52 protein-coding genes and 1 pseudogene (1 of these 53 only partly in view) are annotated in these 57,671 nt (G+C 58.9%); 49 read left to right on the forward strand and 4 right to left on the reverse strand.

Going from position 1 to position 57,671, the window contains the following annotated elements; all coding sequences use genetic code 11:
- Positions 1 to 335: 335 nt before the first annotated feature.
- The 7 genes and pseudogenes from BJD12_RS23935 to rdgC form a co-directional block, all read left to right on the forward strand.
- Positions 336 to 800 (forward strand): annotated as a pseudogene (locus tag BJD12_RS23935) (glucosaminidase domain-containing protein); the annotation flags it as partial.
- 144 nt (positions 801 to 944) lie between these two features.
- Positions 945 to 1,595, forward strand: a complete 651-nt coding sequence (locus BJD12_RS22700) for a hypothetical protein (protein ID WP_126936947.1) — start codon at positions 945 to 947, stop codon at positions 1,593 to 1,595.
- 12 nt (positions 1,596 to 1,607) lie between these two features.
- A complete protein-coding gene (locus tag BJD12_RS22705; RefSeq protein WP_005989584.1) occupies positions 1,608 to 1,886 on the forward strand; it encodes an HU family DNA-binding protein in 279 nt (92 codons plus the stop codon).
- Positions 1,887 to 2,032: 146 nt separating this feature from the next.
- Positions 2,033 to 3,961, forward strand: coding sequence for a single-stranded-DNA-specific exonuclease RecJ (locus BJD12_RS22710; protein ID WP_005989588.1), 1,929 nt, complete (start codon positions 2,033 to 2,035; stop codon positions 3,959 to 3,961).
- Positions 3,962 to 3,965: 4 nt separating this feature from the next.
- A complete protein-coding gene (locus BJD12_RS22715; RefSeq protein ID WP_005989590.1) occupies positions 3,966 to 4,874 on the forward strand; it encodes a hypothetical protein in 909 nt (302 codons plus the stop codon).
- A complete protein-coding gene (locus tag BJD12_RS22720) occupies positions 4,871 to 5,539 on the forward strand; it encodes a hypothetical protein (RefSeq protein ID WP_125459558.1) in 669 nt (222 codons plus the stop codon). Before BJD12_RS22715 ends, BJD12_RS22720 begins: the two co-directional genes overlap by 4 nt.
- A gap of 28 nt (positions 5,540 to 5,567) precedes the next feature.
- Entirely contained in the window at positions 5,568 to 6,455 is an 888-nt protein-coding gene (gene rdgC, locus BJD12_RS22725) for a recombination-associated protein RdgC (protein WP_005989594.1), read from the forward strand.
- Between the two features lie 59 nt (positions 6,456 to 6,514).
- On the opposite strand, the gene BJD12_RS23940 is transcribed toward rdgC, so the two are convergent.
- Complete coding sequence (locus tag BJD12_RS23940) at positions 6,515 to 7,261, reverse strand: thermonuclease family protein (RefSeq protein ID WP_005989596.1); 747 nt, start codon at positions 7,259 to 7,261, stop codon at positions 6,515 to 6,517.
- A 147-nt stretch (positions 7,262 to 7,408) separates the two neighbouring features.
- Here BJD12_RS23940 and BJD12_RS22735 point away from each other — a divergent pair, with 147 nt between their 5' ends.
- The 28 genes from BJD12_RS22735 to BJD12_RS22875 all read left to right on the forward strand — a co-directional run bounded on the left by BJD12_RS22735 (position 7,409) and on the right by BJD12_RS22875 (position 37,818).
- Entirely contained in the window at positions 7,409 to 8,434 is a 1,026-nt protein-coding gene (locus BJD12_RS22735; protein ID WP_005989598.1) for a hypothetical protein, read from the forward strand.
- 137 nt (positions 8,435 to 8,571) lie between these two features.
- Entirely contained in the window at positions 8,572 to 9,366 is a 795-nt protein-coding gene (locus tag BJD12_RS24460) for a hypothetical protein (protein ID WP_005989600.1), read from the forward strand.
- A gap of 29 nt (positions 9,367 to 9,395) precedes the next feature.
- Positions 9,396 to 10,379 (forward strand): PDZ domain-containing protein, encoded by a 984-nt coding sequence (locus BJD12_RS22750; RefSeq protein ID WP_005989603.1) that lies wholly within the window; start codon positions 9,396 to 9,398, stop codon positions 10,377 to 10,379.
- Positions 10,380 to 10,937: 558 nt separating this feature from the next.
- Positions 10,938 to 12,089, forward strand: a complete 1,152-nt coding sequence (locus BJD12_RS22755) for a hypothetical protein (RefSeq protein ID WP_005989608.1) — start codon at positions 10,938 to 10,940, stop codon at positions 12,087 to 12,089.
- A gap of 630 nt (positions 12,090 to 12,719) precedes the next feature.
- On the forward strand, positions 12,720 to 15,866 hold the full coding sequence (locus tag BJD12_RS22765) for an SNF2-related protein (RefSeq protein WP_005989611.1): 3,147 nt from the start codon (positions 12,720 to 12,722) through the stop codon (positions 15,864 to 15,866).
- A 299-nt stretch (positions 15,867 to 16,165) separates the two neighbouring features.
- Positions 16,166 to 16,708 (forward strand): hypothetical protein, encoded by a 543-nt coding sequence (locus tag BJD12_RS22770; protein WP_126941433.1) that lies wholly within the window; start codon positions 16,166 to 16,168, stop codon positions 16,706 to 16,708.
- Positions 16,705 to 17,121: a hypothetical protein gene (locus BJD12_RS22775; protein WP_005989617.1), complete on the forward strand. Its 417-nt coding sequence runs from the start codon at positions 16,705 to 16,707 to the stop codon at positions 17,119 to 17,121. The genes BJD12_RS22770 and BJD12_RS22775 overlap by 4 nt, the downstream gene beginning before the upstream one ends.
- Positions 17,122 to 17,242: 121 nt before the next feature.
- Positions 17,243 to 18,367: a DNA polymerase III subunit beta gene (locus BJD12_RS22780; protein WP_005989619.1), complete on the forward strand. Its 1,125-nt coding sequence runs from the start codon at positions 17,243 to 17,245 to the stop codon at positions 18,365 to 18,367.
- Between the two features lie 323 nt (positions 18,368 to 18,690).
- Positions 18,691 to 20,451, forward strand: coding sequence for a PRTRC system ParB family protein (locus BJD12_RS22785; RefSeq protein ID WP_005989621.1), 1,761 nt, complete (start codon positions 18,691 to 18,693; stop codon positions 20,449 to 20,451).
- A 74-nt stretch (positions 20,452 to 20,525) separates the two neighbouring features.
- On the forward strand, positions 20,526 to 21,068 hold the full coding sequence (locus tag BJD12_RS22790) for a PRTRC system protein E (RefSeq protein WP_005989624.1): 543 nt from the start codon (positions 20,526 to 20,528) through the stop codon (positions 21,066 to 21,068).
- Positions 21,069 to 21,079: 11 nt separating this feature from the next.
- The gene (locus tag BJD12_RS22795; protein WP_005989626.1) at positions 21,080 to 21,475 is read left to right on the forward strand and encodes a PRTRC system protein C; all 396 of its coding nucleotides are present in this window, start codon (positions 21,080 to 21,082) and stop codon (positions 21,473 to 21,475) included.
- Positions 21,476 to 21,480: 5 nt separating this feature from the next.
- Positions 21,481 to 22,725 (forward strand): hypothetical protein, encoded by a 1,245-nt coding sequence (locus BJD12_RS22800; RefSeq protein WP_005989628.1) that lies wholly within the window; start codon positions 21,481 to 21,483, stop codon positions 22,723 to 22,725.
- Positions 22,709 to 23,509, forward strand: coding sequence for a PRTRC system protein B (locus BJD12_RS22805; protein ID WP_005989630.1), 801 nt, complete (start codon positions 22,709 to 22,711; stop codon positions 23,507 to 23,509). Before BJD12_RS22800 ends, BJD12_RS22805 begins: the two co-directional genes overlap by 17 nt.
- Entirely contained in the window at positions 23,502 to 24,137 is a 636-nt protein-coding gene (locus BJD12_RS22810; RefSeq protein WP_005989632.1) for a PRTRC system protein A, read from the forward strand. Before BJD12_RS22805 ends, BJD12_RS22810 begins: the two co-directional genes overlap by 8 nt.
- Positions 24,134 to 24,904 (forward strand): PRTRC system ThiF family protein, encoded by a 771-nt coding sequence (locus tag BJD12_RS22815; protein ID WP_005989634.1) that lies wholly within the window; start codon positions 24,134 to 24,136, stop codon positions 24,902 to 24,904. The genes BJD12_RS22810 and BJD12_RS22815 overlap by 4 nt, the downstream gene beginning before the upstream one ends.
- Before the next feature lie 355 nt (positions 24,905 to 25,259).
- A complete protein-coding gene (gene ssb, locus BJD12_RS22820) occupies positions 25,260 to 25,868 on the forward strand; it encodes a single-stranded DNA-binding protein (protein WP_005989636.1) in 609 nt (202 codons plus the stop codon).
- A 238-nt stretch (positions 25,869 to 26,106) separates the two neighbouring features.
- Positions 26,107 to 26,388, forward strand: coding sequence for a hypothetical protein (locus tag BJD12_RS22825; protein ID WP_005989638.1), 282 nt, complete (start codon positions 26,107 to 26,109; stop codon positions 26,386 to 26,388).
- Between the two features lie 132 nt (positions 26,389 to 26,520).
- Positions 26,521 to 26,829 (forward strand): hypothetical protein, encoded by a 309-nt coding sequence (locus tag BJD12_RS22830; RefSeq protein ID WP_005989639.1) that lies wholly within the window; start codon positions 26,521 to 26,523, stop codon positions 26,827 to 26,829.
- A gap of 92 nt (positions 26,830 to 26,921) precedes the next feature.
- Entirely contained in the window at positions 26,922 to 27,062 is a 141-nt protein-coding gene (locus BJD12_RS24700; RefSeq protein WP_005989641.1) for a hypothetical protein, read from the forward strand.
- Complete coding sequence (locus BJD12_RS22835) at positions 27,059 to 27,313, forward strand: hypothetical protein (RefSeq protein ID WP_005989643.1); 255 nt, start codon at positions 27,059 to 27,061, stop codon at positions 27,311 to 27,313. Before BJD12_RS24700 ends, BJD12_RS22835 begins: the two co-directional genes overlap by 4 nt.
- 9 nt (positions 27,314 to 27,322) lie before the next feature.
- Entirely contained in the window at positions 27,323 to 27,610 is a 288-nt protein-coding gene (locus BJD12_RS22840; protein WP_031424565.1) for a hypothetical protein, read from the forward strand.
- Positions 27,611 to 27,693: 83 nt separating this feature from the next.
- Positions 27,694 to 28,134, forward strand: coding sequence for a hypothetical protein (locus tag BJD12_RS22845; protein WP_005989647.1), 441 nt, complete (start codon positions 27,694 to 27,696; stop codon positions 28,132 to 28,134).
- Between the two features lie 56 nt (positions 28,135 to 28,190).
- Positions 28,191 to 30,158 carry a helicase-related protein gene (locus BJD12_RS22850; protein ID WP_005989649.1) on the forward strand — a complete coding sequence of 656 codons (1,968 nt, stop codon included), beginning with the start codon at positions 28,191 to 28,193 and terminating at the stop codon, positions 30,156 to 30,158.
- A 100-nt stretch (positions 30,159 to 30,258) separates the two neighbouring features.
- Positions 30,259 to 31,509: a tetratricopeptide repeat protein gene (locus BJD12_RS22855; RefSeq protein ID WP_005989651.1), complete on the forward strand. Its 1,251-nt coding sequence runs from the start codon at positions 30,259 to 30,261 to the stop codon at positions 31,507 to 31,509.
- A gap of 347 nt (positions 31,510 to 31,856) precedes the next feature.
- Entirely contained in the window at positions 31,857 to 34,484 is a 2,628-nt protein-coding gene (gene mobH, locus BJD12_RS22860) for a MobH family relaxase (protein WP_005989653.1), read from the forward strand.
- Complete coding sequence (traD, locus tag BJD12_RS22865; RefSeq protein WP_005989655.1) at positions 34,481 to 36,334, forward strand: conjugative transfer system coupling protein TraD; 1,854 nt, start codon at positions 34,481 to 34,483, stop codon at positions 36,332 to 36,334. Before mobH ends, traD begins: the two co-directional genes overlap by 4 nt.
- Positions 36,334 to 36,981, forward strand: a complete 648-nt coding sequence (locus BJD12_RS22870; RefSeq protein WP_005989657.1) for an IncC plasmid conjugative DNA transfer DtrJ family protein — start codon at positions 36,334 to 36,336, stop codon at positions 36,979 to 36,981. The genes traD and BJD12_RS22870 overlap by 1 nt, the downstream gene beginning before the upstream one ends.
- Positions 36,982 to 36,996: 15 nt before the next feature.
- Positions 36,997 to 37,818 carry a hypothetical protein gene (locus BJD12_RS22875; protein WP_031424567.1) on the forward strand — a complete coding sequence of 274 codons (822 nt, stop codon included), beginning with the start codon at positions 36,997 to 36,999 and terminating at the stop codon, positions 37,816 to 37,818.
- An 822-nt stretch (positions 37,819 to 38,640) separates the two neighbouring features.
- Here BJD12_RS22875 and BJD12_RS22880 read toward each other — a convergent pair.
- Positions 38,641 to 40,395 (reverse strand): ATP-dependent helicase, encoded by a 1,755-nt coding sequence (locus BJD12_RS22880; protein ID WP_005989662.1) that lies wholly within the window; start codon positions 40,393 to 40,395, stop codon positions 38,641 to 38,643.
- Complete coding sequence (locus tag BJD12_RS22885) at positions 40,395 to 41,213, reverse strand: hypothetical protein (protein ID WP_039422634.1); 819 nt, start codon at positions 41,211 to 41,213, stop codon at positions 40,395 to 40,397. Before BJD12_RS22885 ends, BJD12_RS22880 begins: the two co-directional genes overlap by 1 nt.
- A gap of 798 nt (positions 41,214 to 42,011) precedes the next feature.
- Between BJD12_RS22885 and BJD12_RS22890 the strand changes: the two genes are divergently transcribed.
- The 12 genes from BJD12_RS22890 (at position 42,012) to BJD12_RS22945 (ending at position 53,902) form a co-directional block, all read left to right on the forward strand.
- On the forward strand, positions 42,012 to 42,296 hold the full coding sequence (locus BJD12_RS22890; RefSeq protein ID WP_005997792.1) for a hypothetical protein: 285 nt from the start codon (positions 42,012 to 42,014) through the stop codon (positions 42,294 to 42,296).
- Positions 42,297 to 42,455: 159 nt separating this feature from the next.
- Positions 42,456 to 42,644, forward strand: coding sequence for a hypothetical protein (locus tag BJD12_RS22895; RefSeq protein ID WP_005997790.1), 189 nt, complete (start codon positions 42,456 to 42,458; stop codon positions 42,642 to 42,644).
- Between the two features lie 208 nt (positions 42,645 to 42,852).
- The gene (locus BJD12_RS22900) at positions 42,853 to 43,467 is read left to right on the forward strand and encodes a single-stranded DNA-binding protein (protein WP_005997788.1); all 615 of its coding nucleotides are present in this window, start codon (positions 42,853 to 42,855) and stop codon (positions 43,465 to 43,467) included.
- Positions 43,468 to 43,555: 88 nt separating this feature from the next.
- Positions 43,556 to 44,497: a hypothetical protein gene (locus tag BJD12_RS22905; RefSeq protein ID WP_005997787.1), complete on the forward strand. Its 942-nt coding sequence runs from the start codon at positions 43,556 to 43,558 to the stop codon at positions 44,495 to 44,497.
- A 4-nt stretch (positions 44,498 to 44,501) separates the two neighbouring features.
- Positions 44,502 to 45,383 carry a RecB family exonuclease gene (locus BJD12_RS22910; RefSeq protein WP_157999010.1) on the forward strand — a complete coding sequence of 294 codons (882 nt, stop codon included), beginning with the start codon at positions 44,502 to 44,504 and terminating at the stop codon, positions 45,381 to 45,383.
- Positions 45,384 to 45,837: 454 nt separating this feature from the next.
- Positions 45,838 to 46,611 (forward strand): hypothetical protein, encoded by a 774-nt coding sequence (locus BJD12_RS22915; protein ID WP_005997785.1) that lies wholly within the window; start codon positions 45,838 to 45,840, stop codon positions 46,609 to 46,611.
- Between the two features lie 70 nt (positions 46,612 to 46,681).
- Positions 46,682 to 47,740: an AAA family ATPase gene (locus BJD12_RS22920; protein WP_005997784.1), complete on the forward strand. Its 1,059-nt coding sequence runs from the start codon at positions 46,682 to 46,684 to the stop codon at positions 47,738 to 47,740.
- A 10-nt stretch (positions 47,741 to 47,750) separates the two neighbouring features.
- Positions 47,751 to 48,416 carry a hypothetical protein gene (locus BJD12_RS22925; protein ID WP_005997783.1) on the forward strand — a complete coding sequence of 222 codons (666 nt, stop codon included), beginning with the start codon at positions 47,751 to 47,753 and terminating at the stop codon, positions 48,414 to 48,416.
- A 229-nt stretch (positions 48,417 to 48,645) separates the two neighbouring features.
- On the forward strand, positions 48,646 to 49,713 hold the full coding sequence (locus tag BJD12_RS22930; protein ID WP_005997782.1) for a DUF3150 domain-containing protein: 1,068 nt from the start codon (positions 48,646 to 48,648) through the stop codon (positions 49,711 to 49,713).
- A 9-nt stretch (positions 49,714 to 49,722) separates the two neighbouring features.
- The gene (locus BJD12_RS22935) at positions 49,723 to 51,663 is read left to right on the forward strand and encodes a vWA domain-containing protein (RefSeq protein ID WP_005997781.1); all 1,941 of its coding nucleotides are present in this window, start codon (positions 49,723 to 49,725) and stop codon (positions 51,661 to 51,663) included.
- Positions 51,664 to 51,928: 265 nt separating this feature from the next.
- Entirely contained in the window at positions 51,929 to 53,068 is a 1,140-nt protein-coding gene (locus tag BJD12_RS22940; RefSeq protein WP_005997780.1) for a DUF7146 domain-containing protein, read from the forward strand.
- A 57-nt stretch (positions 53,069 to 53,125) separates the two neighbouring features.
- Complete coding sequence (locus BJD12_RS22945; RefSeq protein ID WP_039422639.1) at positions 53,126 to 53,902, forward strand: hypothetical protein; 777 nt, start codon at positions 53,126 to 53,128, stop codon at positions 53,900 to 53,902.
- A gap of 52 nt (positions 53,903 to 53,954) precedes the next feature.
- On the opposite strand, the gene BJD12_RS22950 is transcribed toward BJD12_RS22945, so the two are convergent.
- Positions 53,955 to 54,368 carry a protein-disulfide reductase DsbD N-terminal domain-containing protein gene (locus tag BJD12_RS22950; RefSeq protein ID WP_005997776.1) on the reverse strand — a complete coding sequence of 138 codons (414 nt, stop codon included), beginning with the start codon at positions 54,366 to 54,368 and terminating at the stop codon, positions 53,955 to 53,957.
- Positions 54,369 to 54,502: 134 nt separating this feature from the next.
- Between BJD12_RS22950 and BJD12_RS22955 the strand changes: the two genes are divergently transcribed.
- Positions 54,503 to 56,815, forward strand: a complete 2,313-nt coding sequence (locus tag BJD12_RS22955; protein WP_005997774.1) for an ATP-dependent helicase — start codon at positions 54,503 to 54,505, stop codon at positions 56,813 to 56,815.
- Positions 56,816 to 56,974: 159 nt separating this feature from the next.
- Positions 56,975 to 57,671, forward strand: partial view of a hypothetical protein gene (locus tag BJD12_RS22960; protein WP_031424584.1) — the 5' portion only. It continues 635 nt past the right edge of the window; only the first 697 of its 1,332 coding nucleotides appear in the window; the start codon lies at positions 56,975 to 56,977; its stop codon lies off the right edge, out of view.

A 57,671-nucleotide genomic window follows, 5' to 3' on the forward strand; every position in this document is an offset into this window, starting at 1 on the left:
ACCTTGGCTGCAATCTAAGAACTGGTTTCGGACGAATGGACAGAGACTGTTTCCACAACATCAGTCAAGGCAAGCTGCATTCGTGCGCAGCGGCATTGGCGGTCGTCCTTTTGCTGACATGCTTCCCTAAGGCAGAGGCATCTCAGTCTGGCGTGGGGCGCCCGCAGGTGATTCGCACCATCTCGGAATCGGGAGGCGATGTCATCAACGCGGTCGCGATTATCGCCATGCCCACCACCTACTTCAGAGCTGCTCCGATGCAGAGATTGCCTTCGGTGCTGAAGCAGCCATCCGTATGCCCTGGAACGCCACGCAACAATGTTTCGATGCTACGCGAAGGCTTCGTGCTGGAGATCATGGATCTGGCGCTCAACGCTGGGCGAGAGCTGGGAGTTGACTCAAGGGCAATTGTTGCCCAAGCAGCGCTGGAAACCGGTTGGGGAACAAGCCATATCCGTCGAAGCGACGGGACAAGTGCATTCAACCTGTTTGGAATAAAAGCAAGCCGCTGGAATGGAGACGTAGTAAGGACATCAACCCATGAACAGGTCGGAGGCATCCTTAGGCGCGAGATTGCAGCGTTCCGCGCATACGGCTCACATGCGGAGAGCTTCACCGACTATGTGCAGTTGTTAAAGACAAGCCCGCGATACCAGTCCGCCCTTCAGTCCGGAGGTAGTGTCTTGAGCTTTGCCTATGCCCTCCAGCAGGCTGGCTACGCGACCGATCCGAACTACGCGGCGAAGATTTACGACATCGCCAACAGCGAGACCATGGCTTGTGCGTATCGGACTTATGCTGCCACCAACCGATCTGCCTACAGCATTGCTGCCATCAACTAACTTATGCCGCCACGTCCACACATCGACAAAATTTACCAGCTCGCACAAGAGCTGGCGACTATCGTCACGAGAGTCCGTGTCTTGAGCACAGAGCCCAGGCCGATGCACAAGGGCCACAACCAGATCAGCGATACACCCATGGTCACGCTCATGGCGATGGAGCCAGCCAGGGCCCATAACCGTTCCTACATCGTCTCGGCGCGGGAACACGCTGAGCAGGTAATCGTCAATCGGGAGCAAGGAGTGTCACCGGAACGTGCCCGACAGGCGTGGGGGCTGATGCGCGACTTGTATGAGGCACTGCCTCAGGCCCGCATCTGCAACAACCCGGACAGTAGCTTGGGTCGTTCGGTGGGCAGCGATGGAACGATCACCGAGGCCGACGGCGACGTGCTGCCGCCCAATGCGCTGCTCAGTTCCACGATGAGCACCATCAGCCAAGCAGCCCCGCATGCGTCACGGTTGATGGTCAGGGGCATACGCGAGGGCCGTGCACGGAACTTCGTGGAGCTGATCGATGCAGCAGGCGGCGTAATGCTGGCAACCGACGTCAATGCTCTGGCATTCGCAGTGCGTTCGATCTTGGTTCCGTCAGACGACGCCGACGCCCGCTACCAGAAGCGCCGCCTGCACCAGTGGATGCAAGCGATGGGCATCGAATATGAGCAAGATGCCTTGCAGGCAATCGCAGCAATCCACTCAATCGCGCGATTCGATATCGCCGATACGTGGCACCTCAACACCAGCAACTGAAAGAACACATCAATGAACAGGAAAGACCTGGTGGAACTTCTGGCGCACGAACTGGACCTGCCGAAGCATAAGACGACGAGATTAGTTGCAATGTTGTTCGAAGCCATCGTTGCCCAGCTCGGCAAGGGGCGGGAAGTGAACATCAGTGGCTTTGGTGTGTTCGGCAGCGAACCGGTGACCATCCACGCTGCCAGCACCCGTCGCTTGGCGCCTTCGTTGCAATCTACGCACACGATCCGCCGGCCGACCTTCCGTCCAAGCGACGGCCTAACGCGGAAGTTGTCCAAATGAAGATAGGTCATGGCCAGCGTTCTGCGTGGAAGCGCCATTCGAAGAGCGCCAAATTTCTTGAGCTTGCAGTGGCCACGCTTTCGAACCAGGCCGCGGAGCATGATGGGATATCAATCATCCAGCCGCAATGCATGTGCCGATGACCCATGAGCGCCGTCCTCGTCCCGAATTTCATCAGTCGCGGAGAAAGAAGCCAGAACCCCAATGAGGGCACGGTCGGCGCCTTTAATGTTGGGTCTCTGCCGTTTGGACTTCTTGATGTGACTCCAGATCCGAAAATTCGCAAGCGCTCGGTCGATGCATTGATCTTGCGATCCGCAGAGCGCGATGGGTTCACGCCGCTGCAGGCTCGTGTGATTGCCGGCCGCATGAAGGCTGAGGATAGTGGTCTGTCCGTTCGCCAGCGCGTGCTGCCACGCATCGCTGATCTAGATTCCTATCATCAGCTGCCTGACATCGACATCGCGGTGGATCGCATCTGCACCGCGATACAGGGGCGCGAAGTTATTGCATGTGTGGTCGATCATGACGCAGACGGCAGTACTGCCGGCGCAGTGATGTTGGCCTCGCTGGTTGACTATTTTGGCATGGCCCAGCAGGACGTGCTCCTGTTCAACTCGCACCGCATGAAGGAGGGATACGGTGTCAGCAACGCCGTGGTCGACCGCATTCTGCAGCACCATCCTCTTCCTTCACTCATCATCACCGGTGACCAGGGCAGCGCGGACCATGACCGGATAACGCGCATGAGGGAGGAGGGCATCGACACGGTGGTGACCGACCATCATGAAATTCCGGCACGCGGCATTCCCCAGGACGCTGTTGCCGTGGTCAATCCCGCTCGTGCTGATTCCAGCTTTGCCGACAAGAATGTGGCCGGTTGCCATGTGGCGTGGCTGGTCATGTGTGCAGTGCGAGCCGAGCTGATCAATCGTGGCCACCTGCCTGCTGATGCACCGCGCCTGGGCGACCTACTGGACTGGGTTGCGCTGGGTAGTGCCTGCGACGCAGTGAGCTTGTCGAAATCGATCAACAACCGCGCGCTCATCGCGCACGGGCTGAAGGTGATGAACGCCAGGCGTAGACCTGCGTGGGAAGGGATGGCGGTTGTGCTGGGTAAAAAGGATGCGTATTCGGCGCCTGATTTGGCCTGGAAGATTGGCCCACGATTGAATGCCCGCTCACGACTGAGTGAGGCCATGACCGGTGTCCAATTCCTGATGAGCAAGGACTACGACGAAGCGGTCCGGTTGGCCACCGTCCTGGAAGAAGACAACACGACTCGCCGTGGCATCGAGAAGGAGATGACTGCCACTGCGATGGCGATCGCGGCGCTGCAGGCGAGCAGCGACAGTCCTGCCATTGTCGTATGCCTAGAGAACGGTCACGCAGGTTGTCACGGGATAACTGCGAGCAGGCTCACTGAAGCTCTGGGCCGCCCCACCATGATGCTCTCCCCGAAAGAGGGTGAGATGGGCGTCTTCACGGGCTCACTTCGTACCGCCGCCGGCGTGAACATCAAGCAGGCCATGGACCAAGTGGTCGAATGGGAGCCGGGCTTGCTGCTATCGCATGGCGGCCACCACGGCGCCGGCGGATTGCGGGTGCAGGCGGGCAATATCCATCTGCTGCAGGAGCTGTTCTGCGAAGCGGTACTACTGCAAGTTCATCCATCGCAACTGCATCCCCTGATTCATACGGACGGGGAATTGGACGCCTCGCCGTCGCTGGCCATGGTTGATGAGCTGGCTCAACTGGAGCCCTACGGTCGCGAGTTCGACCCGCCCGTTTTCCATGGCCAGTTCCAAGTTCTCAGTGCCCGGGTCATCGGTGCCGATAAGACGCACATCAAGCTCAGCCTGAAGGATCGATACGGCGGTGTCACATCGGCCATCTGGTTCGGGGCGATTAAGACGTCAGTGTTTCGCCCAGAGCCTTCGGAAGCCGACGTGCCAGTTGCCGCAGGCGATATGGTCAATGCCGCATACACGCTTACCTCCAACACCTATCGTGGCAACACCTCGGTTGACCTGCAAATTAAACACGCCCGAAAGGCGTCCACCTCTACGAGTTGAAACCATGTCCATTCTCGACAAAGCCCGCACCTGCGCCGTGATGTGCGCAATCGCCCTTAGCCTTGCCTCCTGCAACAAGTCCGATCGGAACTTGATCGACGCGTCGTCGCAGGAGGCACTGCTGGACTCCGTTGACAAAATCCGCGTAAACCTTACCGATCGAGCGGAGCTAGACCAGCTTGATGTCGCACTAGCCGACGTCGCGCGCTTTAGCATCGACCCGCAGCTGATCATGGAGCAGGCGGCCAAGGGCCGTATGCCCACCAAGGAAGAAGCATTTCGTACGGTCAAGCCGTTGGTCGACAACCTCAGTAAGGACGAACTGCTGGTGTTGGCCGGCAAGCTTCGCCAGAACTATACGACCCAGCTTGCGACCTACGACAAACAGCTGGCCGAGCTGCGCCGCCGCCAGAAGGCCGCAGAGGAAATTGGCAACAAGATGGCCAACTTCACCGTGATCAAAGCCGACTATGCGAACGCAAGTGAGTCGCTGTCGGAAGCTGCAGGCTCTTTAGTGCTTCGCCTGAAGCTGACTGTTCAGAACAACCTGGATGTCCCCGTCTCCAAGGCGGTGATGATGGTCAATTTCGGACCTGATGGCAGCTTGACCCCATGGCTGAGTCAGCGCGTGGAGAAACAGTTCGACAAGCCGCTGCTGCCTGGCGAGACCGCAGACCTTGAGGTCTTTAGTTACTTCAGTGGCGTGGCCAAAGGAGCGGAGGAGATCAAGCCGGTGCTGGACGCGGCAATGCTGGAGCTGACTGGAGCGGACGGTAAGATTTTTCTCTCGGCGCCGAAGTGGCAAGCCGGTGACATCACTCAGCTCAACCTGTTGGAAGCCGCATCCGCCCACATCCGTGGACAGCTGGCGATGACGGCGACTGGAATGGGCAGCACCAGGACGTTGCAGTGAGCACGATGACCTGGAACCGCGGCTACATCATCGGCTTGGTGGCATTTGTTGGCCTCGCCGGTACGCTGGCGGTGCACCAATCCTTGTCATCGAATTCCGGAGGGCACTCGCCCCAGAATCTACTCAGCAGACTCGCACCAAGGTCGGCGGTAGCCGTCAATCGCCTATCCAACATCAAGGACACTGCGGGATTGGCATCGGAGGTGACGTCGATCGATCCGCTGACCCAGTTGAACAACCATCCGGGCCGCGTCGCCGCTCTCTCGGAACTTGGGCAGTTTGCAGAGGGCGATCCGACCTTCACGCTCACCATCAACGCTCCGAATATTGACGTAGCCCTGGACTCGCTGAAGCAGATCTACGCGGCACTGCCGGCGAACGACGCCGAGGCGCTGGATTTCGCCGTCCGCTTCCTGGCGGTGACGCGCCTGAAGGGCACCGACTTCACCGCATACGGTCAGGATCCGACGGCCATTCCTGATACGGCGCTGTTTCAGCACATCCTCCCCACCATCAACGGCCGCACCCCGATGCAAGTCATTGTAGAGGCGCGCAAAGAACAGGAGCGTTTGGCGCAGGCTCGCGAAGCGATTCCTGTCGATCCGTTCGATCGCATCGAGATGGAGCGTCGCGGTCAGCCACCAGGCATGTCGATCCCGCGCTAAGTACCACCATCGCATCACAGAGGCACAAATGCACTTTTCAAAGGCCATCGTTTTTAGCTACCCGCCAGGGCTTGATTTCACTCCGCTCGAAGCTATGCTTGCCGAGCTGCCGTTCAAACCGTGCGAGCCGTCGGCGATGTCCAGTGAGGGTTTCGTGCCGCCTGTGTACATGGATGACGCGCCTTTCGCCTATCGCACGGGTGAGCTAATTCTGATTGCAGTACAAACCGAGTCGCGCATCGTGCCGCCTGCCGTGGTGGATGAGCGGCTTGAAGCGAAAGTAAAGGAGCACGAGGAAAAGGAGGGTCGCAGGCCAGGTGGGCGAATGCGAAAGCGCTTGAAGGAGGAGGTAGTTGCGGAGCTGATGGCTCGCTCCTTCACTGTCAAGAAGAAGGCATTCGCGCTAATCGACCAGGAGCGACATTTCTTTGTTGTAAACACCAGTAGTCGAAAGACCGCCGAGACTGTCGTATCTCACGTTCGCGCGGCGATCGGTTCGTTTCCGGCGATTCCTCTATCGTCACCGGACCTGCCGGCGAGCCGGATGACGGACTGGCTTGCCAGTGGGAATCTGCCTGAGTTGTGGACCTTGGGCGATGAGTGCGTGCTGAAGGGGCCGGACTCGGCGAGCGTGCGAATCAAGGGTGTGGATCTTCACTCGGAAGAGGTGGCCAAACACCTCGAAGCCGGCATGAAGGTCTCACGACTCGCCGCAAGCGTGGGCGATGACTACGAGTTCGTGCTGGATGAATCGCTAGCGGTGAGCAAGTTTTCCGTGCTGGTTGAAACCGAGCTTCCTGACGGCCAGGACGACATGCAGGCCCACGTCGATGCAGAACTGCTTCTGTTTGCGACATATTTTCGACGCCTACTGGATAGTTTGCGTGGTTCGTTCCAACTCAGCGTTGCAACGTAGCCTTGTACGGGGAGCCGCCCTACATAAAAAGGCCCGGGAACTCCCGGGCCTTTTGCGCATCATTTCTCCTGACGGAAATCCCAAGGGTTGGCAAACTGGCTGTCCCACAATCCCAGATGATTGCGTTTGGCCTTGCCTTCGGTGATCGCATAGGTCTTGGTGATCGAGCGATAGGCCAACGCCCAGCCGTTGCTGACCATCTCCGAGGCCACATCAAGGTCGCCCATCGTGCATGTGGCCACGATGCGGCCGTAGCGATCGCTTCCCTTGGAGATGCAGGAGAGTTCGTTGGTGCTGATGAGCTGCTGCAGCCACAGGGCCGACCGGCGGCCACAATCCCATTGGCCAGTCGCATGCATGCAGTTCTGAGCCAGCTCCGGAGCGTCAATGCCGTACAGGCGGATCCGCTGACCCGCGACATCGATCGTGTCCCCGTCGACCACCTGCGCAGAACCAAGGATGGCGCCCACCGCTTCCTGAGAGTCGCGGCGGATCTCAGCCTTGGACCTAATCAAGCCGCCCAGGTCCACCTTGTCGAGGGTGTTGGCCAGCGACGCGGAGTCGCCGGAGGTCTCAGCGCCGCCGGTCGGCTGCCGGTAGTCGGGAATGGGGCTCGTCAGCGGCGGGGGGGAGTAGTCTTTTGGGGACAGGCCGAAGAGCCGGGCAATAGGGGCAAGGGGGTTCCCATCGCTGCCTTCGGCGTTGGAGCCCATGGAGTGGATCAGGTATACGCCGCCGCCCAGGACAGAGCACATGACGACGCCGGCGCCGATTAGGCCGCGCCATTGGGGTTTGGTCTTCTTCATTGGATTGCCCTGGATGTTGGGAAAACTAGCCTAGGGTCGAGCTTGTGTAACGAATCCCAGAAATGAAGGGGTGTTTTCACCATTGTTGGCTGTATTCCTTGCCCCGTATCCTTGGCCGCTCAGGCTTAGACAGTACAAAGAAGACAAATGAGCGCAGACAACACGCTGGACCAGGCCGAGCCCACCACCGCGATTCACGACCCAGGGCAAGCCTGGTTCTTGGCCCGCTACCAGGTGCTGCGCGACATTGCCCACGATGTCACCTTGCTGGGGCAGGGGGCGGCGGCCCGCGGCAAAACCCCTACCGAAATGGCTGATCGCATTGTGGCTGTCTTGGGGGACTTGGCCCAACGAGAATGGGAGGGCTATGCCCACCACGTGGGCCGGCGGAGCGCGTCGCTCACCGACAGTCTCTTGCAGGCCACCCCGCCGATCAGGGTCTATATGCATCCTTATCCGGCGGAGGACGTGGACCTGCCGACCGCGGCCTGGGAGGCCGTGCCAGTCGAGGTGAGCGGCACGCTGTACTGGAAGGGAGATGGCAAGGACGAAGGGTTCTCGATTCCTCCGCTCATGCCCCTGTCCCCTGCGCCGGAGGCCGGCGAGGATGTGGTGGTGATCGAGCTTGTTGACCGCCGGCATATCGCCACGGCCATGATGAATGAGCTGATGGCCAGGTTTGCCAAGACCGCGCTGGACGTTATGGCACCCTGCGATCCTGCCGGCGCCTGGCGCCGGCTGCGGGTACTGAGCCAGTTCTACCGCGAAGAGTTTGTGTTAGCACGTAAGGCTCTATCCGCCGACGAACTGCAGCAGTGGGACAAGTCTGCATTGGACGAAATCTCGCTTGCTGACGCCGCCAGGATCATTGGAGAGCGAGCGTTCACCGCGCTGGCCATCCGCGTACTGTCGCTCGGCGCACTGACGTCCGCACTGACCAAGTGGATCCTTGCGATGGACGGCCGCCGCCCGGACCCGGGCACCCCAAGCCCGCAGTCCGTGGTGCTGGACAACGTATTGGTGTGGTCGAAGAGCTATGAGAAGGCATTGGCGTCCTTCAATGACGCCATTCTTCTTGAGCGCAGCTTGTTACCCAGTTCGTGGGACATCGAAGTGATACAGCGGCCTTTTCCTGGCCAGCTCCCGATCGCGGTGGCCACTCGCAAGCGCTAGTGATGCCATCAACTTGACGTTGGACGTCGATCAAGTCGGACAGTGGATTCGAGAGAGTTGCAAGAAGTACGCGCCTGATAGGGGATGCGCTGCAGATTTGCATACTGAGTTCATTCAACGAACTCAGTTGCACACGCATGAACGCTGTTGCCTTCGATCAATCCTGTAACGACATTGCATCTGCTCTGGAATCTCTCAGGGATGAGGCGGTCGCGTTTGCTGACCGCCTACATGTCATCCAGGGCCGTTGGACTCTGCAGCAATTCGATCCACTCAGGTTTTTTGAGAAGGCTGCCAAAGAATCCTATGACCGGCTCCATGACGCGTTCCTCGAAAATCGTACGCGGTTCGGTATACGCCCCAGTCTTGATGACTGTGACGTCAAACGCGGCTTTATCGAAAGCCTCGCCTGTCGCTGGGATGCGGATCTTCCCAGTGTGGACATCAAGGCTGCAGTACATCGCGCTATTGACGGCCTGAACGTATTGCTGCCGGTCGAGGATGCCGAGAACGAAGCCAACCGCCAGCTTGCCACTCGCTTCGTCAGCGAGTTCCTCATCGACCGCAAGGAAGTTGTCCATCGCTCAGGTGCCGTGGTGCTGGACTATCGCCCGACCATTGACAGCAGCGACAAGAAGTTCAGCAAGTGCAACAACTACAACTATTTCACCGTCGCATGGCTCCGCAAAAAGATATCAGTACTGCAAGAAGTTGTGGTCCATTTCAACCACAACACCGCGAAGAGCCAGCCCACAGCCATTCCCAGTTATGACGACCTGCAGCAGCAGACGCGTGCAATTTCTCGGAGCCCAAGCATCATTTCCGTCTGTGGATTCCAGCTGAGGGTGATGGTGTCGAAGTACGAGTTCCATTTCTCACCCGAGTTCGCCGAGTACCTCAGCGAGTTCATTTCCCTCAACACCGGCCGATAACCGCTTCCGAACTTTCAAGGACCTGACGAATGAACCGCATCACACTTTTTGCCGTCTCTGCCGCTTTCTCGCTGACTTCCTTGACCGCTTCCGGAGCTACGGTGCAGCCCCGCGAGGAAATCAGCCGCTGGGGCCAGATCAGTAGTGCCGCGTGGCCGCTCGCGCAAGCCAATGTGGAGCTTTGCGGCCAGACGACCGGACCGGCGCTGGGTTTCACGCAGGTTGGGTCAATGGAAAACCGCCCGATGATCTTCGGAGTGGGAGAAGGGTCCCCGGCCGCTGCCTCTGGTCTGAAAGACTTCGATGAGCTGGTCGCCTTCAACGGCAAGGCACTCCAGACCCGGAAACTCGAGCAGGTTACCGAGCGATTCGACGAGGTGTTCGCGGATGAGGCCGAGGTCGGCCAGCCGCTGCAGGTCACTTACCTGCGTGACGGCGCAGAGGCCACCGTGGAAGTCACCCCGGTCAACGCGTGCAAGTTCAACGTGATGTATATCCCGAAGCCGATTCCCACCACCACGCAGGGCACTGCGCTGCTGCTGGGCAACGCCATCGACAGCTATGCCAGCAGTCCGCTGGAGATCCGCACCTACGTCAGCCGCTACTTGGCTCGCGTGATCCTCGACCATCAGGGTCAGAACCAAAAGCAGGGCCGCAAGTTAGACCTGCTCTCGGGCGCGGCGGGCCTGCTGACGGGTCATCAGGCACCGGTTACGGGCAATGCGTTTGCCCGTTTCCGCAACGGCGAATCCCAGGATCTGGAGCAGGACTACCTAAGCGTCTATCTGCTGGCGCGTGCAGGCGATGACGTGAGTGGCGTGCCGCTTTTCTGGGAGGGCGTCTTCGCCAACATGACGGGAAACCGCTTCATCGGCCGGGCGCTCGGTCAGTCGCAGGCTTCGCCAGAGCGCCTGCAGGAGCTGACGGCAGCTCGCGATGAAGTGCTGGCGAAGGTGCAGGCCGGACAGGAGTTGAAGCCGGAGGGCCTCCGAGCAGGGCAGAAGGAAGGCTGAGTACCGGAAGCCCTCGAAGAGTTCAGACGGGCGGCCTGTTCATACGGGCCGCCCGTTGCGTTTCAGGGGTAGGGCGGCGAGGCCCCGGCGGCGCCCCGACGCAGGTTCACGACACTCCATAGGTGTAGTGAGCGGACATGGCAGGCTGGTTTGATCAAACAAGAGCCAACCATGCGCAGCGACACCGGTGCGGTTCCCTCCCATCCGACGCCTAACCAGGCCCTCGCACAGGCAGCGAACGCACTATGGGCGCCGCATGCTGACCGGGCCTACATGGATTGCAAGCCCATCTGAGCAACATTTTGGCCGCCCAAGAGGTATGCCGCCGGCCGCCCGGCACCTTCTCAGGCGATTCGCTGCACAGGAGCGCCAGCTGCGAGGTAGCGATGGGTACACGCGCTAAAGAGTGTAAAAGCGGTTTTCAGGAGGGCGGTTAAAGTTAAATTAACGTATGAGGCTACTCTAAAGTGTAAAGTACACGCTAGGGCGGCTTTAACACCCTAAAGCGTGGCCTATGGTTAATTTAACGTGTCGACATAACGAGCGAGGTAATCCCTAATGGATCAACATTTTCCCCGTCCTGAGTTCGCAGCTGAGCTGACTCAGCAGCTTTTAGGGCAGAGCATGTTTGCTACTGACACCCTGTTCCTGGGAGCACCGCGGCGCACTGGCAAAAGTACGTTCCTGCAAGAAGACCTCACCCCAGCGCTGGAGCAAAAAGGCGCGCTGGTGCTGTACGTCGACCTGTGGAAGAAACAGGATGCCGATCCGGTAGATCTGATTTCCTTCACGATTGCCAACGCCTTGGCACAGCAGCAGGGGAAGATCGCCAAAGTAGCTAAAGCAGCAGGACTGACTAAGGTTTCCATCCACGGGGTGGAGTTCAGCCTCGATGCCGTGGGCAAGGATCCTGGAGCAAGTGTGGCCGATGCATTGCAGGAGTTGCAGAAGCGAGCCGGCAAGCCGGTGGTATTCATCGTCGACGAAGCACAGCACGTCATCAAGTACGAAGGCGGCATGACCCTCATGTTTGGGCTCAAGTCTGCAAGGGACACGATCAACAGGCCTGGTGCACGGAACCTAATCCTTGTGATGTCGGGATCCGACAGAGACAAGCTGTTGCGACTAGTGCACGGCAACGCGACACCATTCTTCGGCTCAGATATCACGACGCTTCCGCTATTGGACAAGGCGTTCACCGACTTCTACGCCGGCCTGCTGGCGGTAGAGAAGCCGGAATTGCAGCCGGACAACGAGCGCTTCTACAAGGCGTTCGTGAAGTTCCACCATAGGCCCGAGCCATTCCTCAAGAAATTCAACACGCTCACCGGCATCCTGGGACCGAAAACCAAAAAGGATCTGCACGACCAGTTCGACAAGCTGGCGGATGAGTATGAAGAAGAGCAGTTCGCACTGTACGAAACCGCGTACCTTGGGTTGACCAAGTTGCAGCGTGCGGTGCTAACGCGCGTTCTGTCACACGGAAGGACGGGAAAGCTCTTCGATGTAAAAGCGCTGGAGGAATACACCAAGGCGCAAGGTAAGCAAGTGCTGGCGGGCGCTGCGCGAAATGCCATCGAAAGGCTGCGCGAGATCGATCCGCCACTGATATGGAAATCCGCACGCGGAGACTATGCACCTGTGGACAGTGGTATGCGTACTTGGTACGAAATGCTCGTCAGAAATGGAGAGTGGCCACCGCAGGACTGAGGACGACAAATGCTGCTGCTAGGACATGAATCGATAGAGGATGTGCGTACGTCGGCACTAGAGCTGCAGCGGATGGGGCCGGCCGCTCGACGCCTATTGTCCGAGTGCATCGAGCATCAGGGATGCACACGCATCGCCATCTCGAAGACGGCCCAAGCGCTCGAGGACTTGGGCTTCGTCTTTATCCGGGAAAGTGGGTTTCTGTCAGTGGAGAAAGTCCACATCAGGCCAAGTCTCGCGGGTGAAGAAGCACTAGCGTACTTTGAAGACGAGCTGGCTAAGTTGGGCTAGGGGCGGTCTGCAAAACTCGCCCTTCGCACAGTGTGAGCCCAAGCATTTGAGCCGGGGATCTCGACACGCGTTGAGCGCCAGCGCGTCTGATCAGCCGGCTATCCTGCAGAATCTTGGCCCGCAGTGGGATCAGAGTGCTCTCAACAGCCGGTGTGTGAGTTGTGTTCCAGGAGGACCACCTTCATTCGTCCTCCCGATCCAGTCCGTCATGACATCGACTGCATCGCGGAAGGTCCTTGCTCAATCTTTCGTTCCCCCAGCGCGTGGAGCTTTTAGGTCGAAGGACGCAGGAAGTCTGCGCCCGCATCCGGCATCAATCCAGCACCCCAGGATAACGGCATGGAAACCAATGCCGCTACCTCTCCCTGCTGGTTCGACAGCCTTCGCAACATCAAGTCGTTAGGCGAAACCAAAGAACGCCCAGGATCGCTTGGTGGTCTCGCTGCAGCCCGTCGCGAGTGCTTGGCGCAGTACTTTACTCCGGATGATGTAGCGGCCCTGATGTGGCGCATCCTCATTCCAGAGATGGACAGCATTCGCCAGCGCACTGGCTGCAAGGTCAGCGTGATCGACAACTCCATCGGCAAGGGATCCCTGATTCAGTTTGCCCGCGCAGACCAACACAAGGTCGCAGGATTCGACATCCATGGCGAAAGCTTGGAAGCACTGGGCAAAGCGCTAGAAGCGGCCGGGGTCGAGCACGACCTTCTATGCGCCGACATGACAGATGTACGGCCTAAGCGATACGACATTGCTTTGGCCAATCCACCGTTCTCAGTGCACCTTCAGAGCGTCCACATGATGGACTACGCCTGCACGTCATACGGTCGCTTCGGACCCAATACCTCAGCCATGTCGCATCCCTATGCGCTGGCGCAGGCTCTGGAAGCAGCAGAGATCGGAGTGGTGCTATTGCCAACCACCTACGCTCACCATGCATGGAATCAGCACGAATCAAGTGCTCGATTTCATGCGCTTGTTGACTTACCGGCTCGCACCTTCATTGACCAGGGTACCGCGATAGAGGTCAGCTTGATCGTCTTTGGCGCCCCAATGGATCAGTTGCCAGTCCAGGTGGTGATGTCGGACCTTGCAGATGTCCTCCCGGATCTCAACCTGGGCTCGGGTTGGCGAAAAGAGCGCCGCGGACCCAAGCAACTGGCCTTGCGCCGAAGTGAAGGCGCAGTCCAGTGCATCCACCTGCCGGTGACTGGCGACAAGGCCGTGCGCGTGTTCCGCGCTGGCCGGAACATACGCCTGGGTTTCAGCTGCGGGCTGATACAAGCAAAGGTGATGAATGGTCTGCTTCGTGGCCCTGTAACGCGCTCGGAGCAGCACCGATACCCGCGCGGCGTGAACTATCTGGGGGAGGGCGCACTGATCATCGGCGCCTACCTATTGCAGGATGACCCGGTGGCCGCGCTGCAAGCAACCGTCACCCGGATTGCTGACCTGGGCGGAAGCCCGGATGTGGATCCCGGCTTGCTGGGTTACATGCGTCGTATGGCTCGCCGTGTGCGGATCGATCGCACGCCTTTACGGCACGTTGTTCGCTCGGATGCGGTCTGCACGTCGGTTGGCATTGTTCAGGCCACGGCAAAAGCTAATGTCATCGTCAACCCGAAAGTATGGGTCGGCCCAGTTATTCGGCGAGGCGATTCAGTGTCTCTCCATTGGGACGGCTACAAGTACACCTTCCTTACGGAAGACGGTCAGCATTCACTGGTGATGGAGCCGGCGGAGTGCGCCAAGAAGTTCGACATTGAAACTGCCGTGGCCGACTCGGGCTGGACCGACGCCCATCCCGGTCGGCTTACGACATTCCCCGCTCTTGCGCGTTGCCGCGAAGCCCGGTTCCAGGGGGTAGGTCTCGACGCCGTGGGACTTTGGGATTTCCAGCGCGAGGATGCGATGGAGATCACCACCAGCCGCGGCGGCGTGTTCGCCGGCGAGATGGGTTGCGGCAAGAGCTACATCAGTGCGGCCGTCGCGATGATGGGCGGCCTTAGGAATGCGGTGGTCGTGGAGCCACACCTGATTGAGGAATACACCGATCAGCTCAAGGCAGCTGCCATTGATGAATCGTTGTGGCAGGTAATCGAAACGGAGGCAGACGCACGCAGGCTCAAGGTGCTCAACATTGTCAGCTACAACACTCTCCGTAAACAGCTTCCCGGTCGCAAGCGGACGTTCTCCCACTTGCTGCGCCGACGATTCAATACCGTTGCTTGTGACGAAGGTCACGCACTGAAGGCCGAAGAAAGTCTGCGCACTCAGGCGGTCTGGCAGCTCTCGCCCAAGCGTCGATATGTCTTCACTGGAACACCTATTCCAAATCTGGTGCAGGATCTGCTGGGCTTGGTCGGATGGGCAGTTGGCAACAACAACGCAGTCAATCCATACGGTCGCCGTGGTCTATACATCGAGCCGCGCTTGCTCACGTCCATGGACTATTGCGAACGCGCCGTCGATCGCTTCAGCGAACAGCATTGCGTGTTTGAGTGGGTTACCGCTGAGTGGATCGACGGCCTGACCAGTGGCGGCAAAAGGCAAGTGCCGAAGATCAACAACATCCAACGGCTGCGTGAGTGGCTTGCGCCGGTGCTTAAGCGGCGCATAGTGGCCGAGCCGGATGTTTCCAAATACTTTAAGGCGCCGGTCTGTACTAGCAGCATCACAACGCTGGATTGGGATCACGACCACCTTGCGTATTTCTTGACCGTGGCCGATGAGTTCAGCGAGCGCTACCGGCGGATGAAAGCTGATGCCGAGCAGGGTAGAAGCAGTCTCAATATGGTTGCGCTGTTGGCCCGCATCAGCGCAGTACTCAAGGCCGGCAACCAGCCCAGCTACAAGAACGAATACTTCGGCAGCTACATGCCGATGACCAGCAAAGAGCGATACCTGATCGAGAGGGCGAGCAATCTAGCTGCTGCGGGTCGCAAGATTTTGCTGTATGTCGATGGTCCGGAGATGAGCGAGCGGATTGCAGCAGAACTGAACCACCGTGGTGTCCACGCGGTACCATTCCACGGCAAAAGTAGTATCAAGTCCCGGACTCGCAGGATGAATTCGGAGTTCCGCTACGGCCCAGCATCGGTCCTTGTTGCCAGTTACGGGACAGGGCAGACGGGACTGAATCTGTACCAAGCCAACTACGTCCTCCTCGCTGTTCGTGCTTGGAATTCGAAGACAGAGCGACAGGCGATTGCGCGAACATTGCGCCCCCAGCAGACCAGCGAGGTACACGTAGAGTTCGTACATCTTGGCGGATCGCTGGATGAGTATCAGGCGCAGGTCTGCCAATGGAAGCAAGTTTCAGAGTTCGAAGCCATCGATCTTCTTGAGCCGGAAGAAGTCCTCGATGACTACAAGCACCTCGACCGGATCATCAATGAGTTCGTGGAAAGGCTTGCTGCGCGCCAAGGAATACAGGGCCGCGACTACCGCCAAGCAACTAAGGCAGAGATCAGACATGCGGCATAGCGAAAACTACGACGTGATGGTCAACGAACAGACAGTGGTCTTGCGTCGACAGGGCAGCTCAATCCCATCGGTCGCGAATATCCTCGGCTCGGAAGTGGACAAGGAAGGGGTAAGGACTATTTGGCTAGATCGCCTTGTACATCGCGGCGCAGTCGTCAGTCTCAATGACAATTGGGTGGCCAGTGGCGCAATCTCGACAGTGCTGACCTGTTGCGCCCAATGACCCCCTAAACCCGCTTTCCCAAGCCGCGATGGGCGGTGCAGCCTATACGTACCGAGTTTCCACGGTACTGACCAACTTGAACAGCGCGCCCACCACAGAACTAAACTGCCGCCTCTGGCGCCACCAGGCCATCCTGCAATGGATCATCGGACCCTGCACCTATGTGCTGCGAGCAGGTCACTTACACGGGTACTCACGCGAGCAGGGCTTGACGGGGTTGTACGTACTGGACGGCCACAACGGCAATCTGTTCTTCGAGCCTATGGAGTCCAAAGAGGATCTGGTCGAAGCAGGCCGCCTGATGGCGCTGAAGCAGAGGCTGTTTGAGCGTCAGGTCAAGCTAGCTTGCCTACGCGAGAATTCCTGGACCTTGGAGGATGGCTACTTCCACATCGGAGCAGCCGTGGAAAGGCTCGTTGTTGGCCTGGCCCCGACCGTGGAGATCTTCGACCTGACCAGGATGCGAGTAGCCGTGCCCCTCTCGCGCGTACAGAGCGCGGCTAAGTTCGTTGCGCACCCCGAGCTGCCATGCATTGCCTTGTCGCAGCGTCTGCACACCACTGAGTGCGAGCCGCGTCAGTGGGACATGCTTGCCGAAGCATCGCGGAAGGTCGGATGAACGAACTGCTTGTCGCCTTGGTCCACGGCGGAAACTGGACTGCCCGGGAGCGACGCATCGGCCGATGGGTACGCCACATCCTACTGGTACTGCTGACTGTTTCTGCGCTGGCATGGAATCACCACTGGCAACAACTGGGAGCACAGAATCTGGTGTGGACGAACTGGGTCAACGCGCAGTGCAAGACGGGGCTTCGCGAAGTCTGCATGTCGTATGTGGACTTTGCCCGGCCTTCCGGTATGCCCTCCCAAAAGTTCTGGTCCGCGCATCCAGACCTGGCAGCAACGGCTGAATGTGTCGAGCGCATGGGGTGGCTAACCCTGAGCGTGGGCAGGCAGGACTACACCGGGTTGCTTGAGAAGTGCGTGGCTCCGCCAACAAAGCAGCAAGAAGTGCGCACGCCGCACTCGTAGGTCTGATCGACGGCAGAGTGAGGACACCAGCCAGCGCTGTCCTCTCTCCATCGCTGGTCACGAACAGGAACTCCTGTGCCGCCGGATGGACGTACCCGGCCAACCCACCAGGAGTGATCCCATGCACATCACCACCACCCGTGAAGACCTCCTCGCGGCGATTGCACCCCTCATGTCGGTAGCTCAGCGCAGAACGAAGTCCCGTAACGGACACGCGAACCTGACAATCCGTGCTGGTGAAGGCACACAGATCCACTTCAATACATCAGACGAAAACTCGGACATCTGCACCGCCTCGACTGCCACTATTCGTGAGCGTGGGGAAATTGGTGTCTCTGCCAAGCGACTGAGCGACATCATGCGAAGCTTCGCATCCGGTTCTCTGGTCGAAATGCAACGCAAGGGCAACTTCCTCAACATCAAACTTGACGGAAGCCGGTTCTCCATCAACTGCGACGGCCCGCTCGCACCGGTGACACGCCAAGCCGCCAAGACAGGCCAAACGACTGGCAAGTTCGACCTTGCCGCCGATGAGTTCAAGTACCTTCTTGATGCTGCTTGTTCAGGCGTCGCGGGTCTCGGTAGCGATTCCAAGCTTCCGCAAGGCGTGCTGTTCCACCTGACCGGGGACCGCCTGCGACTCGTAGGCACTGACGGCGGACGCATGGCCGTCGCCAGCACCAGCATCAATACTCTGCAAGCAGAAAAGCTGGTGCTTGGACACAATTCGGTGGCTGACATCCGCACTTTGCTTTCCAAAGCAAGAAGCGATGAGCAGATCGGCTTCAGCTGGGGCAGCGGTATGGCACACATCAAGACTACTTACGCCGATCTCCATGTGGGTGTCTTGGCCAACACCTACGTCGATTACGAGCGCATCATGGCAGCCAACACGGTCAACCCGTTTCATGTCGGACTGGCGGACCTGCGCGAAATTCTGACGCGCACCCTCATTCTCAGTACGGCGGTAACTGTCAAGCTCACCGGCCGAACATTGAGCTTCATCACCGCAGACCAGGCCAGCAGGAGCCAGGGGCAGGAGAGCATCGAGAGCATTGAGCTACCAGCTGACGCGCGTCGCGTTAATGACTTCGCCATCAGCGTCAACGCCCAGTATCTTCTGGATGCGCTCAACGCCGTGCGCGGTGAATCTGTGCATCTTTCGGTAAGCAAGCCAGATACCCCTTTGATCGTATTGGCAAACGGAGGCGATGCAAGGGTCTACGTTATGCCGGTCCGCATTTAACCGGGAGAGTAAGACTCACCCGCGAGTGCTCTGCGCGCTCCTTCGCAAGTGCGGCTATAGCTGCGAATGAGCGAATCGGTCCAGAGCAGCACCTCTCAGCCGATCAGAGCTGCCGCGAAGTGAGTGTCGCCTGTGCCAGCCGTGTTAGGACAGCGGGACAATTCTCACCTCCCGTCCAGGGCGCGATACCGAACTATCGTGCAAGGTCGGCAGTGCGCGGGGTGGTCATAGCAATCGGTATGCGAATGCAGGAACTGTCCACCCCTAAGTACCTGCCGTCCCGAGAGCGATTCTTGTGGAATCCCTGACGACTGGACAACCGAATGAGTGAGCACCTCGGAAATGCGACCTACACCACTTCACTTCCCGTGAGCACAGTGCGCGTCCGTTCCGGCCACAACCCGCGCCGCCGATTCAACCAGGAGGAGCACGACGGCCTGTGCCAGACGCTGCGCGAGGAAGGGCTGCTGCATCCCATTGCTGTGCGTAAGCTGGGCGGGGAGGAGTTTGAGATCATCGCTGGCGAGCGCCGATGGCGTGCTGCCAAGGATATCGGCTGGGCAAGCATCGACGCCAAGGTGTTCATTTGCTCAGAGCAGCAGGCTCGGCGTATGGCTCGCATCGAGAACCTGAAGCGGGTGAATCTGAGCGTTCCGGAAGAAGCCTATCTGGCACAGGACCAGCTCGACGACTGCGAAGGCGACTATGAGCAGACGGCGCGCGTGCTCGGCTGGACCGTCGCGAAACTCCGCCATCGAATGCAGCTACTCCACGCATCGAAGGCGGTCATGGATGCGCTGATGGACAGGGCTATCCAGGTCGGCCATGCCGAGCTTCTGAGCACGCTCCCCACAGAGAAGCAAGACGACGTTCTCGGCAAGGTTATCGAGCACAGGGCGTCTGTCGCGCAGCTGCGCGAGCAGCTGCAGGGCGTATCGATTGCGTTGGCACAGGCCAAGTTCGATCTGGAAGGCTGCCGGGATTGCCCGCACAACTCCAGCCAGCAGAGCAGCTTGTTCGCTGAACACATCGAAGCGGCACGCTGCACCAACTCTGGCTGCTTCTCGACCAAGACGGTTGCGTGGGTGAATGGGCGACGCCAGGAGCTTAAAGACGGTTATGCGGTGGTGGAACTGCGTACCGAAGTCATCCCGGGTAAGACAATCCCGCTAGTGATGCAGGGGGACTACGGCGTAGGAAAGGCCCAGTACGATCAGTGCCGTGGCTGCGCCTTCAGGACATGCGTTCTAGACAATACGGTGGGTAAGACTACCGGCAACGTCGAGGGTCCTCTGTGCGGGAACGCCACATGCAACACGGAAAAGGTGGCTGCGTACAAGGCGGCATCGGCTCCCACTCCGAAGGCAGCAGCCCCGCTGGTCGAACCGGCGAAAGGGCAGCAGCAAGCCGTGCAGGGCTTGAGCAAGAGGTCTGCGTCCACTGGCGACCAGGCAAACGGCTCAGTACAGCAGGCGCCATCTCAGCCGATTGCCATTCCGAAGGCGGCTAAATTGGCCTACCAAGCCGTTGTGCGGCGCGGCGCGGCGCACATCGTGCCCACCGAGCCGCGCGTGCTGCTGGCGCTTGCCGCTTACGGGCTGTTCCAGCTGGGTCGGTCGAACTCTGGCCTGACCGATAGCGTCCTGCCGCCCAAGGTGCGGGCTATGACCGGCAGCAGCGAGCGCATTGGCCGCCTGCTTCTGATGGATAAGGGTGACTTGCAATCTCTTCTGGTAAATATGGCCTCGCAGTTCCTCACGGAGAACCCGGAGAACTACGTGCGCGATGTCGATCGGAGCCGTATCAACCGGGTGATCGTGAACACCTTCGAGGTGGACATGGCTCAGCACGTGACTGTGAACAAAGAGTTCCTCGCGTGCCACACGATCCCCGCCATCCACCTTGTGCTAGATGAAAGTGGTTTCGCCACATGGCACAAGGCGCAACCGGAAGGCGAGAAGAAGCACAAGGCTTTGCTCGCATTGGACAAGAAGAAGCTTATCGAGGGTGTGCTCAAGGCCGGATTTGATTTTAGTGGCTACGTACCCTCTGGCGTCCGTACCGATCTGGTGGCGAAAGTCTGAGTGCAAGACTCTCGCACCCGCATGCGTCTATGCGGGGCCACGGCATGCTGACAACACATCCACGGAGACTCCCAATGTCCTTCATCGCCAATGTCCTGCCGCTGCTAAAGCATGGCTCCTCGTTGTCGTTGACCCTGAAAGAGGTCGGCGGCCAAATCCAGATTCTCATCGAGCCGCAGCTGGCTAAGCTGGACCCGGACACCACTGACGAAGTTGTCGCTACGTTGCAGGCGGCGCTGGTGCATCCGGTGCGCGTCCTTGCCGAGCGTGATGCCACAGACGCCACCCTACTCGAAATCTTGACTAAGCTCGCGCCGTCCTATTCGACCCTGGGCGACCAGTTGGCCGAACATCAGCAGCGAATCGAGGACGCCGCAGCTGCCGCTCGTGCAAAAGCCGCTGAAAAGGCCGCAGCCAAGCCGGCCGGCAAGGCGACTCCCTCCAAAGCGACGAACAAAGCCGCCACACCTGCAACGTCTGCCAGCGCCAGTAACACCGACGACAGCGGTGGCGACGATGATGCCAACGGAGACGACGCGGGAGATAGCCCGGTTGCCACGCCAAGCGAAGCTCCGGCGGCCCCGTCGCCCTCCACCGCCAGCTTTGAACTGTTCTGAGGAACCAAGCCATGACCACAACTGCATCGACCCTGGAACGTCGCTTCCGCTTTGGCGTCACCACCCTCGCGGACCCCGACCCGTCCCTCCCGCCGCTGGAAGCGCTGCGACTGCACGTCAAGTCCTATGCCTTCCTGCAATCAGCTGGCCTTGGCGAGCCAGTGGTGGAAGGTGATTTGCTCATCTATCCGGTCCAGAAGCCGACCGTCCAGACCAAAGGCGGGAGTAGAAAGGCCGCGCCCCAGGTTCGGGCTTCGCTGGATGAGATCCTGGCATGGGGCAGTGAAACGGCCACGGTGGATATGGACCAGCCCGCACGCTGGAACGCTATCGCGGCGATGACTCAGCAGTGCGCCACGGCCAAGACCAATCCCCTGATCGACTCTCTCCTCATCCCGATGGCGTAACACGCATGCAATCGCTCCCGCTGCTTACCAAGCGCCACGCGCGACATCCGATTCAGCCCACCAGCCAGCTGCGTGCGATGGCCGCAAAGCGCCTGGGCGAGGCCGTGCGACGCGGCAAGGTGACGCCCAAGCAGGCGAAGGATGCGATGAGGGCTGGCGAGGCTGGTGTTGCCTCTGCGTTGCTCCCGCACCTGTACCAGTGCCAGATGGATGGCGCGATCCCCGCGCCGCCAATCGGCAATGCAACCCACCTCTCGGCCGAGAACCTGGCCAACCTGTCCCCTCTGGTGAAGGAGATGCAAGCAGCGGGGCATATCAAAGACGCCGACCTTACTGGTGCGAGCCAGAGAAATGCGGGAGAAACGATACTCAAGCTCGTGATGCTGGGCATCGACAGGGTTGCCGAGGCGGCGACCGCAAAGATGCCTCCAACGCACAACAACTACAGCCCGTTCCACGTGTCGCCGCTGGCACTGGCCAAGACTCTCTGCGGTCGTGACGGCGAGAGCTGGGAGATCACTGCGAACACGGGTAAGGTCATCGTATCTAACGCTGATTCCCCATTCGTGATGTTCGCTGACCCTGAGTCGAGAGACGAAATGTCGGCCCTGTGCTGCGTGATTCGCGGGATTAATGAGCGCAGCGGAAATTGGTTCGTTGTTCCTCCAGATGATGCCCTTTCCATCATTGACGTGATGCTGGACGAAGTTCTGCGCGACGTGCGGGTCCATGTGCCGCTGGGTCCGGTATCGACGGACATGCCGAGCAACGTTCTTGATGCCGTGATGGAGTATTACGGCGTGTCGGAGGATGACGGTGAAGCATTGGACGACGCGATTGAGCGCCTAAACGGGGATCTGCGCCACTACGTCGTGGCCGATCAGTGGAAGATTGGCGACGGGAATCTTGAGAAGTGGCTTGCATCGCCTTCCGGCCCGAACGCCAAGCTGATCCTGAGGCTCTACGACCTGTATTCCGGGCTGGTACAGGGCAAGCGCGCCGATGAGCGAGAGGTGGTCGATGGCGAGTACTTCACCTGTGACCTATTTGTCGTCCCGATAGGCTTCTGGAATAACTTTAACGACACGATCCAGCAATACGGGGCTGAATACTGCCCGTCAGAGATTCTGAGCATCGCGCGTTCGGCAAGAACCAAGCGCCCCCATCTCGCCGCATTGGAGCTTGCTGTAATGGCTACATCGGTCGCAACGGCCATGGCGCGGATCTTCATAGATGAGTCACCTGATTGACACCCCGGATGCAGAATCCCTGAAGAACTACATGAAGCAGAACAGCGTGGCGCCCACCCATGCGATTCTGTTCTATCAACGACGGGGAAGGCTGGTTCTAACCACCGCTCATACAGTCGATAGCCACCGAGGAACTCCGCGAATTGGGCCAGGCCGACCCATGACGCCTGAGCAAGAGGCCAGTATCGTTGCTTTGCTGATGGGCCGCGAAGCCGATGACGGTAGCAGCAGGGTGCGCGTGATGCCTCAGAACGTTCTGCATACCGACGGCGCAAGCACGACTTGGCTGCAACCCTCCGTGGTAGAGCCGATGGTGCTTCGCACCGGAAGCGATGTAAGGACGGTGCTGGCTCGTTGGCCCACGTTGGTGTTCCATGCGCGCAACCGTCAGCTCTATGTGGTGGCGCTGAGGGATGACCAGTGGCCGAGCGATGACAGCTTGGTCTTCCACTGCCCGACCGGCAACGTGTGGGCCAAGACCATGGTTTGCACCGGAACGGCGGTTTTGCCGATGGGCTGCACACCCAGTGAAATTCCGGCATGGAAGGCATCCTTCTTCGAGAGCGCATTCACCCATAGCAACCACGGCAAGACAATCACCGTGCCCAAGCCAAAGGGCACGGGTAAGAGTAAGGGGCATCAAGCAAACCCCGACCCGATGACGTACTGGGCCGAGCGTGATGGCGTAATGGACGCCTTCCCGAGCGAGCACCTGACCCCATTGAAGATGACTCTCTCCGAATGGATGAGCAGCCTGATTCACGGGGAGAGCGTTGATGATTGAACTGGCAACCGACACGGCGACGCAGCAGCAGCTGGCCATCATGCTGGCGTGCCCGTTGGTATGCGTGCCACCGGGCGAAACGATGACCCTGCTATCTGAGCCGGGGCGGCGTTGGGTCGTAGCGAGCAACGGCACCTACCTGGAACACCGCTCCCTTGCCTTGCATGTCTGCTTCCGGGTATCGAAGCTCGACACGACCTTCGGCACCGCTCGCCAGTTCATCACCGCAATCAATGGGCCGGTGCCACGTGAACTACTGCGCAAGTGCTTCGACTTGGCTGTGCAAGCAGGCAGAAACGAAACCGCAGCGCTGATTCATTGGAACCCTACTGACAGACAGTACGAGCTGAGGCAGCCGGTGATCGAAAGCGCGAGCGAAGCCCACGTCACGTACCGGGACGAGTCGCAAGACGACCTTCTGGTGTACGACTTTCACTCGCACGGTTCTCACCCCGCGTTCTTCTCCGCGACGGACGATGCCTCGGATATGTCCCGTATGGGCCCGTACATCGCTATGGTGGCAGGCAAGTGCGACAGCATTGATTCGCTGGAAACCTGTGCTCGCATGTGCATGTCGCCTTATCTGTTGAACTTGCAGGACTTCTTCAAGCACGGCGAACTGCCATGAACAAGCTGCAAATCCCGGCCTCTTGGCTCGATGACCCGATCCGCACCTTTGTATACGGCGCCGGCGGGACAGGCTCCCAGGTCATCGACCAGCTTGCCTCCCTGGATTCCTGCATGAAGCAGCTGGGCCATCCCGGCTTCAAGGTCACAGTGTTCGACCCGGACCGGGTGAGTCGGTCCAATATCGGCCGCCAGCGCTTCACGCACGCCGACGTTGGCAACTACAAGGCGCTGGTGCTGACCCACCGCATCAACGCCTTCTACGGCTTTGACTGGGGCTATAGGACGGAGAAGGGGCCGACACGCCCTGGTGGCGTCGATCTGGTCATATCTTGCACTGACCTGGCCATGTTCCGCGCGGCCTTCTCCAAGGACAACGCGGCCTCGACCACAAATGCGCTGTGGCTGGATTTCGGCAATGGCAATGCGGAAGCCCAGTGCGTCCTGGGACACCTCTCGCGCAAGGTCGCTAACCGGATTCCTAACGTCGTTGACCTGTACCCCGAACTGTCGCAGATGCAGCGAGTGGATGCGGAGCAGCCGTCCTGCTCGGCAGATGAGGCGCTGCGCAGACAGCCTTGGCCTATCAATCGCGAAATTGCGATGAAGGGCGTCGGGATGCTCTGGTCCCTGCTGCGGGACGGGGAACTTGACTACCACGGAGTCCAGATGCGGATGAAGCCGCTCTCGCTCAACACCATGCCCATTGATCCTGAGACGTGGGCCTTCTACGGATACGCGCCCAAGAGGACGCGACGAGCAGCGTGATGTGGCTGCAAGGTCAGTATGGCCGGCGTCCCATCTCGACGAGGGAATGACCCTCCAACCTGTCTTGCGCGGTAACGCATGCAAAAGGACCATCGTCCGACGCGGTCTATCCAGCGATAGACGCCAAGCACCGCCTCAATCGGTAACTCGTTACGCAAGAAGTTTGAAGCTGCAAGTGTAGGCATTGAAATGCTGCAACATGGATTTAAGAGGAGCGAACGTAATCGTCACCTCGACCCCCGCAGGCAGCCGCCGTGGGCTCTGCGGGTTACATCACGGCTATAGGAACGGCAAATAGGCCAGTAGCCGAACGTCGTATATCAGGGTGAAAGCCCATCAAAGCGAGTGAACAGAAATGGCCCGCGGAATCAACAAAGTCATCCTCGTCGGAAATCTCGGCAACGATCCCGACACCAAGTACACCCAGGCCGGCATGGCGATCACCCGCATCAGCCTGGCCACCACCAGCATGCGCAAGGATCGCGATGGCAACAACCAGGAGCGCACCGAGTGGCACCGCGTGGTGTTCTTCGGCAAGTTGGGCGAGATCGCCGGCGAATACCTGCGCAAAGGCTCGCAGGTGTACGTCGAGGGCGAGTTACGCTACGACAAGTACACCGGTCAGGATGGCGTGGAGAAGTACACCACGGACATCGTGTGTGATGAGATGCAGATGCTCGGCGGCAAGGACCGTGATAGCGGTGGACAGCAGCATGGCAATCAACGCCAGCAGGGTAATGGCAATCAACAGCAGCGTCGGGGGAATGCCAGCAATCAGCACCAGCACGAAAATGGCGGTCAGCGCGGCAACGGCAACGGCAACGGCGGTGGCGGTGGCGGTGGCGGTGGCGGTGGCTATGGTCCGCGTCAGGGACGCTCCAACCATCAGCCAATGAACCAGAACGAACACAGCGACATGCTGGATGATGAAATCCCGTTCCTGGTTTTGGACTCCATGTTCTGATTTCATCAGTGCACGGGCGCCCAAACGGACGCCCGTCACCGAGGAAACATATAAAGTTGTTTTCTTCAAATTGATTGCTGATCCACGTTGACAGGCGTCTCGCGCCCCGCGAACATAGCTCGTAATACCAGGCAATGCCTGCTACGAGGTCTGTGCGCCTCCAACAATGCACCATCCACGTTTATTTCCCACTCGGGGTTCCCCCGATTGGGCGAACCCATATCACCGGAGTTCGCTCATGTTCCCTTCCGAACTGGAAGAAGGTCCTCAAGACCTGCCGTCGTTATTGAAGAATCTTGCTTTCCAGTTGGTACTGGATGGAGAGGTCTCGCAGGTCGCCCATCTACGTCGTGACCAGTGCATTCGTGCTGGTGCAACGGAAGAACTGTGCTCCCGCATCTGGAAAAGTGCCCTGTCATTTTCCCAGGCATACGTGAGCCCCAAGTTCTTTGAAATCTCCCGCCGCTTCCATTTCGCCAAATGTTCGGCGTCGAAGATCGTTGCGGGAATGATCGACTAAAACCGCACTTCAACAACATCCCGGCCGGGTGCCGTGTCACCCGTATGGGAGACATGTGTCCGCCCGGCTCTCTGCCGGATTGTGCCACCGACAGAGCAACCTACTTGCTCGGCACAGCACAGGAATCAACGCATGTCCAACTCTGATCAAACCCCGGTTGCAGCCAAGTCAATTCCTTTCTTCGGGACGATGCACCGCGTCGGCAGTACCGTCTTCACCACCAGCCTTAACTTGGCAGTGCGTAACTGCAATCAGGGCTATCAGATTGTCTTGATTGCCAAGCGCATCGACAGTAGTGGCAAGGAAACGACCATCGAGCTTCCGTCTCCGCACATTGCCGCAACCGCCGCCGAGGCCCGCATGATCGTCGCCGATACGCTCGCCCCATTCGTGGAGCGTTTGATGGTCGGTGAACGCACCAAGCACGAATCGGTCCACTAGCAGGCAAATAGCCGTCGCGAGCGCTGGTTCAACTACCCACCAGGGGAGCATTCCCTGCAGGGGTGCTCCATTTTCCAATAGAGAGCACACCCATGTATCCCATCATCGTGTCAGCAGGAGTGGTTGCAGTAGCGTCCGATTCGGACAGCGAGCTTGAACCGGGATCGATTGCCGATGACCCCGCCTTCAACGATCCGTTTCGCACCGAACCTGATAGGGAGCTTTGGCCATGAACAGCCTCGTTGCCCTGGTTTCATCTCGCAACGGCGGCATCGACATCGTCTTGTTCAATAAAGAGCGCGAGCGAACCCTTAGCGTCACTCATGGCACCGGACTGACCGTCACGGACGCCCTGTGCGATGCGCTGGCTCAGCACACCGCCTTCTTCATCGACGAAGACGTCGAACTTGCCCTTTGTGTGGCTGCACTTCGCAACTCTGAGGTGCAGCTATCTATCCGGAACGGAACCATCCACGCGCATTAAAGGATGCACATGAACCCACTTAACATCCGTGTCGCACATGCAAAGGCAGAGATTGCGATCTTGGCCGGCCGCGATGAGGGCCTCGACGCTCTTTGGGAAACCTTGGAGGATGCGTTCGCCCTCGGAAAGCAGCAGTACCATGCCGGTGAAGAGAGCATGCCCCTGCTGTTCGTGGGCGCCCAGGATCTCCAAGATCGCTGGGTGTCCGGCCAGGACTTCGCGTTCGAGCTCGAACAGATGGAAAACTGCGAGCTCTGCAAGGCAGCACGTGGCGACCCATGTGAGATCCATGGTTGACTCAACCCAAAGGCCCCCGATTCTCGGGGGCCTTTTTTTTGCGTCACGTTTTACAATGGATCTGTCTAGTCAATGGAGCATCTATGTACCCTAAACACGTCGATGTCAGCACGCTAGACTCTGATGACTTGGTGGAGCTTAGAGACGGGCGCAAGATTTACATCGTTCCTGACGACGACATGGACAGGGTTGACGTGTTTGACGTGCAGGGGGCTCCAATCGGAGCGTTCCATTTCGCAATGATCCAAGATGCTGACGATTCATACTGGCACCACTTGACCTGGCAGTATCTCGATGCGCAGGATGGCTATCGTCGGTGTGGGATCGGCCAGAAGGTGCTGGAGATCGCAATAGAGCTCTGGGATACCAGGATCACGGCCGGGGAGAGCGATGGAAACAAGAGCAGTCTGGGTGATCACCTTCAGGGCGACGGCGTGCCCTTCGTGGCTAGAATGCGGGAGAAGGGGTTGATCGCCAGGTCAAGTTACGACCCCGCACCGGAAGCGAAGTGGGATGAGGACTGAAGTGCAGAATTCCTGCGCCACCAACACCCACGCGTGATGATGGCTAAGTTGTAGGGATGGCATCCTCTAAATCCAACAATGTCTTCTTACGCGTCGGCCAGCTGGCCACGCTAGGCGTGGAAGACCGTTGGCAGACGGCCATATACCTCCCTGAGTCCATAGACGACCTGCGGACTCAGCACAGTTCAGCGCCCGCGTTGAGCACGGAAGCGTTCGAACCGATCGTGCTTAGGCTGGTATCTGCACCATCCGTTACCAACCGCCCGTTCCTGATGGTCAAGGCGACTGTTGAGGACCGCGAGCGCGGCCAGTACCAGGCCCAGTTCAGCGGTGACCTGCAGGCATGGATGGATAGCCTGAAGCAAGGCTTGGTGATTTGTGCCATGGCCAAGGCTCGTTGGTGGAATGAGACCCTGACCGTGCTGGTGAAGGAGAGGATCGAGAAGGAGTGGTACGGAAAACTTCGCCCCAACTACAAGGGCCGTCCGAAAGGCTTGACGGGCTCGGATCTTCGCCGGCTGATTCAGCAGTACCTCGAGGAAGGCATCCCGGACGCGTGCGAGCGCTTGGTCGAGCACTTGGCTCCGCTGGGGAAGATCGATGAGTTGCTCGAAGAGGTCGGATGCCCGGGCTGGAACCTGCGGTCGCTCTTTCTGCAAGCACACCGCCCACACACTCCTGAATACTGGGAACACAGCATCTCTGCGTTGACGCGACTGGACGCGCTCGCCGGATTGCATCGGGCCAAGGCCGGAGGGCCTAAACCTATTTCCAATCCTTTCCATATTTCCACAGTCGAGAAGCGACTGCGTTCCGCCGGAATCTCGCTTACTGACGACCAGACCAACGCACTCGCTGTGTACCGAGCAGCGTTGGCTAGGAAGAGGCCTGCGCGGGTCATGAGCCTGGGTGACGTTGGCACAGGCAAGAGTTTGTGCATCTACATGGTGGCCGCCGGTATCGCCGATCAGGGCGGACGCTCCATGTGTCTCTTTCCCAACTCGCAGCTGGCCGTGCAGATGATGGAGGACTTCAAGCATTGGGCGCCCGATCTCGAAATGAGCTTGGTAACTAGTGACAGCGACGCTTCGGTAAACCTCGAGGCCCCGATCCTGATCGGCACAACGGCGTTGCTCACCCGCAAGCTTCCCAAGGTGGATGCGGTTCTCGTGGACGAGCAGCACCGTTTCAGCCGTGAGCAGCGCGAGAAGAAGGTCGGGCGACACACGCACCTGTTCGAGTTCACGGCCACCTGCATTCCCCGCACGGAGGCGCTGGTCCGCATTGGTCTGTACGAGACCGTCGAGTTGCGACAGACCTTTGCCCCGAAAACCATCTACACGCACCTGCACATCGGGCGAGAGGGCCGGCGCGACCTGTTCAACATGCTTTTGGATGACTTGAAGAACGGGGGGCGTGTGCTGGTGGTCTATCCCCGCAAGAATCTGGATGACGTTGAGGCCGTCGAGGGGATGGAGTCCCGCATGGAAACCAACCCGATGCATACGGTCGAAGGCGCGCTTCCCGGCTGGCAGGCCAAGTTCGGAGATCAGGTCGCATCGATCACCTCCGACAACACGACCGAGGAAAAAGTGGCCACGCTGGACGCATTTGCGGATGGCCGCATCAACGTTCTGGTCACCACGACCGTCGTGGAGGTGGGGCTGAACCTGCCCGGCCTCTACCGAATCGTCATCGTGGACCCGACCCGATACGGCCTGGCCACCCTGCACCAGCTGCGCGGGCGCGTCGCCCGCAAAGGCGGGGAGGGGCACTGCGAGCTGCTGTGCGACGACAAGCTCAAGGCCGAGCAACAGGACCGGCTGGATTTTTTCTGTGCGACCACGGACGGGTTTAAGATTGCCGCCCGCGACCTGGAGCTGCGTGGCGCTGGTGATTTGGGCAGCGGCAGCGATCGCCAGTCCGGCGCCGACTTCGTGTTCCTGATCGGGCGCAAACTCAGTATGGCGGACTTCAGTCTGGTCCTGCCGATCTACACGCGGCGGATACCCGAAGCTGCCTGAAGGAGCCGAAAAAGGGGGGCATTCCGCATGCTCATCCGCGGGTTCGTTACATCGCAGGCCCACTACAGTCCACCACGTCCCCAAACCGTGGCTCGACTCCTTGAAACTGCGAATCCTCTCCCTGGCGGTGATCGCCTCCTTGGGCGCCGGCTCTGCGCTGGCTGCCGACCACACCCATCGAACCGAGGATGCCGCAGATCCGGACCTCGAGCGACTTGAAGTATCAGCGAAGGCCGGCAATGCGGTTGCCGCGTCCAGGCTGGCCGCCCTCTACCAGCAATCGGGCGACCGTCAGCTGCAGGCCAGGGCGCTGGAGGTGCTGTCGTCTTGCGACGCTCAGATGCACCCAATTTGCCGGGTAGACCTCGGCTTGGCCTACGGGCGACAGGCGCTCCTAGATGACCTGGACGAAGATCGCCGCCAGCAGCTGGCTCGCCAGTCCATCTTTCGGATTACCCATGCAGCGCACATGGGCAATGCCGATGCCGTGCAGCTGCTGACGGACTTCGCCAACGCCGGCCTGGGCGGGCGCCGTACGGCAGCAATCTCCGCGGCGCAAGCCTCGCCTGAGGCAGGTCCCACTGCGGTGGAAGATCACCGCCACACCCTAGAAGTGCCCGCGATTAGGCGTCCGAAGACGACGAGGGCCGCTTTTTCAGAATATCGCAAGGACGGCATCTTCCTTGCAGCTGAACCTCGACCGCTACTGAACCCGCTCATCCGCCCATTGGAGTTCACGGCACGGTCTGCACAGCCTATGCCCGTACTCGTTGCATCCGTTGGCAAAGTGCCGGTGGTGCCCGCGTCGCCGGCGCCGCTGGAGCTGCAAGGCCTCCAGGGTGAGCTAGACCAAGCGATGGAGCAGCTGCAGGTGGCTCGTATGCAATTGGAGGAATCCAACAGGACCATCACGGCGCTGCGCGAGCAGATGCTGGCCACGCAGGCGCCTGCTTCGGCATTTGTCGATGCAGCCGCCCTGAATCGCAAGGCGCTGGATGCCGCCATGAGCGGCGACTACGAGACTGCAATTCCGATGTTCCGCAAGGCCTCCGAGCTCAACCATGCGGGGGCGATCAACAATCTCGCAGCGATGTTCGTCAACGGAACTGGCGTTGCAAGGGACATGCAGCAGGCCGTCAATCTCTTTGAACGGGCGGCTCAGCTAGGCAATGCCGAAGCCGCCGAGAATGCCGCTCGGATCTACAATTACGGCATCGGCCGGGGCAAGGATCCAAGCAGGGCACGTACCTGGTACCGGAAGGCCATTGAGCTCGGCTCCGTGCGCGCCGCGCAAGAGCTGGCGGACATGGAGCGCAACATCGAAGCCGACGTCTACTTCAAGCCCGTCTAGTGCCAAGCATGCTTCCCCCAAATCGGTTTTTGGTCGCCGGCTGAGCGTGGTTAACTGATTTCAAGGGCAGGACACCCACGCCTCGTCAGGGGGGCGATCACAAGGACAGCAATAGGGTTTCGCGAAGGAGCGGTACGACCAGCACACGGGCAGGAAGCTCGGAATCTGGTGGATGGCAGGATGCCAACCCCGACCATGGAGAGGCCACATCACCCCCGCGCCGTAGGGAACACGGTGCGGGGTTTCTCGTTTAGGGGTCAAAAAAAGGGTGGAAACGGCCGGCATTCCATGGGTTCGTTACACCTGTGCCCAGCCAAAATCGATCGCATGGGAACGAGGATCCATCCATGTGGTTGAGGGGGCTGTTCGGCAGCAAATCAAAGGCGGAACAGGCGGTGCCGGTGCCGGCGCAGGCTGAAGAAACGGGCCAGACACCGCCGTCGCCCGCGGACACGCATCAGGTCAACACTGCGGCGATCGTGCATCGCGCGCAAGTCCCGCCCGCGGGCCCCACCTACGCTGGCCAACCCATTCCTTTCTACCCCAACCGCGAAGAGGCCGTCCCTTCGGCGCCGCCGAAGATGCTCCTGGAAACGCAGGGCGCTCTGGTGCAGAAGCTGCACCAGGCATCGGGCTTCAGCTATGAAGACTTCGACCGCTATTTGCGGCCGGTCCTGTGTAGCTACGCGGAATTCGTTCACCTGTTGCCTGCGTCGGAGAACCACCATCACTGGGACATTGGAGGTCTGCTGCGCCATGGTCTGGAATGCGGCTATCACGCCGCGAGGCGCTGCGAGGCGGCCGTCTTCGCCTTGGACTTCACCCCAGCCCAGCGCAAGGCGCTTGAGCCTCGATACCGCATGTGCGCCATTCTCGGCGCCCTGATGCACGATCTCGGCAAGCCGCTATTCGACGTCGGAGCCGTCGATGAGAGCGGTAAGCTGCAGTGGGATCCGCACGTGCTTTCCTTACACGCCTGGCTGTCCGAGAACAAGCTCCCGCATTACTTCATCACCTGGCGTCACGCGCCGCGTGGGACGAAGCATGAAGCCTTCACCACTGCCGCTATTTACCGCATCGTGCCAGAGGAGACGCTGCGATGGATTGCCGCAGCCGGCAGCCAGAAGCCGTTCTCGGAAATGCTGCTGGCTATGAGTTCGCGCCACGATCCGTCCAACCCGCTGGTCGACATCATCAAGCAGGCGGACCAGATCAGTGTATCCCGCGACATCCTCGCTTCTCGTTCGCGACTGGCCCAGACAGGTCAGGGCGGTCTGCGATCGGTGGCATCGCGCCTGGTGCGTTCGTTGCACGACAAGATCCTGTCGGGCGAATGGCGCTTGAACCGGGTCGGAGACCCGGTCTGGTACACAGATGACGGAATCATTGCCGTCTTTCCGGAGATCACACATCGCATGGTGCAGTCGCTGCGCGATAGCGGCGAGCAGGGAGTCGTCCACGACTCGATGCAGGTGCTGGAGATCCTCGCCGATTACGGCTTCACCCAACCTAATATTCTCCCTGATGGCCGCGCGATGCACACTTGGCACGCCACCATCGATGGCGAGGACCGTGGCAAGCAATTTTCGCAGCGCTTGCAGGTCATCCGTTTCCACACCGAAACGATCATCCCCTCGGTGACCGTGATGCCCACGCCGGTCAAAGTGACCTGGGAGCCGGCCCCGGGGCAGAAGGCCGTCAGCGCCCCCGCCTTGCCCGCTGCAGCGACCACGAAGGCTGAGGAGGGGGCGACCGACCAGGCCCACGTCGAGGAGCTGGAGCAGGCTCCGATCGTCCTGGCCAGCGGCGAGCTTCCTGCCAAGCCGAGCCTTGCCGATGCCGGCACATCGAACACCGTGACCTCGGCACCAGCGGTGCCGCCACAGGAGCTGAAGGCAACGCAGGACGGGCACGCCGCGTCTTACCCACACCTATACCCGGCCGACATGCTTAAAGACGTTGCCGTGCCAGAGCGGGTTGGTGGGGACGCTTCCGATCCCGTCCTACCGCCTGCTCAGGAGCTCACGGGACCAGGCGAACTGGCCATCAAAGAGGCCCCGAGTGGTGCCGACGACCCGGACCACCCGTACTTCCGCGATCGATCGACAGAAAAAGATGCGCGCACGGAACAGATGCGAGAGGCACGGGAACTGATGCGTTCAAACTGGCCGCCGGCGACCGAAGAAGAGGCCAACCAGTGGCTGAGCGCCAAGCGTCCAATGGGTATCTATCTGCAGGATATCGCCATGGCAATGAAGGCTAACAAGCTGCGACTGGGCGAACACATCTTCCTGCTTGATGAGCGCGTCAATCTCAAATTCCCCCTGGTGTTCGAGGGTCTCGGCGCCGACGTATATGAGCTGCGCACTGAATTGAGTGAGATCGGCTGGATTGAGCGCGACCCGTCCACACCGGCGCGAGTGAACGTCTCCATCACGCACCCGCGTACATCGCGCCCAGTGGAATGCATTCGCCTCAACGAGGACATGAGCCATGTCTTTCAGCTCGTCGCAGCGAGTGCGTTCGGCTCGCCTGTGGAGGAGGAGGAAGCTCCGTCGACACCGACCACCATCGGTCCGTATCTAACCGCCGACGACATCGGCAAATGGACGGCCATGTCCTTCGCTGGCACGGGCGACCCTGAACAGGCGGCGGTGCTACGAAACGCGGTCTATCGCTTCTTGAAGGATCGGCACGCGCCCACCGACGACACTCTGGCCAACCTGGTCGATCTGGACGAACGGCTTACCAAGGTCACCTTGACCGACTTCCTCGGCGCTCACCGCGGCATCAGCCGCACGGCCGTCCACAACAAGTGCGTAGACAAGGCAAACCCGCTGTTCGTCATAACCCAGTTCGCCAACGCCGCTGCGGCGCGCTGGGAGCTGCGGATCAATCCACTCTACAACGCCCAGCAGGACGCTGAGACGGCAACGCTAGTGCGCGATCGCATCTATAGGGAGAACAATCCGTGAGTGTCTTCAAGGACATCTACAGGTACGAGGATCCGTTCCGGACCATCTACGAGTTTTATGCCATCGCGGCATGGGCCGTCGCAGCCTTTCTGACGATCCTGGTGCAGGCCGTGAGCCCGTTCCCGCCAGGAATCTTCATTGTCGTGTCGGGACTGTGCCTTGCCATGGCAGGAGTCAGGGGCTTGAAAGCGAAAAAACTATGGTCTTTGCAGAAGAACCTGAGCGGTCAAACCCTATCTTTTATGACTCGGCAGGAGCTACGCGATATTTGCGCGTCCCATCCGCAAGAACTGTTCCTGGGCTTCGGCTTCACCTGGGCGCAAGACATGGCGCAGATGACACATCAAATCGAGCGCGCTGATCCCGCACGACTAACCTTCGACGACAGGAAACAGATGGGACAGCCGTGGATCCACGGCATTGGCATGATGAAGGAGGGACCAATTTTCCTGCCGCTAGACCATACCGCAGGCCACATTCTGCTGATCGGCACGACCCGCGCCGGCAAGTCCCGTACTTTGGATTCGATCATCGCCCAGGCAGTCGACCGCGGTGAATCCGTGATCATCTGGGACCCGAAGGGCGACAGGGGCCTGCGCGACTCAGCGCGTAATGCATGCGCGGATTCGAACCGACCTAACGACTTCATCTACTTCCACCCCGCGTTCCCAGAAAACTCAGCTCGTATTGACCCGCTGAAGAACTTCAACCGCGCCACCGAACTGGCCACCCGAGTTGCAGCACTGATTCCGTCCGAAACCGGTAATGATCCCTTCACCGCACATGCGATGGGCGTGCTGACCAACATTTGCGAAGGCATGCTGATGGTGCACAGCAAGCCGACTCTGGTTAAGCTGAAGCGCTATGTGGACTCCGGCGTAGAAACGCTGCTGCGCCAGGCCTGTGAGAAATACTTCACCACCGTCCATCCGGAATGGAGGGATGAGGTCAAACCATTCCTCGATAAGGCCAAGAAGAACGATAAGGCCATCTGCAACGTTTACGTCGAGTACTACCGTGACGTGATCCAGAAGAAGAAGCCGCATGCCGGCCTTGAAGGCCTTATGGGCACCTTCAGCCATGACGCATCGCACCAGCAGAAGATGTTGGCTTCGCTCGTTCCCGTGCTGACCATGCTCACCTCAGGCACGCTGGGTGGACTACTCTCCCCGGATCCGGACGATGTTGATGATGAGCGTCCTATCACCGACTTTGCGCGCATCATCGCGAACCGCCAAGTCTGTTACATCGGCCTGGACTCGTTATCAGACAACATGGTCGGCTCAGCAATCGGCTCCATGTTTGTTTCGGACATGACTGCGGTTTCGGGCGATCGCTACAACTTCAGTGAAGGTGCGGACACAAAGCCCGTCAACCTCATCATCGACGAGGCAGCAGAGCTGGTCAGCGACAAGATGATCCAGCTGCTGAATAAGGCGGGCGGTTCAAATCTTCGACTGATCATCGCCACGCAGACCTTCGGTGACTTTGCAGCGCGAGTGGGCTCGGCTGAGAAGGCACGAATGGTGTTGGGCAACCTGAATAATGTCATCGTCCTACGCACGATCGACGGCAACACGCAGGAGTACATTGCCGAGTCGCTGCCCAAGACATGGGTGCGCCACATCGAGTACGGAAAGGGCACCGATACCGGAACTGCCAAGGTAGGTGAGTTCGGATACCGCATCACCGAGTCGATAAAGGAAACCCAGGTGCCGCTGGTGGCGCCGGCGATGCTCGGCTGCCTGCCGAACCTTGAATTCTTCGGCCGCATATCCGGTGGCAAGCTGGTCAAGTGCCGGATTCCGCTGCTTGACTCCACGCCCACGCCACAGAAGGAGCGTGCGTAATGGCACATCGCATCGAGGAGGCACTCACCACCTGGAAATTCATCATCATCGGGTGCTTGTGCTACCTGGCGGCCATCGCCTTGTTCGCGTCTGAAGGCTATGTCAGCAAGATGCTGGAACGGGAGCGTCAACTCAACTATGGCGTGCTTGGGCCCGGCCCTGCAGGCCATGCTGAGTCACGCGCTTACGCCTGGTACAAAACGGGTTTCGTCGACAACGGTATGGTCCTCGGCACCCTCCGAATCGTGACGCCAGAGCAAGGTTCAGACACCACCAGCACAGCTGCCAATGCGGTGTCTCCAGCTTTGGAATACGTCGAAAGTCGTGTGAGGACGATGTGGCTACTGGTGTACCAGCTGCTGGTGCGGTTGTCGGTCACGGTGATGTGGTGGCCCTACGGGGTTCTGATCTTCATTCCGGTCATCATCGATGCCTTGACGCAGCGACGCATTGCGTCGACCAATTTCTCAACTCCATCTCCAACGATGCACATCATGGCTAAGTCGATGGTGTGGGTCTTCCTCATCGGGGCGGTGGCAATCATCTTCGCCCCGCTTCCGCTCAATCCCGCACTAACACCGCTATTGATCATGCTCGGTGCGAGTGCGTTTTGGCTGTCGATCACGATGTTCGCAAAGAGCGCCTGATACATGGAAGGAACCATGCAATACCTGACCGTTCGCGAAGTCTTCCACCGCTGGCTCAATAAGTACAACCACGACGCGCAGTCGGTGTCCCATGCGGCACGTCGAAAGGCCTTCTCCGCACTTGTAGATCCCACTTTGGGGAGCCACTTGTGTGGCACCTTGAAACAGGAGGATGCGCGGCGGACGCTGCGCGAAGGCGCGGCACTTCGCTCCCTAGATTCGGCCGCAGCCGCTTTTCACATGCTCAACCAGGCGATGGCCTGGGCTGACCTGTGGCCGGCGGAAGCTGTGGTGTATGAGCCGTTCATCGCTGGGACGTCACTTGAAATCCCTCTGTCGTCCTATCAGGTGGCCGCCCTGGTGACGAAGCTTCCGGTGAACTACAGGGTGGCCTGCCACATCATTCTGCTGACTGGCATCAAGCCTGCGACCCTGACATCGATAACGATGGGCGCTTTCATGAGCGCGTTCGAGGCGTCGATTGACACGGACAGCCCTGACCTGATCCATCCGGTGTACGTGGCCAACTCCCCCCAGCCCGTTTTCCTGACTAACCCCGTGCTGACCGCCATGAACAAGCACGTTAGCCGGTGCAAGGACGCGGAGCGCGTGTTTCAGATGGCACCAACCTCCATCGCGTCCACCTGGAACCGATATGCGGGCGATGCCCCTGTACTAGGTCGCTTCAAAGGCACCGCAGCAACGCACCTGTTGAAGCTTGGCGCCGATGCGCACGCGCTCTCTGCCAACCTCGGGGTAAGCTTGGCGTCCGCAGGAGCGCTCATGGAGCGTCTACGTCCCGCCAGCCAGAGCGTGCAGCAGGAAGCATTAGCGTGACCAGCCGTTTCTGAAAGCGCTACAGCGGAAAATTGATGGCGCTAGCTTTTGACAACTGCCATCAATCTACGAGACACCGAAAGCGGCGCAACTGCGCCAGCACAACACCGATCGTAAGGCGACCCAGCACTGCTGGTGTCACGAGTCACGCTTGATGCGACTGAGGCATGAAATAAGCGACTGGCTTTGGCGAAGGCGCACAGGGTCCGAACAGCTGCGCCAAAGGGAATGCCGGGCTCTGTGCTCGATGCCGGCGTTGGTGGTCGCCAAGGGTTCGACCTGGATGACGCCCTGGGCGGATCCGCCTCGCTGTCGCCTCGCCCGGCTGGGGGCAGGTTGGTTTACTTACCGCCGCTGCCCGGCCTTGCTCGATGTAGGCGCTGGCCAGCTCGACGGCTGACGGTATCGATTTGCAGGAGATCCACGTCGCCGACGCGGCCGGCAGCTGCAGCACCTAGTGCGATCGCTACGTTGTGGCCACCGCGACGGCGCTGGGCGCAGCCAGGGGCAGGTGGCGGTGCTCGATGCCGGCGCTGGCCAGCTGGTCGACCTGCATCTGCACCGGGAAAATCCACGGTGATTGAGTCAGGATCTAGACCACGGATCTGAGCTGCTAGGTGTTGCTCAGGTGCTACGCGGGTGAGCGGTAGTGCTAGCGACCGGTCCGGCATAGCCAGAATGCGCGGCAGCCCAGCGGTGCTTGTAGAGGCGCTGGATGCAATCACAGAGAACCTGGTTGCACCAACTTTGCAGCCTCACAAAGCTCTAACGCGGCAAGATCGAGCTTTGGTTGCCTCCGAGCTCAGACCTTCTGCACGATCACTAGATCAAGCCAGCTTCCGCCAGGAACTCGGATGGCTGCGCGTCGGAGTTACGTTGATAGCTGAGGAACAGATTGAGTTTGGCACGCGTCATTCCGACGTAGAACAGCCGTCGCTCTTCTTCGACTGGCGACTGATTGGAGGGGATGACGCCCTGCTCGCAGCCGACGATCCAGACGTGCTTGAATTCGAGTCCCTTGGAGGCGTGCAGGGTCATCAGACGCACTGCATCGGAATCTTCGTCTGTACCTTCTGCTTGGCGCTGGATGTGCTGCAGACGCTGCTTAAGAGTGCCTGAGAGGCGCGCTATGCTGCCCTCGCAAGACGCGAGTAGTCGATTGTTGCGTTCGATGGTGGCCCGACTGGCCTGAGCGCCGTACATGTTGCGGCTCATGAACATGTTGAGTCCTAGGAACACCCGATCCACACGACTTGGATCCTTGGCCATCTCCACCCACGTCGGCACCACGCTGGCCAGTCGTTTAACCATGGGTGAGTCCGACTCGTCTGGCTCGTTCAAGAAGCGCTGCAGAGCACCTGGGCGCGAGGCCATAACGCGGCTGGTAATACGCGTCAGATCGCTTTCATCAACGCCACCGCGGCGCAACAGTTGGTCAAAGCCGGCCATGTCGCCAGCGGCAAGTGATTTAAGCACTGATAGGAACAGGGCAGGGACTTCCAGTTCCCAGAATGGCGTGCGCCCGGACCGTGTGGAAGGGATTCCGCTCTCCTGCAGGATCTGCTCCACCTTCTCCAGCTGGCTGTTGGTTCGGGCCAGCACTGCCCAGTTGCCGTAGTCGCCATTGTCCAGAATGGCAGCAGTGAGCGCCGTGTTCTCGGCGCCACGATCAGGAAAGCGAAGCACGCGGACCTGTCCATGTGCCTTGTTTTCGGTGACCAAGTTTTTGTGCAGGCGCTCCGCGTTGTAGGCGATGAGTTTGGACGCCGGCGCGAGGATCTCGGCTGCACAGCGGTAAGTCGTGTCTAGATTCACCACCTGGGCATCAGTTAGCTGCTGGAACTCGGTCATGCATTTGTAGCCGCCAGCGAATCGGAAGCCAAAGATGGACTGATCGTCGTCGCCAACGACCGTGACCTTGGCGCCGTGCTTGATGTGCTCGGCGATCCACTTGAACTGGATGTCATCCGTGTCCTGGAACTCGTCAGCGAGCATGTAGTCAACTTTGTACGGCACAACGAAATCGGGGTGGCCAGCACCCTTGGCCATGCCGCGCGTAGCGAGCAGCAGCAGATCCGAGAAGTCGTGGAAGCCACGTTCGGCCATCAGTTCGCGGTAGCGGAGGTAGACCTCCTCAGCCATCTGATTCTGTGGTGAACCAAAAGAGTGATCGATGTGGGTTTTGAAGTATTCGACCTTCGAGGCGATCTCATCGAAGGGATAGATGTTGGTCTGCGTCACCACCTCGGAATAGGCGGATCGCATGATGGCGCCAGCGGCCTGCGCTTTAAGATTGACGCGCTTTCCAGATCGTTCGAGTTGCCGCTTAGCCAGGCTGTGAAAGGTGCCGCACACCAGTCGATCCCCTAGTTTGGGATTCTGCGATCGGATGCGCTCCTCCAATTCGCCGGCGGCGGCGGAGGTGAATGTCACGGCAAGTAGACGACTGGCCGGGTCGAGCTCGAGCAAATGGGACGCCCGGAACTTGAGGACCGTCGTCTTGCCCGAACCGGGGCACGCACAAATCATGGCGTGCCCCGAGGCCCGGACTGCTTGCTGCTGCCCAGGGTTAAGCATCAGACCGCTGCTAGACCGGCCTGGCCGGCATCACCCGAGGCGGCGTCATCGAGATCGTCCAGTTCGTCCTGCAGTTGCTCGACGGTGGCTACTGGTCGATCACCGGCATCGGTCGGCAGATCGCCTCGCGCCTTCAGCATCACGTAGGTGTGCTTCAGGGAGCGAATGAAGCGCTTGACGCGATTGCGCCACTGCGAGGTGATCGCAACGCGTTCGGCATTGAGCATGGCCGAATTGAAGGTAAGAGAATTGGTGATGTAGTAGAGCTCGTCCAGGTCTCTCAAGATGTTGAGGAGCATCACAGCGTACTTGCTGGACACCGGCACATCGACGGTCTTGGGTACGTAGCCACCACCAGAAAGGCTAACGCCTTTTTCTTTGGCCTTCTGCCGCATACGCTTCAGATCGTTGGCCAAGTCGGAAGCCAGAGCGCCGACAAGAGCCGACATCGAAAGCTCGGTTTCCTTGATGCGCTCGATGTTCTCGTTCTGATAGTGCGGAAGCACGAATTCGATGTTGTAGAACGATTCGTGTGCATGAGCGAAACCGACGTCGGCGAGCTTCACGACCTCCAGGCTGCGGAGCGTGACTGACAGACTCTCGCGATAGGCGCCGTCGGGAATGTCGAAGCCGGCGATGCCCTTCGGCGGCTTGCGGGGCGGAGCAGACGCGTTGGCTTTCTGGACTACTGCGACAGTTGAGACAGTTTCGGCGGCGGCAGCAGCAGTGCGAACCGCCGCGGGACGGGGGTTGTTGGGCTTTGGTGCAGGTGGCGCACCCGTCGGGGCGTCCTGCGAGGGCTGGACAACAGCATTCATGGGTATTCCTTCCTGTACGGCGGATGCCGTATAGCCATTCTTCAAGACCGACACTGCGCGGAATGTGCGTTTGAACGGGCGTTTTGCCCCTCCATTGCTGGGGTTCGTTGCATGCAAGAAATATTTTCGAAAACAAGTTTTCAATTGAGCAACTGCCCTTGACACTCCAGCCGAGCCACATCTAAGCTTTCACACAGCTTGGTTGTGTTCGACTTTTTAGTCTTACCAACCCGATGAGAGGTCCAGAGGCCCAACCCTCCAAAAATAAGGGGCCGAATCCATCCTTTGAGATGGTCTATTCAAGTCAGCTCGCTGACATTTTTACCGGCCTAGCGCCGACATCAGATCCACCAAGTGTGGATACCGCTAACAAGCGGTCACCCAGTCCAGTCACGCCTACCTTCAATCGTGTCGATTGTTGCTGTGCTTCGTGCTGGCCGCGTATCTGACGGCATGTGTTGTTCGCATCCCGATACGTGACTTTGTGTCTGCCTGCCCTCCCAGTTGGGGGTCAGTTGGGCACTGGTTTGCCTGCAATCCACTTTGGCCGACGCGACGTTGCGCTTTGCGCTTCGCCCGCCACTGTGTTTTGCATCCAAGCCTCCACAGGCTAATGACGATCTTTGATCGTGAAGTGCGCCCTGATCGGCGACGTCTGTGCAGTCTCTCTTATCCCACGGGGAACAAAAGTTCCCCGCCAGGGGTGTCTTTTTGTTCTCCGGGGGTGTTTCACACCTCCCGGCCAGTGCCACCGGGATTTCTATTTCATCCGGTTGGCACACCGGTGAGGAACTACCCATGAGCAAGAAGCCCCAAGCCATTCGCCTGTCCGCCAAGCGCCAGCAGAAAGACCGTACATGGTTGATCGTCGGTGTCATCTTTGCAGCAGTCCTGGTCCTGTTCTCTGTCATGCGTGTTACCGACAGTGACATGGCCCGTGCAGCGGCGATCCAGCAAGTGGAAATCGATACCGAATGTTCGGCTAAGAAGGTGCACCCCCTGGTTGCCTACGCCACTGGCGCAGGCATCGAGGAAAGCATCGACGCAGCAGTCAGCGGCGATATCTCCGGTTGCAATCGCTGATGTAGTGGATCTGCATCAACTCCATTGGCCCTACGGGGCCAGTGGAGTTCTAGGCGACTGACTTGCACCCCTATCCCGTTGCCGGACGCGGGTCTCCCACCGAATGCACTTCACAGAGGTGCATTCGGGGGACACCCGCCCCGTCAACTGGAGAAGATCATGAACAATGCTGATGTAAACGTCCTGATGGGACGCCTGCTCGACCGTGAACCGTTGGACAGCCACGCTGAACTGGAGCAGGGGTTGTCGAACCAAATGGACATGAACTCTCTCCGAGCCTTTGCGCGCGAAAATGGTTTGATCCGCAAGGCAGGTCTAGTGCCTGCACGCGTGGCGGCCGGAGCATGAGCAGGAGTTCGGCCTAGACACCCGGCAGGGCAACCCTGTCGGGTGTCCTTCCTCAAGCGCTCTAGTGAGCATTTGAGGAAGGACACCATGGTGTTCTCTCGGTTGCGTGGCCCTGCCACACAAAAACTGGGGTTCTTTCCCCCTTCAATTTCAGAACCGTTTTGGTTCGCACCCTTGGGTGTCTATGCAACCGTGAGAGATCATCATCATGAGTATCAACAATGTCGTTGTATCAGGTCGTCTAACAAAAGACGCTCAGATTGTGGAATCAGATGACAGGCCAGGTCGTTTCGACGTCGAGTTCGTTATCGCGATAAACCACAAGCGTAACGCTGCCAGTATCAGTGAAAAAACTACTTTCCTCACCGTCACGATGAACACGACGGAAAAGGGTGCAGTGTTTTTCTCCCGCAGTCTGTACAAGGGGAGGGCCGTGCTTGTAGTTGGTGGGATCTGCAGTCGTACTTCTCTTGCGCCTGGAAAGAGCAGTCCCTCGATTTACCTGGAGGCTGCCTCGATCGAGGCGATGGGCGATGAGCGACCGGCAGCCCAATCCATGCAGTGTGGCCCCGAAGGTATGATCGAGTCTGAGCCTCCAATGGAGGAACGGACCCCGGTCAAACCCGCTCCGCGGGTATTAGCAGTGCAACGTCCAGGCGCCCAACCACCGCCTGAGTCTTCAACACCTGCTCCTACGCACCAGTACGCGTCGCCCGGCCAAAGCCATGGCTACACAAGTGACGCTGCCGCCCTCTACAGGGATAAAGGGATGAGCTCTGCCGAAGCCGGCGGCTCAGTGGACCTGAACCTGTGCCGGTGGTAACCAGAACCTAGCCTTCAACACCCATCCCTGGGTTCGATTCAACCCAGGAGGGTCGCGCGCATGCGTGCCTGGGTTGTGGAGATAAATCATGTCTGCAAAGTATCAAGTCACCGACGGTCCTTTCAGTGGAACATTGCTGGACAGGTCCCGGCTTCAGCCGTGGCGTTACGCAAATGGAGATCCCGTAGTCATAAATGGGAAGGAAATGAGCGAATGGACCCCGGACTACCTCACGCCGATCTTTTTGAGGGTTTTCGACCCCCAACTGGGCTGGTCCGTCACAACGGACATGGTTGTCCTCAAGGGTCTAAAGCTGCCCGACTATGCCAACCCTCTAGTGGAGAACGGCGTCACCGTGAAGACCAGCTTCGGTGGAGACGTGCCGTCGATGCTGCAGGTCGTCAAGGTCACTGCAACTCTGTCTGACCCTGAAGGAAAGGTCATCCACGCGGTCTCCATCCTGCAGGGCATCCACAACATCAACTCAACGGACCTCGGTTTGAAGAGAGCACTGCTGCAGCTGTATCGCGGAACAGGCCTTCCTAGCTCACCCGAGGGGCAAAACCCGGTTTTCGTTCCGCAGAAGCCTGAAGAGGCGGCAGCATCCACACCGGTCGCTTCTGTGTCGCAATCGGCTAACCAAGCTGCTGCTGCCCAGGCCGTGCTTCAGATCCGTCCGATTTCCCAGACGGCTTCGAGAGCGGAGGGCGACGATTCGGACGTTGGTGCTGACCAAATCTCCTCTTCGGAAGCTGAGTCCGCAATCGAGCAACCTACTTCGCAAGAAGTAGTGCAATCGGTGGAAGTAGATGCCAAGAGCAAGTCTTCCGAATCCGGCGCGTCTTCGCAGGTTAAAACTGCTGAGGCGGACGTGGCCACAGTCGACAACAGCAAGATCGATCCTCGCTTCCTTAACCAGCTCACGCACTTCGCAAAGCTGGCGGGGGAGGACGTTCGCCAACTGAACGACGACACGGACGCGAAGGCAGAGTTGGTACGAATGCGCCTTGTAGCTAATGGGAGGGGTTGATGCCATGCAGAAAACCCTATACCTGTCGTTCTCGTCTGACTCTACCTACCTAACCTGTCCGCGGCAGTACAAGCTGACGAAGATCGACCGACTCACCTGTATCCAGGAGAGCATGGCCACGATGTTCGGAAAGGTTGTGCACACGGCCATCCACCTGTACCTGAAGTCGGAGATAGACGGCGCACTGTTCACGGCTCCTGAGTTTTTTGAGCAGGAGTTCGTGCGCAGAGCATCGGCGACCAACCTTCGGCTTCCTGCCAACTGGTCCATCCAGGACTTCATCGACTGCGGTAGGTTGATGATGAAAAGGTTCGACGAGTTCTGGAAGCAAGGCGAGTATGAAGTGGTCCTTGATGCCAAGGGTGAGCCGATCCTTGAACGCGAGTTCAAGATCGGTCTGCCTGAGAATATTGAGTACACCGCTATCATCGACGTCATCCTGCGCCGTAAGCGTGATGGTTGGATATTCGTCTGCGACTGGAAGACACCGGCTCAGGCTTCGTTTGAGGGCTTTGCACTACTATCTGAGCAGCTAACCGGCTATCAAGTAGTGGTTGAAGCGTTCATGGCGGAAATGGGTCTTGAGCGGCTCGACGGCACCATGTTCGTTGAGCTACTGAAGCGCAAGGTGCCCGTCAAGCGCGGTGCAACTGGTCCGATGGTCGAAAAGCCTTGTGTTGTGCGGATGCGTAGTGAGGAAGAAAAGCTGGAGTGGATGCAATCTCGGCTTGAAACTGGCCGGAACATCAGGGCAGGGAAGTTTCCAAAAAGGCCACTCAGTGCGTTTTCCTCTCCATGTACTCTCTGTGATATGCGTAACCTATGCATGGTCGGATCGATGGATGGTCTTGTTGTTCGAGAACCATTCCAACGACGTGCAGCATAGAACTAAAAAGTCGTAGTCGGAGAAGTACAAGACGACTGTGAAGAAAACTTGTTTTTGTCAGTGTGCCGGGATTCGCTTATGCGATCCCGGTTTTTTTCCGAAAACCGGTTGACACATCAACTGCGCACCCTTAAATTTGATGTGCATCGACACGCCGGTCTGGGCGCCGCTAAAGCCCCATTATTCAGGTCTCCGACCTTTCAACAGCGCCCGTTCTGGGCAAACGTCCCTGTTCATTCCAGTGCCCTTCCCACGGCGGGATTGCGTGTGCGCTTTTCATCGAGCGTAGAGGCAATCCAAGTCAATCGGGATCGTGGGCTTCGTCGCCCTAGTCGATTTTGTCAGCTGGTCTGACAGCTCCGTGAAGCTCAAATCACGACATCAATCCCGGTCGGGACGAACTCCCGACTCTGGGGCTTCGTCTTAGCCGGTTCATCGACAAGACGGAGACACCATGAAAGATCGCAAGCACAAGCGCCAGAAGCGGCGTAACAGTCAGGGCAGCCACGATATACAGCCCCAGTTGTTCAGTATCACGGTGACGGACTCGGATATCGAGGTAAGTCATCGCTACACTCGGGACGGAATGCTTGACCTTCTGATCAGCTCTCGCAAGAAGCAGGGCCGATTCTCCAAGGATGCATTTCGTATCAGGCGGCCTGGCAAGGATCGTAAGAAGACCTTGCAGTACAGGCTTCAAATGCGGACCCGCGAGACTGAGCGCGTCGTCGAGTATGTCTCCAAGCCTGCTTGTTCTCGCTACAGCGAGGCGCGCGTCAGGGGAAACGACACGGAATTTAGTCGCGAGGAGATCATCATCATCCACCAGAAAATGCTGACAGCCTTCCAAGAGGCCTTCCAGCAGAACTGGGCAACCAACAACGCCCGCTTGATTGAGTTGGTTGTTTGGATGACCGCAAGCCGACCGAACGACCCGTTCTCTTACGAGACGTGTTGCTACGTCAGCAACGTCGATCCGGATATTGTCAGGGATGCAATCCTGAAACAGGTTCGGGCTCGGTACAAGCATGAGCGACTCCATTACGACGTGTTCCGCCAGTCAGTATTGGCAGCGGAACGTGGCGATGCGGATGCGCTGATGTGGCTCTACAGCACGGACGAATCGGAGTTCTCCTTCCTGGGGCTCTGCAAGATGTTCGACTTCGAGCCGAAAGCTGGACGTTCCACGATTCGCGTGCCCTCAGGCATCGCGAGCCAGGTCGCATAACTACAACTAACCCTACTGGGGAGAATTCTCCCCGACGGGCGGACTCCCCTTTTCCACACTGGAGTCCACCATGTACAACTCTAATCTCGAAGCTATCACTATCCCCGCGAACGACCCGTTCGCCGATACCAACGCATTGGCAGCCTCACCCCTGGACTACAGGGTCGCGGTCAGCAAAATGCAGGCAATCGGTCTGACCATCGGCGACGCTGACACAATTGTCGGAGTGGGTACGAAGAACCACACGTACCTATCGGCATTGAACCCCTACTTTCACTTCGACAACATCGAGTTCGACCGCCTGTTCTCTATGGCTTTGGCTCGTGAGTGGTCGCGTGATGACGCGGAGCCGCGTCGAGGGTTGCTGGTCAGCGGGGATAGCGGCACCGGTAAGACCACACACATTCGCCAACGGCTTGCCATCCAAGGCATACCGTGCATCGAGGTTACGATGCGGGCGGATATGGAGCCTACCGACCTGCTGTACACGCGTTCTATTGTTGGTGGTGACACCATCATCGAATACGGTGCCGGTGCTCTGGCTGCTAAGCACGGAATCCCATTGGTCATCAACGAGATCGACGCGGCCAAGCCCAGCACATTGCTGGGTTTGAACGAGTTCTTCGATACCGGCACGGTGGTCATTACGGAAACCGGCGAAGTCATCCACGCCAAGCGCGGATTCCAAGTCCACGCTACCTGCAACTCTAAGTTCCTGGACGATCCCACGGATGCCTTCGCGGGTACCCGCGGCCAGAACGCCAGCGTGCTGCGTCGCTTCTTCAGCATGGTGTACGACTCCCCAACGGCGGACCAGGAGGCTGATTTCATCCAGTCCCTGTATCCGGATCTCGATGCCGGCGTCGTCAAGAAGAAGGCCACGTTTGTCGTGGCACTGCGCGATGCGGGCAAGACGCCCACCAAGATCGGCAATCAGAACGTTCAGCTGTCTCGTACTTTCTGTCGCTCGATGGTGATCGACTGGCTGTACCTGGAATCGACCTTCGGCTACATGCTGAACCGTGGCGTTTCACCCGGGCTGTACGCCCTAGGCCCGGTCCTGACCAACTTGATGCCAGATCATGAAAAGGAAGCCGTAAAGGCCCTCTACGAAACGATCCTCGTATAAGGGGTAGCACATGGCCCCGATCATCCTCCGCAAGCGGGAGGCCGACGGCACATTCAAAAGTGTCGAGGTCTCCAAAAATAATGTCGGTATTACCATCACAACTACCAAGCCCGGAAAGAGGCCCAAGACGGACGTCGAGGGTTTCGGTGCACTAAAAGTCCCCGAGCAGGACCGGATCAACGAGATCGTTGGCTCGTACCTTGCTCAGGGATACTTCTCGGAAATGCTCGATGCAGCCCAGGAACCGCTTGATTTTTACACAGCCCAGTTCCTCGACATGGACGCAGTCCACGCCTTCCTTATCGATGTCCGCCAGTCGGGCGTGGTAGTGAAGGACGTGCCGGGGCCTTCAGGCCTCGACCTTGAGTTCGACGGATTTATTGCAGCCGTCAAGAACAACTTCAAGGGCGTCCAAGTCACCACGTATGTGCCACAGCGGCAAAGGCACCAGGCTGTCCCGGTGTTTTTCGCGATGTCTGCATGCGCTGTTGATGTAGCTGCTACCGACGCTGACGCCAATGCCTTCGATGTCAAGGAAGCTTTCCGCCTTGTACATCGAACTGGAAAGGTGCCGGTGGAAGCCATTTCCCTGCTGTGCCACCTCGATTTGATTGCGAAGCCACTTCCTCCGCCAGCGCCAAGGGCAGGGAGGGTTGCGTTCTCAATGTCGCTCTGACCACCAACAGACCCCTCTCCGAGGGGTCTTTCTCCTGCCTCCGCCGGCGACAGCAGAAAGACCCTTTTGAGCCCCTGGCTCTTACGTCCACAGGCCACGTTAGCCTGCTCAACTACCCGACCGGGACAGTAATGTCCCCTGGGGACTTTATCTGTTCAGTCGGGACCAACATCCCGCCTGCGCATCGGGATGTCATCTCTCTTGTGGGTCGCGCACCCGGAAGATTCCCATGACCATCTCAATCAAAGACTCGCCCATCAGTAAGCTCGTGATGTTTTCACCCCAGGTTTCGATCTGGTCGGGAACCCTCAAGATCGACCGCGATCTGGACTACAAGGACATTGCATCCACCCTTCCGCCGCAGCAGTTCGCATCGGATGGCCGTAAGAACCTGGTGGACCAAAAGTACCTGGCAGGACCGCGGAAACTGCGTAAGCGCCTTGAGCGCTTGCTGAAGACCGAGGGTTTTTCACTGATCGGTGACTGCGTGGCAGTGAATGAGGATCGTGCTGTAACGGTACTCAACGAACTGCCGAAGCTGGAAGCAGAGTTCATTGCTGAGGTCGATTCATTCATCGCTTTCTTGCAGTCCGCTTATATGGAGCAGGTCGATAAAGCGCCTGTCGAATGGAAGGAACTCCTTATGAAGGGGCGCCTTACCGCCGATGAAGTGCGTAAGCGCTTTGCCTTCAAGGTGGGCGTCTTCAAAATCACCGCCCCTGCTGAGAACGATGCAGATCCCATCAATGCGCACTTCGCCAACACCATCATGGTGAATGCGACGCCGCGGCTGATGGAAGACGTAGCGGCCGAGGCTCGGGACATCTTCTTCAATTCGTTCATGGTTCCGGTGGAGCCCAGCAACCCGAAAGGGAAGCGTCGGTTCAAGGATTCAGTCACTCAGGCGACCGTCAAGCAAGTCACCCGACTTGTGGAAAAGCTGAGTGACTACTCCTTCTTGGATGCTCGCGTGTATCCGACCGTCACTTCTCTGCGCGTCATCCTTTCCAGTCTTCCGTTCACCGGTCCGCTCAATGCACAGCAGACCAGCACCTGCTCTACGGTGCTGCGTCAGCTGATGGATCCGGAAACGACACTTGGAATTGGCGAGGCTTTCGCGGCCAACCCCAACGCACCCCAGCTTCCCACTACCCCCGCCCAACCGACCCTTTTTGCAGGATCGACCACGGCGCAGCCTGCAACGTATTCCGACATCCCCTCGGTAGAGCCAGCCGTCATGGTGGCCAACCAGAGTCTGTCGCAATCACGCCGCCAGCTGTTCTCGCAAAACATCTGAGGTCACTACATGGACAAGAATCAATGCAGGACCATCCTTCGCACCGCCCTTACGGGCGGTGCGTTGGATCCCAAAAATGCAGTTCGCTCCGCAATGGCAACGCTGGGCGGCATGCCCATTGCACTGACGGGCCTGGCTTCGGCCACGGGATGCCAGGTGCATGTGGTTTACGGTGCAAGCGATTGCGGTTCCACTGACGGCAAGGTCATCAAACTGATGAACCTGCCGATTCCGGACAACAAGAACGACATCGACACGCTTTTGCTGATGTCGTCGCTTGCATACGGGCTGGGGTACCACGAACTGGGGCATGTATCAGAATCGGATTTCTCGGTTCTGGCGCATCTCAAGAGCGTGACCCCTTTGGTGGACTCGCTGTTTGGGATCATCGAAGACGTGCGCATGGAGAATGCGTTCATCGGAAAGTGGCCGAACACCCGAAAGTTCCTCGACAGTCTTACCCAATCGCTCTACCTGATGGATCGGTACACCCATGTGACGGCTGAAGCCACTCCCATGGGCGCACTCACCGGCTACCTGCTGTACCGGCTCTACTGCGACTATCGCGGGGACGTGGGCACGAAGGAGCTGGCCTTGGAGGCTTATGCGACTTGTGAGTCGAAGTTTTCCAAGGGGTTCATGACGCGTCTGGATGCAATGCTCCCGCAGCTGGACCAGCTCTCCTGTACCGCCGATTCGCTGACCATGGCCAGGAACATAGCCAAGTTCATCGAGAAGGCCAAGGAAGAGGTGGAGCAGCAGCGCCGGCCAAGCCAGCAACCCTCCGGGGCGGCTGACCAGATGGGACAGCAGGGGCAAGGCGATCACCTTCCGCAGGACGGACATGGTGCTTCTGAGGGCTCTGGCGATAGCCAGGACCAGCAGGATGCCCAGGACGACCAGCAGGGCGCCTCTGAAGGCTCTAGCAGTGACCAGGGTAAGAAGGGCGGCGCCAGTAAGGGCAAGAGCAACAGGCCTGACTTAGGGAACACGGGCAACGACGAAATCTGTCCCGGCGACGGGGCGGGTGGAGGCGATAACACGGTCTTGGCGGCACTCCAGTCCATTCTTGACCCTTCCAACACGGACAAGAGGGCCGGGGAACGATCAGATGCCATCAAGGATGCGCTGGCACAGGTGGTCAATCAGGTGGCACCCCGCTCGCGGGGTGAACTCAAGATCGACAGCCCAGCCATGCACGTCAACGTTTCTAACGTCACCACCTCCATCAATACGAATGCCAATCCGGATTGCGACATGGGTGCGGCCTTGGCTGTAACCAGTCCACTTCGACGCTCGTTCCGGCGGAACATGGAAGCCATTTCTGCAGCTGAAGTGAGCATCCACCGGCGCGGACGTCGAATGTCGACCTCACACATCCATCGTGTAGCTGTCGGCGATAGCCGGGTGTTCAAATCGGTCTCAGAAGAGATTGCACTGGACACCGCGGTCGTACTGGGCCTGGATGCATCCAGTTCGATGTCCGGAAGCAAGATCAAGCTAACGTGTGAGGCAGTCTATGCCTCGGCTGTGGCTCTGGAAGGAATTGAAGGCGTCACTTGTGGCGCGTTCACCTTCCCGCGCAACAACATCATCCTTCCATTCGGACGCAAGGCAAAGCATGTACCTGGTCATTTCCAGCTCCATGCATCTGGCGGCACGCCGATGGATGATGGTGTTTACCTGGGTATCCGGATGCTCCAAGCGCAGCGCAAGCCACGCAAGGTGATGATCCTGACTACCGACGGTGAACCCAATAGCGATCGCGTTGAATCCACCAAGGCAGCCGTTGAGTACGCCTTGAGCCTGGGTATCGAAGTTGCAGTGATGGGCACCTATGGTGCGCGTAACGTCTGCGGTTTCGAGAACTGGGTTGATCTGACCGACATATCGCAACTCCCCGAGGTTGTTACACAGTTGTTTGGCCGCAAGTTGATGCGAGCGGCTTGACACAGGACATCCCCAACCGGCCATCAGGCTGGTTGGGGAGACTCCTGGCCTGGAGAGTTCATGGGCAAGCCCCTAGCTTGCCGATGCACTTTCTGAGGCTCGCCTCACGAACGGGAATCGGCCCGCCAATACCGAATCAATCACACCTTTAGAACCACCTCAATACGCCCGAACCGGGCACTTCAAAACGCCTCAGAACACGCCATGCAACAGCGGCGTGCTGATCGCAATTGCCAAGCAAAAACCGCGTACCTAAGGAGCCGACATGAACCGCATTCGCACCGCAGAAGAAGAACAGGAATACCGGCGTAAGCAACAACACGAAACCAGACTGCTCAACGAAACACTGAAGGGCCGCTGGGACCAGGTGCTGCCGGGCCTCATTCCTGGCCTGGATCTGGCCGTGGAGAGAGGACACCAGCACCACATCACTTGCCCGTTTCACGGCGGTGTCAACGATTTCCGTATTTTTCAGGATTTCGCTGACACTGGCGGCGCCATTTGCTCTTGTGGCAAATGGACTGACGGATGGGCATTGTTGATGCACGCCCGCCGGTGCACCTTCTTCGAAGCCAAGAAGATGCTGGTGGAGGCGCTTGGTGGTCGCTTCGACGCGTCGAACCTTCCGGTCCGATACGTGAAGGCCAAGGATCCTGACGAAGTTGCGCGGAAGGATGCTTTCAACAAGAAGATCGTTCAGCAGATCTGGGGCGATGCATTACCCCTGACCGATGACCGTTCTGCACCCGTTCGGCGCTGGTTCTACAACCGGCAGCTGCACGAAGTGCGTGGGCCGCTTAATGTGCTTCGCTGTCATCCTGCCCTGGAATATTTCACCGAACGCAATGTGACGCATACAGGGCCGGCCATGGTGGCGATGATGACGGACATCAACGGACGTACCTGTGGCTTGCACCGCACATGGATCACCAATGATGGGCGGAAGGCGAACGTCGAATCTGTACGTCGGCTTACATCCTCCATCTCTACCCACCCCATCGAAGGCAGTGCCGTCAAGTTCGACACCGAGCCTCATCCCGTTTTGATGATCGGGGAGGGCATCGAGTCGTCCTTGGCTGCCCGCGCCATTGCTGGTTACCCTACCTGGTCCGCGCTCAACCAGAACCAGATGACGAAAGTAGAGGTTCCCGACTACGTGCAGGCCGTAATTGTGTGGGCTGATCGAGACCACAACGGAGTCGGCCAAACCGCAGCGGCCGAACTTGTTGCCCGCCTCCGAAAAGCAGGCAAGAAGGCTGTCTGCGTCATACCGCCGTTCGCTCCCGCCCCTGGCGAGAAGACGGTTGACTGGAACGACGTCCTCCGGTCCCTCGGACTTGAGGAAGCTCGCAAGCTTCCGATCGTGCTACAGGTTCTCGAACCATTGCGCGCTTCACTAAACTAATCCATCCAACCCCATCACCCCGGCGCTTTGACAGGCCGGGGTTCTACTATGGTTCCTATGTCACTCACTCCTCAGCAGAATTTGCTGCTCCTTGCTCTATTTGTAGCCATCCCCCTGATCGATTGGCTCTGGCGTGTCACGTGTCCGCTGATGGAATGGCTTTGGCGGGTTGCGTTCGACAAACGGGTACGCATGCGGTGGCCTTCCGATCAACAGATGATGGTCGTTGCTCTCTATGTTTTTTTGCTGTCGTGCGCACTACTAGTCACGCTAGGTGCTATCTCAGTTGCCAATCGCCTTAATCTGATCTACTCCTACTACCAATTACGATTGAATTTGTATCTGGTAACAGGTGCGCTGACAAGCAGCGTTCTTGGTGTCCTAGCAGCCATCCTTTGCCGGTACTTCACCCACGCGAAGCCGCGCCCCATGCATGCCAGCAATCATCATCACGCCAAGCAGCGATGGTATGCCTATCAGCTTGAGCATGTTGGACGCGATCAATATGCACTGCATTTCAACAAGGCCAATCGAATCCACATGCGGAGCAAGTGCGACGTTAGCCTCAAGGTTTACCCTTACATAGCCCTGACGGCAATTCTTGATCTGCTTGGCCCAGGTAAGACGCTGTTTCTGACAACGCCGAACGCCGATCTATACTGGGCAGTGAAGCGACAGCGGTCGACGTTGGAATCCGCTCATCCTCAGATTAGGGTCAAACCCTACGCCACGCCGCTGAACTGCATCATCGGTGCTTACGGAAGCTGGACATACAAGTGGGGCATTCCTCTAGGGAAAGCCGTCATTAGCCGCGGTTACACCATCAACACCTAAAAGAAAAACCCCGGCCATCTGCCGGGGTTTTTTTGTGCCTGTTGATTCTGAGTCATCGTGTCGTGAGTGTTCGCACCTCAGCCGGATAGCAGAGTTGGTCCTTCAGGCAGCCCTGCATCTTGAGCCGTAGCCGCACCCTAGAGGCCTGGTCAGTCGACATGCCGCGAACGACAACGCGGCTACCGGCATCAAGCACCTCCTCACGCCCAGCGACCGGATCATCAATCACCTTGGTGCCGCCGATCTGGTAGCTTGTCAGCTGAAAACCCTCCGTGTCGATAATCGACAAGCGGTCACGATAGAGGTAGTACCCCTCCGGAATCTGGAACGAGATGACTAAGGTGTTCGCGTCGTAGGCCGAGAGGGTCGGGCGGAAGGCCTGGGCGGCCGAAAGGGGCTCGTCGTAGGCAGCCAGGGCGAGGGGCGCGCTGGCCAGCATCGCGAGGAGGAGGGCAATGCGTTGCATGCGTGTGTGAGTATACGAAGAAGGTCCCATCACGGTAGCAGCGGCAATCAGCGCCCGAAACCAAGGTTGGGGGGGCTTTCAATGCTCCCCCAAACCCACTTTGGCGACACTCCCAAATGGCCTAGTCTGAACACATGAGCCGACGATTCACGGACGAACAGATTGCCGTAGCAAACCACGTCACCGGGCACGCACTGGTGTCTGCGGTTGCCGGCGCCGGGAAGACCACCACCTTGGTGGAGCGCTGCCGGCGGCTGATCGCCACCGGCATTCCTGAAAGCCAGATTCTCTGCCTGCAGTACAACAAGGAAGCCCAGCTTGATTTCAGCAGCCGCCTGACCAGGCGCATGGGCACTTCCGTCATCCCCCACGTCAAGACGTACCATGCGTTCTGCTTGGCAATGTGGAAGCAGCTTGAGCAGCAGGGCCATGTCGGCAGGACCCTTCAGCCAAAGGATTCAGCCTCGGCTGAAGACGCGATGATGCGGCAAGCCCTGAAAGACCAAGCGGGCAAGGGCGTCTACGTCTCCCAGGAGCAGTTCGAGATGCTGAACTCGCTCAAGACTCTGACTAAGAGCTGCTTTGACACACCCGGTACTGTTTACGATCGCACCGACATGCCATACGAGGCCCGTACGTTGATTGTGGGTGCGTATATCAGGTTCGAGAATGAGCGTCTCCGCAGGCGCCTGCGTTTCTTCGATGACCAAATCTACGACACTGCCGTGACGTTGCGCGGTAACCCTGAGCTGTGGAGCCTGTTCCGCGGACGCTACCAGCAAATCCAGGTGGACGAGTTCCAGGACATCTCAGAAGTTCAGATGAGCATCCTCGAAGGAATCACAGGTCCGGACACGACCGTGGTGGTGGTCGGCGATGCCGATCAGGCGATCTACTCTTGGCGCGGCAGCAAGGTTGCTTACATCGTGCACGAATTCGCCGCGCGTTTTACTCCGTGCACTCGCTTCGCTATGTCACGAACCTTCCGATTCGGTGACGAATTGGCGCTGTTCGCCAATCATATCGTGGTCAACAACAAAGAGCGCGACGACAAGATCAGTATTGCTGAGGAAGGCAATCCCAACACGCTGGTCGAACTGACATACCCGGTGAAGGGGCGCAACGCCTTCATCATCAACTTGTTGCAGGAGCGCATGGCCAACGGTTCGCTGAGCGATGCCGCCATGTTGTGCCGCAACTATAGTCATTCGGTCCCTCTGCAGATGGAGATGCTGATGTCCGGCATCCCCTTCTTCGTCTATGGCCGTGAAGCAACGCTCTACAATCCTGAGATTGGCTGCTTGGTGGGCGCCATGGCAATGGCCGCCGACCATTGGCCTTTCCCTACGCGAAGCATTCCGCGGTTCATTCAGGCCATGATGGTCGCTCCTACGGTGTTTGTGTCGAATGCCGTGACCCAGATGCTCACCGTCAACGCGATGGAGGTCTTCGAAGATCAAGGCTCGCAGGCAGTGGGGAAGGGCATGCTGCAGGCCGTGAAGCAAATTGCTTCGATCGTCACGCAGCACGAAATGGAGCGCTTGAAAACGGGCCTGCCAATGCTGAAGGACCGGGCAAGCTTCATGGAGATGCTCTGTGCCGGTGGCATGCGGTCATTGCGCCCTGGCCAAGTGATCGACACCTACATCCAGTACACCAACCTGATCGACTCTCTGCTCAAGCACTCACGCACTCGCGAAGATGGCGAGGAGAAGGTCCGGAATGTACAGGCGATGCGAGCTGCCGCTGAGGGCTTCGAGACGCTGACCGCGTTCTTGGATGAACTGGGACCAATGGCCGCTCACGAAAAGGACAAGCCGCCCAAGCATCCACACGTGCGCATTCAATCAGTCCATTCAAGCAAGGGTGCCGAGTTCCCACTGGTTATCCTTCCCAGCTGGAACGCCGGCGTCGTTCCAGCTAACTCGCCCCTGGACGCGGAGGAGGAGCGCCGGCTCGCCTACGTTGCCGTGACCCGTGCCAAGCACCACCTGGTGATCCAGCACGCAGAGGATCCGATGCTCACCGGCTGGATCGAGCAATACGAGGACTTTCCCCCCGCCAACGACGGCATTCGCCGCGCCAGTCCCTACCTGTTTGAGGGCGAGCTTGGGATCTCGATGCGTGTAGCCGAGGCGGTGCGCGACGGTGTGCAGGACTGCATCACCCTCCGAAGCCCGCGTGTCGCCCAACGCTACATCGAGGCAAAGGGGATGGCAGGCCTGATTCGCATCGAAACTCTTCCTCACCTGGCGGCCCTCAGCGCAGGTAGGCCACTCACCGACATTTCCGCCCTTGCCCCGGGCGCTCAAATCTGGAGCCGCGGCCGAGGCACCTGCGAAGTGATCGGTCGCGTGGGGACATCTCCTGCGTTCCACATCCGACTGGCCGATGGCAGCACGGCGTACGAAGTGCTTACCGAGGGTGGCGACTGGATGGTGCTTTAAGACTTTAACTGTGCCGCTTAATTTCTCCCCCAAACTCATTTCCGAGTGATCGTGCTCGCTGGTACAAATGAAGTGAACAGCAGCTCCTTACACTGATCGCAGGCTGTGCGATTAGAAGATGAAAGGATGTGCTGGGAAACTTTTGCCAGGGATCAGCACATGAGCAACCTCGTCCGTCCGCAAGTCTTCAATGGCCTCTTGGAGAAGGCCGGTCTCGCCCAGCTTGACCCGGGTGAAATCTCAGTTCTGTTCTCCAGCATTCCGCCGCAGTATGGCCAGAGCCTGGTCGCTGGACTGCAGCAAAAAGACGCTACGTCGACCAGTCAGATCCGTGCATGGTCGCTTGCCCTGAAGCTGCACAGCCGCATCATCAAGTCGATCTCCAATACCATCTCGTTGTCGGACGTGTATGCCACCTGCAAGCTGAAGGGAGCGAAGCTGGTTGGCGACCTGCTAGCCAGCGTTGAGGCAGGTGATGCCAACGCCACCGAGTTCCTGACCGCCCACCTGCGCGACGGCTTCAAAGCAGTTCGTGCCCAGGGGCTGCCCGCACTTCTTGGCCTGTCGAGTGCGGCGGCACCTTCCGCAGGCCACCAGCAGGAACAGCGACAGAGTGCGCCGAGCAACAGCGGCATCAACTCCATGCCGCCTCCGGGCGATGATGCCGATACGACCTCGGACTTGGAGCATGCCAGGCAACAGCATCGGCCGGCGCCGCAGCAGGAGCGCCACCAGCACCATGTGCAGCCGCAACGCCATAACCAGCAGCAGAATGGTGGCCAGCAGCGCCAGCACCAGCCGCCTCCGCGATCGGATAATCGCAGCCAGAGCCAACAGGCCCGCGACTACGAGGACC

It is taken from the genome of Xanthomonas vesicatoria ATCC 35937 (assembly GCF_001908725.1).
GTDB lineage: Bacteria > Pseudomonadota > Gammaproteobacteria > Xanthomonadales > Xanthomonadaceae > Xanthomonas > Xanthomonas vesicatoria.

Bases quoted from the DNA above. Each gene is read 5' to 3' on its own strand.
- mobH (WP_005989653.1), top strand. From the start codon at position 31,857: ATGTGGTTGAGGGGGCTGTTCGGCAGCAAATCAAAGGCGGAACAGGCG.
- BJD12_RS22750 (WP_005989603.1), top strand. From the start codon at position 9,396: ATGAACCGCATCACACTTTTTGCCGTCTCTGCCGCTTTCTCGCTGACT.
- BJD12_RS22950 (WP_005997776.1), bottom strand. From the start codon at position 54,368: ATGCAACGCATTGCCCTCCTCCTCGCGATGCTGGCCAGCGCGCCCCTC.
- BJD12_RS22775 (WP_005989617.1), top strand. From the start codon at position 16,705: ATGAACGAACTGCTTGTCGCCTTGGTCCACGGCGGAAACTGGACTGCC.
- rdgC (WP_005989594.1), top strand. From the start codon at position 5,568: ATGCACTTTTCAAAGGCCATCGTTTTTAGCTACCCGCCAGGGCTTGAT.
- BJD12_RS22785 (WP_005989621.1), top strand. From the start codon at position 18,691: ATGAGTGAGCACCTCGGAAATGCGACCTACACCACTTCACTTCCCGTG.
- BJD12_RS22890 (WP_005997792.1), top strand. From the start codon at position 42,012: ATGAGCAAGAAGCCCCAAGCCATTCGCCTGTCCGCCAAGCGCCAGCAG.
- BJD12_RS22940 (WP_005997780.1), top strand. From the start codon at position 51,929: ATGAACCGCATTCGCACCGCAGAAGAAGAACAGGAATACCGGCGTAAG.
- BJD12_RS23940 (WP_005989596.1), bottom strand. From the start codon at position 7,261: ATGAAGAAGACCAAACCCCAATGGCGCGGCCTAATCGGCGCCGGCGTC.
- BJD12_RS22845 (WP_005989647.1), top strand. From the start codon at position 27,694: ATGTACCCTAAACACGTCGATGTCAGCACGCTAGACTCTGATGACTTG.
- BJD12_RS22880 (WP_005989662.1), bottom strand. From the start codon at position 40,395: ATGCTTAACCCTGGGCAGCAGCAAGCAGTCCGGGCCTCGGGGCACGCC.
- BJD12_RS22795 (WP_005989626.1), top strand. From the start codon at position 21,080: ATGACCACAACTGCATCGACCCTGGAACGTCGCTTCCGCTTTGGCGTC.
- BJD12_RS22850 (WP_005989649.1), top strand. From the start codon at position 28,191: ATGGCATCCTCTAAATCCAACAATGTCTTCTTACGCGTCGGCCAGCTG.
- BJD12_RS22910 (WP_157999010.1), top strand. From the start codon at position 44,502: ATGCAGAAAACCCTATACCTGTCGTTCTCGTCTGACTCTACCTACCTA.
- BJD12_RS22945 (WP_039422639.1), top strand. From the start codon at position 53,126: ATGTCACTCACTCCTCAGCAGAATTTGCTGCTCCTTGCTCTATTTGTA.
- BJD12_RS22920 (WP_005997784.1), top strand. From the start codon at position 46,682: ATGTACAACTCTAATCTCGAAGCTATCACTATCCCCGCGAACGACCCG.
- BJD12_RS22905 (WP_005997787.1), top strand. From the start codon at position 43,556: ATGTCTGCAAAGTATCAAGTCACCGACGGTCCTTTCAGTGGAACATTG.
- ssb (WP_005989636.1), top strand. From the start codon at position 25,260: ATGGCCCGCGGAATCAACAAAGTCATCCTCGTCGGAAATCTCGGCAAC.
- BJD12_RS22815 (WP_005989634.1), top strand. From the start codon at position 24,134: ATGAACAAGCTGCAAATCCCGGCCTCTTGGCTCGATGACCCGATCCGC.
- BJD12_RS22955 (WP_005997774.1), top strand. From the start codon at position 54,503: ATGAGCCGACGATTCACGGACGAACAGATTGCCGTAGCAAACCACGTC.
- BJD12_RS22830 (WP_005989639.1), top strand. From the start codon at position 26,521: ATGTCCAACTCTGATCAAACCCCGGTTGCAGCCAAGTCAATTCCTTTC.
- BJD12_RS22900 (WP_005997788.1), top strand. From the start codon at position 42,853: ATGAGTATCAACAATGTCGTTGTATCAGGTCGTCTAACAAAAGACGCT.
- BJD12_RS22870 (WP_005989657.1), top strand. From the start codon at position 36,334: ATGGCACATCGCATCGAGGAGGCACTCACCACCTGGAAATTCATCATC.
- BJD12_RS22885 (WP_039422634.1), bottom strand. From the start codon at position 41,213: ATGAATGCTGTTGTCCAGCCCTCGCAGGACGCCCCGACGGGTGCGCCA.
- BJD12_RS22700 (WP_126936947.1), top strand. From the start codon at position 945: ATGCACAAGGGCCACAACCAGATCAGCGATACACCCATGGTCACGCTC.
- BJD12_RS22790 (WP_005989624.1), top strand. From the start codon at position 20,526: ATGTCCTTCATCGCCAATGTCCTGCCGCTGCTAAAGCATGGCTCCTCG.
- BJD12_RS22715 (WP_005989590.1), top strand. From the start codon at position 3,966: ATGTCCATTCTCGACAAAGCCCGCACCTGCGCCGTGATGTGCGCAATC.
- BJD12_RS22710 (WP_005989588.1), top strand. From the start codon at position 2,033: ATGAGCGCCGTCCTCGTCCCGAATTTCATCAGTCGCGGAGAAAGAAGC.
- BJD12_RS22780 (WP_005989619.1), top strand. From the start codon at position 17,243: ATGCACATCACCACCACCCGTGAAGACCTCCTCGCGGCGATTGCACCC.
- BJD12_RS22810 (WP_005989632.1), top strand. From the start codon at position 23,502: ATGATTGAACTGGCAACCGACACGGCGACGCAGCAGCAGCTGGCCATC.
- BJD12_RS22895 (WP_005997790.1), top strand. From the start codon at position 42,456: ATGAACAATGCTGATGTAAACGTCCTGATGGGACGCCTGCTCGACCGT.
- BJD12_RS22915 (WP_005997785.1), top strand. From the start codon at position 45,838: ATGAAAGATCGCAAGCACAAGCGCCAGAAGCGGCGTAACAGTCAGGGC.
- BJD12_RS22840 (WP_031424565.1), top strand. From the start codon at position 27,323: ATGAACCCACTTAACATCCGTGTCGCACATGCAAAGGCAGAGATTGCG.
- BJD12_RS22800 (WP_005989628.1), top strand. From the start codon at position 21,481: ATGCAATCGCTCCCGCTGCTTACCAAGCGCCACGCGCGACATCCGATT.
- BJD12_RS22835 (WP_005989643.1), top strand. From the start codon at position 27,059: ATGAACAGCCTCGTTGCCCTGGTTTCATCTCGCAACGGCGGCATCGAC.
- BJD12_RS24460 (WP_005989600.1), top strand. From the start codon at position 8,572: ATGAACGCTGTTGCCTTCGATCAATCCTGTAACGACATTGCATCTGCT.
- BJD12_RS22925 (WP_005997783.1), top strand. From the start codon at position 47,751: ATGGCCCCGATCATCCTCCGCAAGCGGGAGGCCGACGGCACATTCAAA.
- BJD12_RS22935 (WP_005997781.1), top strand. From the start codon at position 49,723: ATGGACAAGAATCAATGCAGGACCATCCTTCGCACCGCCCTTACGGGC.
- BJD12_RS24700 (WP_005989641.1), top strand. From the start codon at position 26,922: ATGTATCCCATCATCGTGTCAGCAGGAGTGGTTGCAGTAGCGTCCGAT.
- BJD12_RS22755 (WP_005989608.1), top strand. From the start codon at position 10,938: ATGGATCAACATTTTCCCCGTCCTGAGTTCGCAGCTGAGCTGACTCAG.
- BJD12_RS22825 (WP_005989638.1), top strand. From the start codon at position 26,107: ATGTTCCCTTCCGAACTGGAAGAAGGTCCTCAAGACCTGCCGTCGTTA.
- BJD12_RS22735 (WP_005989598.1), top strand. From the start codon at position 7,409: ATGAGCGCAGACAACACGCTGGACCAGGCCGAGCCCACCACCGCGATT.
- BJD12_RS22930 (WP_005997782.1), top strand. From the start codon at position 48,646: ATGACCATCTCAATCAAAGACTCGCCCATCAGTAAGCTCGTGATGTTT.
- BJD12_RS22705 (WP_005989584.1), top strand. From the start codon at position 1,608: ATGAACAGGAAAGACCTGGTGGAACTTCTGGCGCACGAACTGGACCTG.
- BJD12_RS22875 (WP_031424567.1), top strand. From the start codon at position 36,997: ATGCAATACCTGACCGTTCGCGAAGTCTTCCACCGCTGGCTCAATAAG.
- BJD12_RS22805 (WP_005989630.1), top strand. From the start codon at position 22,709: ATGAGTCACCTGATTGACACCCCGGATGCAGAATCCCTGAAGAACTAC.
- BJD12_RS22765 (WP_005989611.1), top strand. From the start codon at position 12,720: ATGGAAACCAATGCCGCTACCTCTCCCTGCTGGTTCGACAGCCTTCGC.